This is a genomic window from Geodermatophilus sp. SYSU D00710, from assembly GCF_054050195.1.
Genome location: NZ_JBJGYX010000032.1, coordinates 1 through 50,296, shown reverse-complemented (window position 1 = coordinate 50,296; position 50,296 = coordinate 1). Strand labels below are relative to the sequence as shown.

49 protein-coding genes are annotated in these 50,296 nt (G+C 74.5%); 24 read left to right on the top strand and 25 right to left on the bottom strand.

Annotated features, from left to right (window positions below):
* Nucleotides 1-113: 113 nt before the first annotated feature.
* Together ACI78U_RS15390 and ACI78U_RS15385 are read right to left on the bottom strand one after the other, a co-directional pair.
* Entirely contained in the window at nt 114-644 is a 531-nt protein-coding gene (locus ACI78U_RS15390) for a methylated-DNA--[protein]-cysteine S-methyltransferase (protein ID WP_456876205.1), read from the bottom strand.
* Nucleotides 641-2,140 (bottom strand): AlkA N-terminal domain-containing protein, encoded by a 1,500-nt coding sequence (locus tag ACI78U_RS15385; protein WP_456876204.1) that lies wholly within the window; start codon nt 2,138-2,140, stop codon nt 641-643. The genes ACI78U_RS15390 and ACI78U_RS15385 overlap by 4 nt, the downstream gene beginning before the upstream one ends.
* 147 nt (nt 2,141-2,287) lie before the next feature.
* Between ACI78U_RS15385 and ACI78U_RS15380 the strand changes: the two genes are divergently transcribed.
* Nucleotides 2,288-3,574 carry a S8 family serine peptidase gene (locus tag ACI78U_RS15380; RefSeq protein ID WP_456876203.1) on the top strand — a complete coding sequence of 429 codons (1,287 nt, stop codon included), beginning with the start codon at nt 2,288-2,290 and terminating at the stop codon, nt 3,572-3,574.
* Between the two features lie 59 nt (nt 3,575-3,633).
* Here the strand turns inward: ACI78U_RS15380 and ACI78U_RS15375 are convergent, their stop codons facing one another.
* Complete coding sequence (locus tag ACI78U_RS15375; RefSeq protein WP_456876202.1) at nt 3,634-4,059, bottom strand: ester cyclase; 426 nt, start codon at nt 4,057-4,059, stop codon at nt 3,634-3,636.
* A gap of 193 nt (nt 4,060-4,252) precedes the next feature.
* Here ACI78U_RS15375 and ACI78U_RS15370 point away from each other — a divergent pair, with 193 nt between their 5' ends.
* Nucleotides 4,253-4,498, top strand: coding sequence for a hypothetical protein (locus tag ACI78U_RS15370; protein WP_456876201.1), 246 nt, complete (start codon nt 4,253-4,255; stop codon nt 4,496-4,498).
* Nucleotides 4,499-4,601: 103 nt separating this feature from the next.
* Nucleotides 4,602-5,159 (top strand): hypothetical protein, encoded by a 558-nt coding sequence (locus ACI78U_RS15365; RefSeq protein WP_456876200.1) that lies wholly within the window; start codon nt 4,602-4,604, stop codon nt 5,157-5,159.
* Here ACI78U_RS15365 and ACI78U_RS15360 read toward each other — a convergent pair.
* Complete coding sequence (locus ACI78U_RS15360; protein WP_456876199.1) at nt 5,090-5,917, bottom strand: TetR/AcrR family transcriptional regulator; 828 nt, start codon at nt 5,915-5,917, stop codon at nt 5,090-5,092. The genes ACI78U_RS15365 and ACI78U_RS15360 overlap by 70 nt on opposite strands.
* Nucleotides 5,918-6,022: 105 nt before the next feature.
* Between ACI78U_RS15360 and ACI78U_RS15355 the strand changes: the two genes are divergently transcribed.
* The 6 genes from ACI78U_RS15355 (at nt 6,023) to ACI78U_RS15330 (ending at nt 11,484) form a co-directional block, all read left to right on the top strand.
* A complete protein-coding gene (locus ACI78U_RS15355; protein ID WP_456876198.1) occupies nt 6,023-6,976 on the top strand; it encodes an ABC transporter ATP-binding protein in 954 nt (317 codons plus the stop codon).
* Entirely contained in the window at nt 6,973-7,779 is an 807-nt protein-coding gene (locus ACI78U_RS15350; RefSeq protein ID WP_456876197.1) for an ABC transporter permease, read from the top strand. Before ACI78U_RS15355 ends, ACI78U_RS15350 begins: the two co-directional genes overlap by 4 nt.
* 102 nt (nt 7,780-7,881) lie before the next feature.
* Nucleotides 7,882-8,793 carry an ABC transporter ATP-binding protein gene (locus ACI78U_RS15345; RefSeq protein WP_456876196.1) on the top strand — a complete coding sequence of 304 codons (912 nt, stop codon included), beginning with the start codon at nt 7,882-7,884 and terminating at the stop codon, nt 8,791-8,793.
* Entirely contained in the window at nt 8,790-9,617 is an 828-nt protein-coding gene (locus tag ACI78U_RS15340; protein ID WP_456876195.1) for an ABC transporter permease, read from the top strand. Before ACI78U_RS15345 ends, ACI78U_RS15340 begins: the two co-directional genes overlap by 4 nt.
* Nucleotides 9,614-10,852 (top strand): sensor histidine kinase, encoded by a 1,239-nt coding sequence (locus tag ACI78U_RS15335; RefSeq protein ID WP_456876194.1) that lies wholly within the window; start codon nt 9,614-9,616, stop codon nt 10,850-10,852. Before ACI78U_RS15340 ends, ACI78U_RS15335 begins: the two co-directional genes overlap by 4 nt.
* A complete protein-coding gene (locus ACI78U_RS15330) occupies nt 10,849-11,484 on the top strand; it encodes a response regulator (RefSeq protein ID WP_456876193.1) in 636 nt (211 codons plus the stop codon). The genes ACI78U_RS15335 and ACI78U_RS15330 overlap by 4 nt, the downstream gene beginning before the upstream one ends.
* A gap of 22 nt (nt 11,485-11,506) precedes the next feature.
* Here ACI78U_RS15330 and ACI78U_RS15325 read toward each other — a convergent pair whose 3' ends face one another.
* Complete coding sequence (locus ACI78U_RS15325) at nt 11,507-12,469, bottom strand: helix-turn-helix domain-containing protein (RefSeq protein WP_456876192.1); 963 nt, start codon at nt 12,467-12,469, stop codon at nt 11,507-11,509.
* A 57-nt stretch (nt 12,470-12,526) separates the two neighbouring features.
* Between ACI78U_RS15325 and ACI78U_RS15320 the strand changes: the two genes are divergently transcribed.
* Complete coding sequence (locus ACI78U_RS15320) at nt 12,527-13,732, top strand: MFS transporter (protein ID WP_456876191.1); 1,206 nt, start codon at nt 12,527-12,529, stop codon at nt 13,730-13,732.
* 49 nt (nt 13,733-13,781) lie between these two features.
* Nucleotides 13,782-14,954 carry a DUF222 domain-containing protein gene (locus ACI78U_RS15315; protein WP_456876190.1) on the top strand — a complete coding sequence of 391 codons (1,173 nt, stop codon included), beginning with the start codon at nt 13,782-13,784 and terminating at the stop codon, nt 14,952-14,954.
* A 3-nt stretch (nt 14,955-14,957) separates the two neighbouring features.
* Here ACI78U_RS15315 and ACI78U_RS15310 read toward each other — a convergent pair whose 3' ends face one another.
* The 3 genes from ACI78U_RS15310 to ACI78U_RS15300 are packed head-to-tail and all read right to left on the bottom strand — an operon-like array spanning nt 14,958 to nt 17,888.
* A complete protein-coding gene (locus ACI78U_RS15310) occupies nt 14,958-15,323 on the bottom strand; it encodes a cupin domain-containing protein (RefSeq protein ID WP_456876189.1) in 366 nt (121 codons plus the stop codon).
* On the bottom strand, nt 15,320-16,339 hold the full coding sequence (locus tag ACI78U_RS15305) for an alpha/beta fold hydrolase (protein ID WP_456876188.1): 1,020 nt from the start codon (nt 16,337-16,339) through the stop codon (nt 15,320-15,322). Before ACI78U_RS15305 ends, ACI78U_RS15310 begins: the two co-directional genes overlap by 4 nt.
* Before the next feature lie 19 nt (nt 16,340-16,358).
* A complete protein-coding gene (locus tag ACI78U_RS15300) occupies nt 16,359-17,888 on the bottom strand; it encodes a flavin-containing monooxygenase (RefSeq protein WP_456876187.1) in 1,530 nt (509 codons plus the stop codon).
* A 101-nt stretch (nt 17,889-17,989) separates the two neighbouring features.
* On the opposite strand from ACI78U_RS15300, the gene ychF reads away from it, so the two are divergent.
* Nucleotides 17,990-19,063: a redox-regulated ATPase YchF gene (gene ychF / locus ACI78U_RS15295; protein WP_456876186.1), complete on the top strand. Its 1,074-nt coding sequence runs from the start codon at nt 17,990-17,992 to the stop codon at nt 19,061-19,063.
* A gap of 19 nt (nt 19,064-19,082) precedes the next feature.
* Here the strand turns inward: ychF and ACI78U_RS15290 are convergent, their stop codons facing one another.
* Together ACI78U_RS15290 and ACI78U_RS15285 are read right to left on the bottom strand one after the other, a co-directional pair.
* Complete coding sequence (locus tag ACI78U_RS15290) at nt 19,083-20,183, bottom strand: tyrosine-type recombinase/integrase (protein ID WP_456876185.1); 1,101 nt, start codon at nt 20,181-20,183, stop codon at nt 19,083-19,085.
* A 1,232-nt stretch (nt 20,184-21,415) separates the two neighbouring features.
* Nucleotides 21,416-21,808, bottom strand: a complete 393-nt coding sequence (locus tag ACI78U_RS15285; protein WP_456876184.1) for a hypothetical protein — start codon at nt 21,806-21,808, stop codon at nt 21,416-21,418.
* Nucleotides 21,809-22,891: 1,083 nt separating this feature from the next.
* Here ACI78U_RS15285 and ACI78U_RS15280 point away from each other — a divergent pair.
* A complete protein-coding gene (locus ACI78U_RS15280; protein ID WP_456876183.1) occupies nt 22,892-25,123 on the top strand; it encodes an ATP-binding protein in 2,232 nt (743 codons plus the stop codon).
* Nucleotides 25,124-25,140: 17 nt separating this feature from the next.
* Here the strand turns inward: ACI78U_RS15280 and ACI78U_RS15275 are convergent, their stop codons facing one another.
* Nucleotides 25,141-25,446: a pentapeptide repeat-containing protein gene (locus tag ACI78U_RS15275; RefSeq protein ID WP_456876207.1), complete on the bottom strand. Its 306-nt coding sequence runs from the start codon at nt 25,444-25,446 to the stop codon at nt 25,141-25,143.
* A 1,249-nt stretch (nt 25,447-26,695) separates the two neighbouring features.
* Between ACI78U_RS15275 and ACI78U_RS15270 the strand changes: the two genes are divergently transcribed.
* The gene (locus ACI78U_RS15270; protein WP_456876182.1) at nt 26,696-27,529 is read left to right on the top strand and encodes a helix-turn-helix domain-containing protein; all 834 of its coding nucleotides are present in this window, start codon (nt 26,696-26,698) and stop codon (nt 27,527-27,529) included.
* Between the two features lie 131 nt (nt 27,530-27,660).
* Here ACI78U_RS15270 and ACI78U_RS15265 read toward each other — a convergent pair whose 3' ends face one another.
* Nucleotides 27,661-28,125, bottom strand: coding sequence for a DUF7144 family membrane protein (locus ACI78U_RS15265; RefSeq protein WP_456876181.1), 465 nt, complete (start codon nt 28,123-28,125; stop codon nt 27,661-27,663).
* Nucleotides 28,126-28,582: 457 nt separating this feature from the next.
* Between ACI78U_RS15265 and ACI78U_RS15260 the strand changes: the two genes are divergently transcribed.
* Entirely contained in the window at nt 28,583-29,656 is a 1,074-nt protein-coding gene (locus ACI78U_RS15260) for a hypothetical protein (protein ID WP_456876180.1), read from the top strand.
* Nucleotides 29,657-30,004: 348 nt separating this feature from the next.
* On the opposite strand, the gene ACI78U_RS15255 is transcribed toward ACI78U_RS15260, so the two are convergent.
* From ACI78U_RS15255 to ACI78U_RS15245, 3 genes are all read right to left on the bottom strand, one after another.
* Nucleotides 30,005-30,643: a hypothetical protein gene (locus ACI78U_RS15255; RefSeq protein WP_456876179.1), complete on the bottom strand. Its 639-nt coding sequence runs from the start codon at nt 30,641-30,643 to the stop codon at nt 30,005-30,007.
* Between the two features lie 102 nt (nt 30,644-30,745).
* Entirely contained in the window at nt 30,746-31,615 is an 870-nt protein-coding gene (locus tag ACI78U_RS15250; RefSeq protein WP_456876178.1) for an RNA polymerase sigma-70 factor, read from the bottom strand.
* Complete coding sequence (locus ACI78U_RS15245; RefSeq protein WP_456876177.1) at nt 31,612-32,205, bottom strand: carboxymuconolactone decarboxylase family protein; 594 nt, start codon at nt 32,203-32,205, stop codon at nt 31,612-31,614. The genes ACI78U_RS15250 and ACI78U_RS15245 overlap by 4 nt, the downstream gene beginning before the upstream one ends.
* Nucleotides 32,206-32,370: 165 nt before the next feature.
* Between ACI78U_RS15245 and ACI78U_RS15240 the strand changes: the two genes are divergently transcribed.
* The gene (locus tag ACI78U_RS15240; protein ID WP_456876176.1) at nt 32,371-33,276 is read left to right on the top strand and encodes a hypothetical protein; all 906 of its coding nucleotides are present in this window, start codon (nt 32,371-32,373) and stop codon (nt 33,274-33,276) included.
* A 52-nt stretch (nt 33,277-33,328) separates the two neighbouring features.
* On the opposite strand, the gene ACI78U_RS15235 is transcribed toward ACI78U_RS15240, so the two are convergent.
* Entirely contained in the window at nt 33,329-33,772 is a 444-nt protein-coding gene (locus ACI78U_RS15235) for a hypothetical protein (protein ID WP_456876175.1), read from the bottom strand.
* Nucleotides 33,773-34,011: 239 nt separating this feature from the next.
* Between ACI78U_RS15235 and ACI78U_RS15230 the strand changes: the two genes are divergently transcribed.
* Nucleotides 34,012-35,106 (top strand): NAD(P)/FAD-dependent oxidoreductase, encoded by a 1,095-nt coding sequence (locus ACI78U_RS15230; RefSeq protein WP_456876174.1) that lies wholly within the window; start codon nt 34,012-34,014, stop codon nt 35,104-35,106.
* Nucleotides 35,107-35,276: 170 nt separating this feature from the next.
* The gene (locus ACI78U_RS15225; RefSeq protein WP_456876173.1) at nt 35,277-37,070 is read left to right on the top strand and encodes an alkaline phosphatase; all 1,794 of its coding nucleotides are present in this window, start codon (nt 35,277-35,279) and stop codon (nt 37,068-37,070) included.
* A 70-nt stretch (nt 37,071-37,140) separates the two neighbouring features.
* On the opposite strand, the gene ACI78U_RS15220 is transcribed toward ACI78U_RS15225, so the two are convergent.
* Together ACI78U_RS15220 and ACI78U_RS15215 are read right to left on the bottom strand one after the other, a co-directional pair.
* Nucleotides 37,141-37,530 (bottom strand): VOC family protein, encoded by a 390-nt coding sequence (locus ACI78U_RS15220; RefSeq protein ID WP_456876206.1) that lies wholly within the window; start codon nt 37,528-37,530, stop codon nt 37,141-37,143.
* Between the two features lie 79 nt (nt 37,531-37,609).
* Nucleotides 37,610-38,224: a TetR/AcrR family transcriptional regulator gene (locus ACI78U_RS15215; protein WP_456876172.1), complete on the bottom strand. Its 615-nt coding sequence runs from the start codon at nt 38,222-38,224 to the stop codon at nt 37,610-37,612.
* 23 nt (nt 38,225-38,247) lie between these two features.
* Between ACI78U_RS15215 and ACI78U_RS15210 the strand changes: the two genes are divergently transcribed.
* The 3 genes from ACI78U_RS15210 to ACI78U_RS15200 all read left to right on the top strand — a co-directional run bounded on the left by ACI78U_RS15210 (nt 38,248) and on the right by ACI78U_RS15200 (nt 43,544).
* The gene (locus tag ACI78U_RS15210) at nt 38,248-39,660 is read left to right on the top strand and encodes an NAD(P)-binding protein (protein WP_456876171.1); all 1,413 of its coding nucleotides are present in this window, start codon (nt 38,248-38,250) and stop codon (nt 39,658-39,660) included.
* A 96-nt stretch (nt 39,661-39,756) separates the two neighbouring features.
* A complete protein-coding gene (locus tag ACI78U_RS15205; protein WP_456876170.1) occupies nt 39,757-42,621 on the top strand; it encodes a BTAD domain-containing putative transcriptional regulator in 2,865 nt (954 codons plus the stop codon).
* A gap of 89 nt (nt 42,622-42,710) precedes the next feature.
* Nucleotides 42,711-43,544: a class I SAM-dependent methyltransferase gene (locus tag ACI78U_RS15200; protein ID WP_456876169.1), complete on the top strand. Its 834-nt coding sequence runs from the start codon at nt 42,711-42,713 to the stop codon at nt 43,542-43,544.
* A gap of 33 nt (nt 43,545-43,577) precedes the next feature.
* On the opposite strand, the gene ACI78U_RS15195 is transcribed toward ACI78U_RS15200, so the two are convergent.
* From ACI78U_RS15195 to ACI78U_RS15180, 4 genes are all read right to left on the bottom strand, one after another.
* Nucleotides 43,578-44,078, bottom strand: a complete 501-nt coding sequence (locus tag ACI78U_RS15195) for an inorganic diphosphatase (protein ID WP_456876168.1) — start codon at nt 44,076-44,078, stop codon at nt 43,578-43,580.
* A gap of 80 nt (nt 44,079-44,158) precedes the next feature.
* Nucleotides 44,159-44,602, bottom strand: a complete 444-nt coding sequence (locus ACI78U_RS15190) for a YdeI/OmpD-associated family protein (RefSeq protein ID WP_456876167.1) — start codon at nt 44,600-44,602, stop codon at nt 44,159-44,161.
* 54 nt (nt 44,603-44,656) lie between these two features.
* Nucleotides 44,657-45,748 carry a winged helix DNA-binding domain-containing protein gene (locus ACI78U_RS15185; RefSeq protein WP_456876166.1) on the bottom strand — a complete coding sequence of 364 codons (1,092 nt, stop codon included), beginning with the start codon at nt 45,746-45,748 and terminating at the stop codon, nt 44,657-44,659.
* A gap of 55 nt (nt 45,749-45,803) precedes the next feature.
* Nucleotides 45,804-46,118 carry a hypothetical protein gene (locus ACI78U_RS15180; protein WP_456876165.1) on the bottom strand — a complete coding sequence of 105 codons (315 nt, stop codon included), beginning with the start codon at nt 46,116-46,118 and terminating at the stop codon, nt 45,804-45,806.
* 145 nt (nt 46,119-46,263) lie between these two features.
* On the opposite strand from ACI78U_RS15180, the gene ACI78U_RS15175 reads away from it, so the two are divergent.
* Complete coding sequence (locus ACI78U_RS15175; RefSeq protein WP_456876164.1) at nt 46,264-47,103, top strand: SRPBCC family protein; 840 nt, start codon at nt 46,264-46,266, stop codon at nt 47,101-47,103.
* Nucleotides 47,104-47,154: 51 nt separating this feature from the next.
* Here the strand turns inward: ACI78U_RS15175 and ACI78U_RS15170 are convergent, their stop codons facing one another.
* The 3 genes from ACI78U_RS15170 to ACI78U_RS15160 all read right to left on the bottom strand — a co-directional run bounded on the left by ACI78U_RS15170 (nt 47,155) and on the right by ACI78U_RS15160 (nt 49,496).
* Nucleotides 47,155-48,615 (bottom strand): PRC-barrel domain-containing protein, encoded by a 1,461-nt coding sequence (locus ACI78U_RS15170; protein WP_456876163.1) that lies wholly within the window; start codon nt 48,613-48,615, stop codon nt 47,155-47,157.
* Nucleotides 48,616-48,721: 106 nt separating this feature from the next.
* Entirely contained in the window at nt 48,722-49,108 is a 387-nt protein-coding gene (locus tag ACI78U_RS15165; RefSeq protein ID WP_456876162.1) for a DUF1761 domain-containing protein, read from the bottom strand.
* A 142-nt stretch (nt 49,109-49,250) separates the two neighbouring features.
* Entirely contained in the window at nt 49,251-49,496 is a 246-nt protein-coding gene (locus ACI78U_RS15160) for a glutaredoxin family protein (RefSeq protein ID WP_456876161.1), read from the bottom strand.
* On the opposite strand from ACI78U_RS15160, the gene ACI78U_RS15155 reads away from it, so the two are divergent.
* On the top strand, nt 49,495-49,938 hold the full coding sequence (locus ACI78U_RS15155) for a hypothetical protein (RefSeq protein WP_456876160.1): 444 nt from the start codon (nt 49,495-49,497) through the stop codon (nt 49,936-49,938). The genes ACI78U_RS15160 and ACI78U_RS15155 overlap by 2 nt on opposite strands.
* Nucleotides 49,939-49,981: 43 nt before the next feature.
* The gene (locus ACI78U_RS15150) at nt 49,982-50,161 is read left to right on the top strand and encodes a hypothetical protein (RefSeq protein ID WP_456876159.1); all 180 of its coding nucleotides are present in this window, start codon (nt 49,982-49,984) and stop codon (nt 50,159-50,161) included.
* Nucleotides 50,162-50,296 lie beyond the last annotated feature (135 nt).

The window sequence follows — 50,296 nt, the reverse complement described above, 5'->3', positions numbered from 1 at the left end:
CCCCCCCCCCCCCCCCCCCCCCCCCCCCCCCCCCCCCCCCCCCCCCCCCCCCCCCCCCCCCCCCCCCCCCCCCCCCCCCCCCCCCCCCCCCCCCCCCACAGAGGCATCTCCGTCTACGCGGGGACGGGGGCGTGCTCCGCCTCGTGGTCGAGCAGCCAGCGCTTGACCGGGGTGCCCCAGCGGAAGCCGCCGAGGCCGCCGTCGGAGCCGAGCACCCGGTGGCAGGGCACGAACAGCGCGGCGGCGTTGCGGGCGCAGGCGTTGGCCGCGGCGCGCACCGCGGCGGGCCGGCCGCAGCGGGCGGCGAACGCGGCGTAGGTGTCGGGCTGCCCGGCGGGGACGGTGCGCAGCACGTCCCAGGCGTCCTCGAGGAACGGCCCGGAGCGCTGCCGCACCGGGACGTCGTCGATGGCGCCGAGGTCGCCGGCGGCGTGCGCCTCGACGGCGTCGAGGACCGGCAGGTGCTCCACCCGCTCGACCCAGGTCGGCCGCAGCGTGCGGTGGACGACGGGCAGCAGCTCGGCGACGTCGCCGGTCCAGCCGGCGGCCAGGACCACGTCGCCGCCGTCGGGGCCGGGGGTGACGACGACGGTGAACGGGCCGGGCGGGGTGGCGACGGTGGCGTAGCGGGCGGACTCGGTCATGACGCACTCCGATCGGGGAGGGGGAGTGGGGCGGGGGAGCGGGAGAAGAGGGACGGCGCCGAGAGCGACCAGAGGTGCATGACGGCGTAGGAGCGCCACGGCCGCCAGCGGGTCGCGGCGTCGGCGTCGGAGCTGCCCAGGGCGGCCAGCGAGCGGCGCAGCGCGAGGTCGCCGGGGAGCCAGACGTCGGGGTCGCCGAGGCCGCGCATCGCCACCACCGCCGCCGTCCACGGGCCGATGCCGGGCAGGGCGAGCAGGTCGCGGACGGCCTCCTCGCGGTCGCAGCCGGGGTCGAGGGCCACCCGGCCCTCGGCCAGCGCCGCGGCCAGCCCGGTGAGGGTCCGGCTGCGGGCGCCGGTCAGCCCGACGGCGGACAGGTCGGCCGCGGCGAGCGCCTCCAGCCGCGGGAAGGCGTGGGTGAGCGTGCCGACCGGCTCGGCCAGCGGCGTGCCGGCCAGCGCCAGCACCCGCGCGGTCAGCGTCCGGGCGCCGGCCACCGACACCTGCTGGCCGAGGACCGCGCGCGCCGCCGTCTCCGGGGCGCCGGGGGAGGCCGGCACCCGGCGGCCGGGGGCGCCGGCGACCAGCGGCGCCAGCGCGGGGTCGGCACCGAGGACGTCGTCGACGGCGGCGGGGTCGGCGTCGAGGTCGAGCAGCCGCCGGCAGCGGGGGACGGCCGCGCGCAGGTCGCGCAGGTCGGTGAGCAGCAGCCGGGCGGTCACCGCCGGCCCGCCGTCGGGCGCCGGGGAGAGCCGGACGACGCCGGGGCCGCCGGGCAGGTCGAGGACGCGGGAGAACGTCGTCCCGTCCCACTCCTCGAGTCCGGGCACGGCGTGCGCGCCCAGGAACAGCAGCACCTCGGCCGCGTCGAACGGGGCCCGCGCGGCCAGCCGGAGGGTCAGCCAGCCCGGCGTGCCGCCGTCGCTGCCGCGCCGGCGGCTGCGCAGCTCGGTGGGGGTGCAGGCGAAGACCTCGCGGACGGTGTCGTTGAACTGCCGGATGCTGGCGAACCCCGCGGCGAAGGCGACGTCGGCCATCGGCAGGTCGGTGGTCTCGATGAGCACCCGGGCGGTCTGCGCGCGCTGGGCGCGGGCGACGGCGAGCGGCCCGACGCCGAGCTCGCCGACCAGCAGCCGGTGCACCTGGCGCTCGGAGTAGCCCAGCCGCGCCGCCAGCCCGGGGACGCCGGCCCGCTCGACCTCGCCGTCGGCGATCAGCCGCATGGCCCGGGCGACGACGTCGGCGCGCACGTCCCACTCCGGGGAGCCGGGGACGGCGTCGGGACGGCAGCGCCGGCAGGCGCGGAAGCCGGCCGCCTGCGCGCCGGCCGCGGTGCCGAAGAAGGTCACGTTGGCCGCCGCGGGCGTGCGGGCCGGGCAGGAGGGCCGGCAGTAGATGCCGGTGGTGCGGACCGCGGTGAAGAACCAGCCGTCGAAGCGGGCGTCCCGGCTGGCCACCGCGCGGTAGCAGCGCTCGGCGTCGAGAGAGGCGGTCACGGCATCGAGCATGACACCGCGCAGGGGCGGGCACTGGCGGCTTTCGGACGCGGCCGTCGAGCGGTGTCCGCGTGCGCCTGTCGGTCCTCCGCAGGAGACTGCCCGCACCGCCGGGCTGCCCGCCCGCGCCGCCGACCAGGGGGAACCGTGATCGATCCGTCCGTGCCCGCACACCCGCGCCCGCGCCGGCGGGTGCGCGCCACCGGCCGCCAGGTGGTGGTCTTCGCCGATACGGCCGACGAGCCGGTGGACTGGTCGGCCGCCGGGATCTCCGACGTCGCCGACTCCCGGGACTTCACCGCCGGCCAGGTGCCTGCCCAGGCCCTCCGCGAGGCCGGGGCCACCGTGTTCGCCCGGCTCGGCATCGCCGTGGTCGCCGCCCCGCCCGAGCGGGTGAGCGCGCTGCGCCGGCCGGTGCTGTCGGTGTCGCCCGAGCTGGTCCACCACGTCCTGCCCGACGACGCCTACGTCCGCGGCTACCGCGACGGCGTCGACGACCTCGCCGGCCGGCTGGTCGGCACCGGCGGCGGGGACGGTGCCGCGCCCGCGCCGCCGCCGTTCGAGGACACCGCCGCGGCCACCTGGGGCGTGCAGGCCGTCCAGGCTCCGACCTCGCCGTTCACCGGCCGCGGGATCCGGGTCGCCGTCCTCGACACCGGCCTCGACCTCGCCCACCCCGACTTCGCCGGCCGCACGGTCACCGCGGAGTCCTTCGTGGCCGGGGTGACCAGTGCGCAGGACGGGCACGGCCACGGCACGCACTGCGCCGGCACGGCCTGCGGCCCGCGGGTGCCCCCGGCCGGGCCGCGGTACGGCATCGCGTCGGAGGCCGAGCTCTACGTCGGCAAGGTGCTCAGCGACGAGGGCAGCGGCGAGGACGGCGGCATCCTGGCCGGCATCGACTGGGCGGTGGCCAACGGCTGCGCCGTCGTCTCGATGTCCCTGGGCGCCGACGTGGCCGAGGCCCACCCGCCCTACTCGGCCGCCGGCCGGCGGGCGCTGCAGCAGGGGTCGCTGGTCATCGTCGCGGCCGGCAACAACGCCGACCGCGAGAACGGCGAGTACGGCTTCGTCGGCGCCCCGGCCAACAGCGTCGAGATCGTCGCCGTCGGCGCGCTCGACCCCCGCCTGGCCACCGCCTGGTTCTCCGCCCGCAGCCTGGCCGCTCCCGGCGGCGAGGTCGACGTCGCCGGCCCCGGCGTGGACGTGCTCTCGACCTGGCCCATGCCGGCCCGCTACGAGACGATCAGCGGCACCAGCATGGCCACGCCGCACGTCGCCGGTCTGGCCGCCCTGTGGGCCGAGGCGACCGGCCGGCGCGGCTACGAGCTGTGGGCCACCCTCACCCAGGCCGCCCGGCGGCTGCCCGAGCCGTCGGTCGACGTCGGCAGCGGGCTGGTGCTCGCGCCGCAGGAGGGCGCCGGGACGGCCTGAGTCGGCGTGGACGCGGGTCTCGTCGGGAGCCCGGTGGTCGACCCCGCCCGGTCCGGAGGTCAGCCCGGGAGGTGACCCAGCTGGGACAGCACCGTGACGTTGTCCCAGACCAACCACATCTCCGCGATCCTGCCGTCCTCGACGCGGAAGACGCCGGCGAAGTCGAACCGTGCCTTCTTGCCCGACGGCGGGAAGGGCCCCATCGGCCCGGTCTGGGTGCCCTCGTAGGTCGCCCACACGGCGGCCCGGTCGCCGTCCACCAGGACCTGCGTGAACGTCTGCACGTTGTCCGGGAAGGTCTCGGCGTCCTGCCGCAGGAAGTCCTTGAACTGTCCACGGTCGCTGATCGAGAGGTGCGGGGTCGCCTGGGAGTGCCGGACGACGTCCGGGGCGAGGACGTCGTCGAGCAGGTCCAGCCGGCGGGTGTTCATCGCGTCCTCGAGCCGCCGGACCAGCGTCCTGATCTGCTCGGCACCGTCGGTCATCGGGACCTCCTCGTCGTCCGGCCGTGCAGCGGCCCGTCCTGCCTAGTCGCCGACACGACGGCGGCGCCGGTCACGGCGCGCCGGGGCCCGCGCACGCAGCAGGTCGTCACCCGGCGGATCGCCTCCATGACACCTCGCCCGGTCGGGGGCACGGGACGGCTCGGGGCGGCCTGGAGCGGCGTAGCCTCCCGCCGTGGACACCCCGCTGGCGCGGTTCAGCGTGACCGTCGACGACGGGCACCTGGCCGACCTCGACTCGGTGGCCCGGGCACTGCGCGACTCGGGCATGCACGTCGACCGGGTGCTGGGCACCCTCGGGCTGATCACGGGCGAGGCGCCGGTCGCGGCCCGGCCGGCGCTGCTCGCCGTCCCGGGCGTGACCTCCGTCGACGAGCAGCTGCGCGTCCAGTTGCCGCCCCCGGACGCGCCGGTCCAGTAGTCCCGGGGACCCTGCCGGGCCGCCGCGCGTTGGGCCGGGTGTGCCGCCGACCGGAGAGGGGGAGCCGCCGGGCCCCGCGACCACGCGGCCGCGTGTCGTCCTCGTGCTGCTCGCCGTCGTCCTGCTGGCGCTGGGGGCGGTGCTGGTGACCTGGCAGACCGCCGGTGAGTCCCCGCCCTCGGCGGAGTGCGCGGCGGCGGAGCCGGCGGTGCGGATCGACCCGGCCGCGGTGCCCGCGGGCCCGGTCGCCGGGTACGCGGGGGAGCAGCTGGTCAACGCGGCGGCGATCGTCAACGCCGCCGCCGACCTGGGGCTGGACACCTGCGCGCAGGTCATCGGGGTCATGACGGCGATGGGCGAGTCCTCGCTGCGCGTCCTCGACCACGGGGACGCCGCCGGTCCGGACTCCCGTGGGCTGTTCCAGCAGCGCGACAACGGGGCGTGGGGCTCCTACGCCGACCGGATGGACCCGGCGACCAGCGCCACGAACTTCTTCCTGGCGTTGCAGGAGGTCCCTGGCTGGCGCGCGCTGCCGCCGACCATCGCCGCGCACCGCACCCAGCGCAACGCCGACCCGTACCACTACCAGCGCTACTGGGGTCCCGCCGTCGAGGTGGTCGGCGCGCTGGCCGGCCGGCCGGTGCTCGGCTCGGGCTCCTGAGGCCGGCGCTCGACGAGCACCGCGATCCCGTCGAGCAGCCGCGCCAGCCCGAACTCGAACGACCGCTCGGGGGCGTAGCCGCCCAGCTCCGCCCCGGCCACCGGCCCCACCCGCGCCGCTGTGGGGTACCGCTCGGGGTCGAACACCTGCTCCACGTAGGGCTCGGTGGCCGCCCACCACTCGTCCTCGGTCAGCCCGGACTCCTGCTCGGCCGCGGCCTTGTGGTGCAGTCCGCCGACCGTGCCGCGGACGAAGCCGCCCACGAGCGTGAGCACCAGCTCCATCTCCACCTCGGACAGGCCCAGGCCGTCGACGGCGGCCAGCTCCGCCTCGTACTTGCGCATCAGGTTCGGTCCCAGGACCGGCCGGCCGGTGCCCACCGAGGCGGCCCACGGGTGCCGGACGTAGAGGTCCCAGGTGGCCCGCGCGACGGCGGTCAGCCGGTCCCGCCAGTCCCCGGCCGGCGGCCCGGGCGGGACCTCGCCGAGCACGGCGTCGTACATCAGGTCGACCAGCTCGCCCTTGCCCGGCACGTGCGTGTACAGCGTCATCGCGCCGACCCCCAGCTCGGTCGCCAGCCGGCGCATGGTCACCGCGGCGAGTCCCTCGCGGTCGGCCAGCTCCACCGCGGCGGCCACGATCCGGTCGACGTCGAGCCCGGGGCGCGGGCCGGGACGGCGCCCGGGCTCGGCCGGGGCCCGCCAGAGCAGGGCCATGGTGCGGGCGGGGTCGCCGCCGGTCGCGGACTCGGTCGCCATGGCTGCAGCCTCCTCCACCTGCTTGCCCGACCGTCTCCGTACGGCGTACGGTGGCGGTCGCTCGACGATCTCGTACGGCGTACGGAGGTAGTGGTGGGAGCTTGGGTGCGGATCCGGGGACTGGTCAAGGGGTACGGGGGACGGGTGGTCCTCGACGGGGTGGACCTCGACGTCGAGCCCGGTTCGGTGTGCGCGCTGCTGGGACCCAACGGCGCCGGCAAGACGACGGCGGTGCGCATCGCGACCACGCTGTTGCGGCCCGACGGCGGGCGGGTCGAGGTCGCCGGCGTCGACGTCGTCGCCCGGCCACGCGAGGTGCGCCGCCGGATCGGCGTGGTCGGCCAGCAGCCCGCGGTCGACGAGGTGCTCGGCGCCCGGGAGAACCTCGTGCTGTTCGGGCGGCTGCACCACCTCGACCGGGCCGCCGCCCGGCGGCGCGCCGGCGAGCTGCTGGCGCAGGTCGGGCTGCCCGACACCGGGGCACAGCCGGTCCGGGAGTTCTCCGGCGGCATGCGGCGCCGGCTGGACGTCGCCGCGGCGCTGGTGCTCGCCCCGGAGGTGCTGTTCCTCGACGAGCCGACCACGGGCCTGGACCCGGCCGGGCGGCGGGACGTGTGGGACGCGGTGCGCGACCTGGTCGCCCGGGGGACGACGGTGCTGCTCACCACCCAGTACCTGGAGGAGGCCGAGCGGCTGGCCGACCGGGTGCACGTGCTCGACGCCGGCCGGGTGGTCGCGTCGGGCACCCCGCGGGAGCTGACCGCGGCCATCGGCGGCGACCGCCTCGAGCTGGTCGTCACCGACGCGGCCCGCGCGGCGGAGGCCGCGGCGCTGGCCGAGCGGGTGGCCGCGGGGCCGCCCGTCCCGGACGCGCGGGACGAGGGGGTGCGGGTGACCGTGCCCGTCTCGCGGCGGGCCGGCGTCGTCGGCGACGTGGTCCGCGCCCTCGACGGGGCCGGGATCGACGTCGCGGACCTGGTGCTGCGGCCGGCCACGCTCGACGAGGCCTACCTGCGCATCACCGGCCGGTCCCGCCTGGGCGAGGAGGTGCCGGCGTGACCGCGGTCGTCGAGGAGACCGGCGGGCGGCTGCGCTGGGCGGTCACCGACGCGTTCACCGTCGCCGGCCGCGACGTCGCGCACTGGCGGCGGCAGCCGTCGGTGCTGCTGGTGAACCTGCTGTTCCCCGTCCTGCTGATGGTGGTCTTCGTGTACCTGCTCGGCGGCGGGATCCCCGTGCCCGGCGGCAGCTACCGCGACTTCATGGTCCCGGGGATGCTCGCGCTGGTCATGCTGTTCGGGCTCGAGGGGACGATGACCGCCGTCGTCACCGACACCCAGCGCGGCGTCACCGACCGGTTCCGGGCGCTGCCGATGGCGCCGTCGGCGGTCGTGGCCGGCCGCTGCCTGGCCGACCTCCTCTCCTCGGTCGCTGCCCTGGCCGCCGTCGTGCTGGCCGGGCTGCCGATCGGGTGGCGGCCGCCGGTGGGCCCGGGGCTGGTCGCGGCGCTCGGCCTGCTGCTGCTCCTGCGCGTCGGCTTCCTGTGGGTCGGCATCTGGCTGGGGCTGCTGGCCCGGGACCCGTCGCTGGTCACGGCCGTGCAGATCCTGGTGTGGCCCTTCGCCTTCCTCTCCAACGTCTTCGTGCCGGTCGCCTCGATGCCGGCCTGGCTCGGGACGCTCGCGGAGTGGAACCCGGTGGCGGCCACCGTCACCGCCGTCCGGGAGCTGACCGGGGTGCCGGTCGCCGACACCGGGTGGGCCACGGAGCACGCCACGCTGCTCGCCGTCGTCTGGCCGGTGCTGCTCACCGCGGTGTTCGCGGCGCTGAGCGTGCGGCGCTGGCAGGGGCTCTCCCGGTGACGCCGGCCGACTGACGGGGAGGCCGGGCGTCCACCGACCGGTGGACGCCCGGCCCACGGAACGGCCGTACCGCCGCCGGCCCCGGGCCGCCAGGCTCGTGCCATGACAGCGATCCAGACGGCGCCCGCTCCCGCGGCGGGGACGCGCGACGGCGACGCGGTCCGCGTGCGCGGGCTGGTCAAGCGCTACGGCGACCGGGCGGTGGTCGACGGGATCGACCTCGACGTCCGGCGCGGTGAGGTGTTCGCCCTGCTCGGGCCGAACGGCGCGGGCAAGACGACGACGGTCGAGGTGCTCGAGGGGGTGCGCCGGCGCGACGGCGGCGAGGTCGCCGTGCTGGGTGAGGACCCCGCGCGCGCCGGGCGGGCCTGGCGCGACCGCATCGGCGTCGTCGGGCAGTCCACCGGGGCCGGCAACGCGCTCACCGTCCGCGAGACCCTCGACCACTTCGCCCACTACCACGGCGCCCCCCGCGCCACCGCCGAACTGCTCGCCGACGTCGGGCTGACCGAGGCCGCCGGCACCCGGGTGTCGCGGCTGTCCGGCGGGCAGCGGCGCCGGCTGGAGGTGGCGCTGGGCATCCAGGGCCGTCCCGAGCTGCTCTTCCTCGACGAGCCCACCACCGGCATGGACCCGGGGGCCCGCCGGTCGTTCTGGGGGCTGGTTCGCGGGCTGCGCGAGAGCGGCACCACCGTGCTCCTGACCACCCACTACCTCGACGAGGCCGCCGAGCTCGCCGACCGGGTGGGCGTGCTCGCCGCGGGCCACCTGGTGGAGGTGGCGCCGCCCGCCGAGCTCGGCGCCGACCTGCGCCGGGTGGCCACCGTGCGGTGGACCGAGGACGGCGCCGTCCGCGAGGTGGTCACCCGCGAGCCGGCGGCGGTGCTGCGCGACCTGCTCGCCGCCTCCCCGGCCGGTGAGGTGCCCGGCCTGACCGTCACCCGGCCCGGCCTGGAGGAGGTCTACCTCTCCATGGTCGGCACCGCCCCGACCCGCGAGGGAGACCCCCGATGACCGCCGTCCTGCCCCCGGTGCCCGCCCGGCCGGCACCGCCGTCGGCCGTCGCCATCGGCCTGGCCCGCACGGCGATGGAGCTGCGCCTGTTCGTCCGCGACCCGGGGCAGGTGGTGTTCTCCTTCGCCTACCCGGTCGTGATGCTGCTGATCTTCGCGTCGGTGTTCGAGGGCGAGGACCGGCCGGGCGGGGTGCCCTTCGCGCAGTACTTCCTCGCCGGCATCGCGGCCACCGGGATCATGCTGACCAGCTTCCAGGCGGTCGGGACGGCGATCGCCGAGGAACGCGACCGCGGCGACCTCGCCCGGCTGCAGACGCTGGGCACGCCGGCGCTGGGCTACTTCCTCGGCAAGGCCGGGCAGGTGCTGGTGACGACGGTCCTGCAGCTGGCGCTGCTGCTCACCGTCGCCGCGACCGCCTTCGACGTGGCGCTGCCCACCGAGCCCGGCCGCTGGCTGACCTTCGCCTGGGTGGCCGTCGGTGGGGCGGCGGCCGGCACGGTGCTCGGCATCGCGGTCGCCTCGGTCGGCAGCAGCCGGTCGGTCGGCAACGGGATCAGCGCCTTCGCCGTCGTCCTGCAGTTCTTCTCCGGCGTCTTCTTCGTCTTCTCCGAGCTGCCGCCGTGGATGCAGGAGGTGGCTGCGGTCTTCCCGCTGAAGTGGATGGTGCAGGGGATGCGCTCGGTGTTCCTGCCCGACTCGGCCGCCGCGGTGGAGCCGGCCGGCAGCTGGGAGCACGGGACCACTGCCCTCGTGCTGGCCGCATGGGTGATCATCGGGCTCGTGGTCTGCGCCCGCGCCTTCCGCTGGCGCCGCACGGCATGAGCCTCCGGCACCGGCTGGCCGCCGCCTTCCTCCCCACCGGGGGCGAGGAGGGCGGCGAGCCGCTGTCCGCGCGCGGGTGGCGGGCCACGGTCGTCGGGATGCACGTCATCTCGGCGGTGCTGTGGGCGCTGGCGGTGGTCAGCGTGCTCTCCGGCGAGGTGACCGAACCGGGCGAGCAGGGGCCGGTCCTCGCCGTCCTCGGGGTGCTGGCGCTGTCCTACGTCCTCGCCGGCGGGCCGGCCGTGGCCGGCGGCCACCCGCACCGGGCCCTGGTCCACCTCGTCGTCGTGGTCGTCTCCTTCGGGTTCCTGGGCTGGCTGGCGCCGGGGCTGCTGTTCCTGCTGTTCCTCGCCTACCCGCAGGTGTGGTTCGTCGTGCAGGGCCGGCTCAGCGGGATCGCCTGGACGGTGCTGCTGGCCGTGGCCAGCGCGATCGGGCCGGTCGCCGGCACCGACCCGGGGGGCACGCCGCTGGAGGTCCTGCGGGAGTCGCTGGTCAGCCTGGCGTTCAGCCTCGCCCTGGGGCTGTGGATCAGCCACGTGCTGCACCAGAGCGCGGAGCGCGCCTCGCTGATCGCGCAGCTGGAGGCGACCCGCACGGAGCTGGCCGCGGCCGAGCGCGAGCGGGGCGTGCTGGCCGAGCGGGAGCGACTGGCCCAGGAGGTGCACGACACCCTCGCGCAGGGCTACACGTCGATCGTCGTGCAGGCGCAGACGGCGGCGGCGCTGCTGTCCGCCGACCCCGCGGCCGCCCGGGAGCGGCTGGCGGTGATCGAGGACGTCGCCCGTGACAACCTCGCCGAGGCGCGCGCGGTGGTGGCGGCGTTCCGCCCGGTGGCGCTCGACGGGTCGACGCTGGTGGAGGCGCTGCAGCGGCTGGCCGCGCGGTTCGCCCGCGAGACCGGGCTGCAGGTGCGGGTCGACACCGGGGCGCTCGACGGCCTGCCGGCGCTGCGCACCGACGAGGAGGTCGTGCTGCTGCGCGGCGCCCAGGAGGCGCTGACCAACGTCCGGCGGCACGCGGGCGCGTCGGCGGTCGTGCTGCGGCTGGCGCGGGTCGGCACGCAGGTGTCGGTGCACGTGGAGGACGACGGCGTCGGCTTCGACCCGTCGGCGGTCACCGTCTCGGGCCTGGAGGGGCTGCGCGGGCGGGTGGCGCAGGTCGGCGGCGAGGTCGACGTCGCCTCGGCGCCGGGCTCCGGCACGCGGGTGACGGTGCGGGTGCCCGGCTCGTGATCAGGGTGCTGGTGGTCGACGACCACCCGGTGGTGCGCGGTGGGCTGGTCGGCTGGCTGGCGGCGCAGGAGGACCTCGACGTCGTCGGGGAGGCCGGTGACGGGCTGGAGGCGCTGGCGCGGGTCGCCGAGCTGTCGCCCGACGTGGTGCTCATGGACCTGCGCATGCCGCGCATGGACGGCGTCACCGCGATCGAGCGGCTGGCCGCCGCCCACCCCGGCGTCCGGGTGCTCGTGCTGACCACCTACGACACCGACGCCGACATCGTGCGGGCGGTGGCCGCCGGCGCCACCGGATACCTGCTCAAGGACGCCCCGCTGCCGCAGCTCGCCGACGCCGTCCGCGCCGCCGCCCGCGGGGAGACGGTGCTCGCCCCGCCGGTGGCCGCCCGGCTGGTGTCGCAGCTGCGCGCGCCCGCTGTCGAGGCGCCGACCGCGCGCGAGCTCGAGGTGCTGGCCGGGGTGGCGCGCGGGCTGACCAACGCCGAGATCGGCCGGGAGCTGTTCATCGGCGAGGCGACGGTGAAGACCCACCTGCTGCGGGTGTTCGCCAAGCTCGGCGTCGACGACCGCACCCGCGCGGTGATGGTCGCCGTCGAGCGCGGCCTGCTCCCCGGTCCCGGCGCCCGGTAGGTCCGCAGGTGCCTTTGTCGCGCTAATGGCCGTCCGCTGCGTCGAGGAGGGCCTGGCCGGCGTCGCTGCGCCAGTAGAGGACCTCGCGTCCCGACCGGCGCCGCTCGAGCAGGCCGGCGTCGAGCAGCACCCGCAGGTGGCCGCCGACGCTGCCCAGCGGCAGCCCGGTCCCCGCGACGAGGGCGCTGGTGCTGCGCGGCGCGTCGAGGGCGGTGAGCACCCGCGCCCGGTTGCGGCCGAGCAGGCGCACCAGCGCGCAGGGTAGGGGAGCCGGGCCCGCGGCGAGCACGCCGGTGACCGGGTAGACGACCGCGTAGGTGTCCGGCAGCCGCCAGCTGACCCAGCTGCCGCGGCTGTGCGCCGCGATGAACAGCAGGTCGCGGCCGCGGATGTCGCGTGGCGGGTGGGGGTTCGCGTTGACCTGCAGCCGACCGTGCTCGAGCCAGCGCACGCCCGGGGCGATGCCGTCGAGCGCGGCCGACCAGCCGCCGCCGCTGAGCCGGGCGGTCCGCGCGACGACGTCGGCGCGCAGCACCCGCAGCCGCCGCGGCCACTCCGCGCGGATGGTGTGCTCCCAGGTCCAGCGCAGCAGGTCGGCAGCGGTGCGGGCGAGCCCGGAGGCGGTCGGCAGCGGCGGCGGGACCGGCCCGGTGGCGACCTCGAGGTCGGCGCGGACGGCGTCGTCGTCGAGGGACTCGAGGAACGCCAGCTCCTCGTCGAGGGCGAGGTCGGGCGCCGCGGGCGGCACGGTGAGGAAGTCGGCAGTCCAGGTCGGCCCGAAGGCCGCGCGGAGCAGGGTGGCGCCGACCGGGTCGCCGTCGAGCCGGTCGCGGAAGGCTGCGCCGTGGGCGTCGTGCCAGGGGCGGTGCCACGGCGGCACCGGCGGCCCGGTGAGCATCCGCAGGCCGGCCAGCGTCTCGGTGAGCTGCGAGGTGCCGAAGCGGGCGCGGGCCATCACGTCGGCGTCGACGATGAACTCACCCACCTTTCGACCCTAGGCGAAACCGTGGGTCCCGCGCGCGGCCGGGGCGACGGTTCCGGCGTGCGCACCTACCGGGAGCTGTTCGCCTCGTCCGAGTTCCGCGCGCTGTGGACGGCGGGCGCGCTGACCACGGCGGCCTCGACCGCGTCGTCGCTGGCGCTGGCCGCCCTGGTGCACCGGTCGACCGGGTCGGCCCTGCTGACGGCGGTGGCGATGTTCGGCCCGTCGACGGCGCAGGCCCTCGGCGCGACGACGCTGATGTCGGCCGCCGACGCCAGTCCGCCGCGGCGCACCCTGGTGCTGGTCGCGGCGGTGTCGACGGCCGCGCTGGCGCTCCAGGCACTGCCCGGGCTCGGGACGACGGCGCGGCTGCTGCTGGTCGTGGGTGTCGCCTTCGCGGTCTCGGTCGGCGCGGGCGCGCGGTGGGGGCTGCTCGCGCACATCGTGCCGGCCCCGGCGTTCGCGCTGGCCCGGTCCACCGTGAACGTCGCAGTCGGCGCGTTCCAGGTGGTCGGCTTCGCCGCCGGCGGCGTGCTGCTGACCGTGCTCTCGACGACGCAGGTGTTCGTCCTCGCCGCGCTGGTGTCGGCCGTGGCGGTGCCCGTGCTGCGGTTCGGCCTCGCCGAGCGGCCGCCGCGGCGGCCGGCGCGGGCCGGGCTCGGCGAGACCGTGCGGGGCAACCGGCTGCTGCTGGCGGGGCGGGACACCCGCACGCTGCTGGTCGCGCTGTGCCTGCCCAACGGACTGGTCGTGGGGTGCGAGGCGCTGTTCGTGCCGTACGCGGGGGAGCGGGCCGGGTGGCTGCTCGCGGCCGGGGCGCTCGGGATGATGGCCGGCGACCTGGCGGTGGGGCGGGTGCTCACCCCCGCCGGACGGCGCCGGACCAACACCGCCCTGCGGGTCCTGCTGGCCGCGCCCTTCCTGGCGTTCGCCGTCGGGCCGGACGTGCCGGTGGCCGCGCTCCTGGTGGGGGTGGCCACGGTCGGCTACGGGGCCTCGCTGGCGCAGCAGGAGTGGCTGGTCGCGCTGACGCCCGAGGAGCTGCGGGGGCAGGTGCTCGGGGTGGAGTCGGCGGCGCGGATGACGGCGCAGGGGCTGTGTGCGGCGCTGGCCGGTGGGCTGGCCGACGTCGTCTCCGCCGGGCCGGCCATGGCGGTGCTGGGGCTGGCGTCGCTGGTGGTGTCACTGGCGCTCGTGCCCGGGCTGCGGAGGGCGGCTGATCGGGCTTCGGCAAGGGATCGCGGACGACTGTCGACGAGTCGCTGACCTGGGGATCCGGGTCGTGCTGTGGCTCTCGCTCCGCTGTTCTTCGATCATGTGTTCGGGCGGGTGGGAGGCCGGTGACGTCCTCGATGACGTCGCCGCGCTCGTCGCCGAGCGCAACCGGATCGACGCCGCTCTGGCCCGCCGGGTGCGCGCCGCGGAACTCGCGCAGTCGCCCGAGCGCGACGGGCTCAAGTCGGTGGCCTCGTGGCTGCGCGGGCACTGCCGGCTCGCCTTCGCGGAGGCGTCCCGGCTGGTCACGAACGGGCGGGCGCTGGAGCACCTGCCGGTCCTCGCCGAGGCCCACGATGCCGGCTGGGTGACCGCGGCCCAGATGGCCGAGGCCGCCCGGGTGGTCACCCCGCGCCGCCGCGCGAAGGCCGCCGCGCAGGAAGTGGACCTCGGGGCGATCGACGCGGCGCTGACACAGGTCGCGGTAGACCGCGAACACCGTGACCTGGTGGCCGTCGTGCAGCGCTACCTCGACGCGCTCGACCCCGACGGACCCGAACCCCACCCCACCGAGGGCCGGTCGTTGACGACGGTGAAGCACGCCGACGGGTCGCTGAGCTTCCGCGGGCACCTGGACGCGGTGGGCGGGGAGAAGTTCCAGGCCGCCTTGGAGCCGTTCGTGCAGCGCGACCGCCCGGCCGGCGACGAGCGGACCCGCGCTCAGCGGCAGGGTGACGCGCTCGTGCAGCTGGCCGACAACGCCCTGGCGGCGGGCACCCTCCCGGTCCTGCGGACCGTCAAGCCCCATGTGGCTGTGCGGGTCGATCTCGACGACCTGGCCGACCCGGCCACCGGGCCCGGCACCGCGACCATGGGCTTCGGGGCCACCATCTCCGCCGCTCGGGCCCGGTGGCTGGCCTGCGACGGCGCGATCTCCCGGGTGGTGTTCGGGCCCGACGGGGTCCCGCTGGACCTGGGGCGCAGTCGGCGGCTGGTCAGCCGGCAGCTGCGCCGCGCCGTCGAGCTGCGCGACGGGGGCTGCGTGTTCACCGGCTGTGATGCGCCGACCCACTGGGCCGACGTTCATCACCTGGTGCACTGGATCGACGGCGGCGGGACCAGCCTGGCCAACTCGGCGCTGCTGTGCGAGCGGCACCACACCCAGGTCCATCACGGCTTCCGCGTCGAGCGACAACCCGACGGTCGATGGTGCACCTGGCGCCCCGACGGCACCGAGATCACCGTCCCGACACCGCTCGCACCCGCCGCCTGACCCCTACGGCTCGACCACCCGGCGCTCGGCGGTGAGCTCGCTCGGGGTGTCGCCGGTGTTCACCGTCGCGCTCGGCTCCACCAGCAGCACCTGCGCGCCCTCCGGCGAGTACGGCTGGTGCGGCGTCCCCCTCGGCACCACGTACAGCTGGCCGGGGCCGAGGGTGACGTCGCCGTCGTCCATGCGGATGGTGAGCGAACCGGAGAGCACGAGGAACACCTCGTCGGTCTCGGGGTGGCTGTGGCGGGTGAACTCGCCGCGGGTGTGCACGACGCGGACGTCGTAGTCGTTGAGCACGGCCACGGTGCGCGGCGACCACGGCCGGTCGATGGTGGCCAGGACCGCGGCCAGGTCCACGGGGCCCGTCACGACGTCACCGGCGCAGGGGCCGCGGCGAGCGCCCGGTCGACGAGGTCGAGCAGCCGTCGACTCACCTCCGGACGGCGCTCCATCTGCACCATGTGCCCGGCGCCCGGGTAGACGGCCAGCTCCGCCGTCGGCAGCGCCGCCGCGAGCGTGCGGCTGTGCTCCACCGGGCACAGCCGGTCGGCGTCCCCGACGGCCACCAGCGTCGGGACCTCCGCCAGCGCCTCGAGGGCCTGCGCACGGTCGTGCTCGGACAACGTGGGCATGAAGGCGGCCACCGTCTCGGCGGAGCAGGCGCGGTGCACCTCCAGCGCGGCCCGGACGTCCGCGGGGTCGGCGGCCGCGCCGAAGATCAGCTTCATGTCGAGCGGGCCGACGGCGCGGGGCCGGCCGGCCTGCTCGGCCCGGACCGCCCGCTCGCTGAGTGCGGGGAGCAGCCGCCGCACGACCCTCGCCACCGGCCGCGGCAGCCCGAAGGTCACCGCGTCCAGCTCACCGGCGCTGGTGCCCACGAACGCCGCCCCGACGACGCGGTCGCCGAACAGCTCGGGACGCTGCTCGGCCAGGGCCATGAGCGTCATGCCGCCCATCGAGTGGCCGCCGAGCACCACCGGACCGTCGGGGGCGACCTCCTCGAGCACCCGCGCCAGGTCGCGGCCGAGCTGCTCGATCGTGGCCCGGTCCCGCGGCGTCGGGCCCGAGGCGCCGTGGCCGCGGTGGTCGTAGGTGACCACCCGCAGGTCGGGACGCGCCTCCAGCAGGTCGCGCACCTGCCCGGCCCACAGCCGGGAGGACTGCACCCACCCGTGGGCGAGGACGACCGTCGCGGTGGGCTGCTCCGCGCCGAACTCCTCGACGTGCAGGTCGACGCCGTCCTCGGTGGGCACCGTGCGGACGCGGCCCCGCGGCAGGGGAGCGGGCTCGGGTGCGGGCGGCCGGGTGGCGCGACGGCGGCGGGCCAGGACGGCCCCGGCGGCGAGGAGGCCGAGACCGGCGGCGGCGGTGGTGGACGTGCGCATGGGGCGGGCTCCCGGGAGGTCAGGCGGGGACGGTGGCGCGCCGACCGGCGCGCAGCTCGTACGACTCGGCGTCGAAGTGCCGCATCTGGCGCATGAAGGTCACGGTGTGGGTGGGCCACAGGGTGAAGTTGCGCCCCTGCTCGTCGCGGTACCAGGACCGGCAGCCGCCGGCGTTCCACACGGTGTCGGTGAGCTCGGTCTGCAGCCGGGCGTCGTAGGCCTCCTGCGCCGACCGGCGCACCTCCAGGACATCGGCGCCGGCCTCCCGCATCGCCCGGAGCGCCGCGACGACGTAGCGGATCTGCGCCTCGATCATCAGGACGACGGAGGTGTGGCCGAGCACGGTGTTCGGGCCGAACAGCAGGAACAGGTTGGGGAAGCCGGCCACGGTCGTGCCGCGGTGGGCCTGGACGCCGGAGCGGTCCCACTCCTCCTGCAGCGTGCGGCCCTCGCGGCCGGTGAGCCGGTGGGCCAGCGGGATGTCCATCACCCGGAACCCGGTGCCGTAGACGATCGCGTCGACCTCGTGCTCGCTGCCGTCGGCCGCGACGACGGAGTGCGGGCGGACCTCGGCCACCGGCGACGCGACCACCTGCACGTTCGGCCGGGTCAGCGCCGGCAGGTAGTCGTCGCTGACGATCACCCGCTTGCAGCCGATGGCGTAGTCCGGCGTGAGCCTGGCGCGCAGCTCCGGGTCCGGGACCTGCCGCTCCAGGAAGGCGAGCGACTGCTTCTCGAACAGCGACCGCAGCCGGCCGCCGCCGATGAACGCGCGCAGCCGGGCCTCCCTGTTCAGGTACTGCAGGCCACGGGCCAGCCGCAGGAAGCCCGGCACGCCGGCCTGCAGCCGGTGCTCGCGCTCGGTGTAGGCGCGGTCGGCCCGCGGGATCACCCACGGCGGCGTCCGCTGGAAGACCACGACCCGCGCCGCGGTCCTCTGCAGCTCGGGCACGAACTGCGCGGCCGAGGCACCGGTGCCCACGACGGCGACCCGCTTGCCGGCGAGGTCGACCGAGTGGTCCCAGCGGGCGGAGTGGAACGCCGGCCCGCGGAACGTCTCGATGCCAGGGACCTCGGGCAGGTGCGGCTCCACCAGGCACCCGGCGCCGCTGACCAGCACGTCGGCGGTGAGGCTGCCGCGCGTGGTCTCCAGCCGCCACAGCAGCGCGTCGTCGTCCCACCGCCCGGCGACGACGTCGGTGCCGCAGTGCAGGTGGGGGAGGACGCCGTGCTCGGCGGCGACCAGCTCGAGGTACCCGCGGATCTCGGCCTGCCGCGAGTAGACGTGCGACCAGTCCTTCTTCGGCGCGAAGGAGAACGAGTAGAGGTGGCTCGGGACGTCGCACGCCGCGCCGGGGTAGGTGTTGTCCCGCCAGGTGCCGCCGAGCCCGTCGGCGCGCTCGAGGACGACGAAGTCGTCGATGCCGGCCCGCCGCAGCGCGACGGCGGTGCCGATGCCGGAGAACCCGCTGCCGACCACGACCACCCGGGCGTGCGCGGGGAGGGGGGCGGGGGCGTGCCGCGACGTCGTCGTCGTGGCCTGGGACACGGGACCTCCAGGGGCTCGGGGTGTGAGGAGCCTCGCACGGGGTCCGCGCGGACCGGCGGGCATCCGGACCGGGCGCGCCGCGGCCCGTAGGCTGGGTTTCCGTGAGTCTCACCATCGGGATCGTCGGGCTGCCCAACGTCGGCAAGTCGACGCTGTTCAACGCGCTGACCAAGAACGACGTCCTGGCGGCCAACTACCCCTTCGCCACGATCGAGCCGAACGTCGGCGTCGTGGGAGTGCCCGACGAGCGGCTGGGCCGGCTGGCGGAGCTGTTCTCCTCGCAGAAGGTCGTGCCGGCGACGGTGTCGTTCGTCGACATCGCCGGCATCGTGCGCGGCGCCAGCGAGGGGCAGGGGCTGGGCAACAAGTTCCTCGCCAACATCCGCGAGAGCGACGCGATCTGCCAGGTGATCCGCGTGTTCACCGATCCCGACGTGGTGCACGTGGAGGGCAAGGTCTCCCCGCGCGACGACATCGAGACGATCAACACCGAGCTCGTCCTCGCCGACCTGCAGACGCTGGAGAAGGCGATCCCGCGGCTGGAGAAGGAGGCGCGCAAGGACAAGGAGCGCGCGGCGCTGCTGTCCGCGGCCCAGGCCGCCGTCGAGGTGCTCAACACCGGGCGGACGCTCTTCGCCGCCGGCGTCGACCCCGCGCCGCTGCGCGAGCTGACGCTGCTGACCACCAAGCCGTTCCTGTACGTGTTCAACGTCGACGCCGACGAGCTGGCCAACGAGTCGCTCATCGCGGAGCTGCGGGAGCTCGTGGCGCCGGCCGAGGCGATCCTGCTCGACGCCAAGACCGAGTCCGAGCTCGTCGAGCTGCCGGCCGATGAGGCCGCGGAGCTGCTGGAGTCGATCGGCCAGAGCGAGCCGGGCCTGGACCAGCTGGCGAAGGTGGGCTTCCGGACGCTGGGGCTGCAGACCTACCTGACGGCGGGCCCGAAGGAGGCGCGGGCCTGGACCATCCCGGTCGGCGCGACCGCGCCCCAGGCCGCCGGCGTCATCCACACCGACTTCCAGCGCGGCTTCATCAAGGCCGAGGTCGTGTCCTACGACCAGCTCGTGGAGGCCGGGTCGATGGCGGAGGCCAAGTCCCGCGGCTGGGTGCGCATCGAGGGCAAGGACTACGTCATGGCCGACGGCGACGTCGTGGAGTTCCGCTTCAACGTCTGACCGGGCGCGTTCCCGCAGCTCAGCGACTTGTGGAGGTCTCCGAGTCCGCACGGAGTCCGCAACTGTCCGCGAACAGTTGCTCAGCGGCACGCCTGGTGCGGTCCTCCGCGGTGGGCCACAGGTGGCTGTAGGTGTTCAGCGTCGTGGTCGCCGTGGCATGCCCGAGGGCGCGCTGGACGGTGACGACGTCGCAGCCGGAGGCGATCAGTCCTGAGGCGTAGAAGTGCCGGAGGTCGTGCAGCTTCACCCCGGCGAGGCCCGCTGCCTTGAGCGTGGTGCGCCAGCGGTAGCCGATCGTGTTCTGGTGCGGGGGCTCGCCGGTTTCTCCAGTGAAGATCCAGTACCCCTCCGGGCAGTGCGCGGCGACGTGCCGGGCGAGCAGTTCGACCAGCGACGGGGCGAGGTAGACCTGCCGCTCGCTGCCGTACTTGGGGGCGCGGATGTCGATCCCGCCGCCGGTCGTGCGCTGCACCTGGCGGGCGACGGTGAGCGTGCGGCGGAGGAAGTCGATGTCGCTCACGCGGACGGCGGCGGCCTCGCCGAGCCGCAGGCCGGCGAAGGCGCACAGCCCGACGAAGGCGCAGAAGGAGTCATCGGCGGACTGGAGGAGTGCGCCGACCTGGGCCGGCGTCGGCAGGGTCATGGCGGCGGCCGCGCGGCGGCGGCGGGGGAGGGTGACGCCCTCGCTGGGGTCGCGGGGGATCACCCGGTCGGCGACGGCGCCGCGGAGGACGGCGCGGACGTTGTTGGCGCGGGTGTGCACGGTGCCCGGGGCGAGCCCGCGGGTGACCATGGCCTTGACCCACTGCTCGATGTGCGAGCGCCGCAGTGCCCGCATCCGGACGTCCGCGAACGTGGCCGACCGGGCCGCGAGCCCCATCGCCGCCTCGGTGCCCGGCGCCCACACCTGCCGGGCCGACCACTCGGCGCAGAACTCGGCGAAGGTCTGCGCGCCGGGGCTCGGGTCGACGTAGGTGCCGGTGACGATGGCGGCGGTCACCTCGTCCAGCCAGCGCTGGGCGTCGAGCTTCCGATCGAAGTGACGGGCGTGCTCCTTCCCGTGCTCGTCCCGGTACCGCGGCCGGTACTTGCCGTTCGGCAACCTGGAGATGCTGGCCATGCTCGCCGCCTCGTCGTCCTCAGCCGGTGCCCGTGCACCCCTCGGCTATCGACGTAGCCCCCCGCGGTCTGTCCGAGGGCGTGCGGCTGGGATCTGTGGATTCACGTGACCCTGTGGACGTTGGCCGAAGGGCCGGCTGAGACACCCGACAGCCGCGCAGGATGGCTTCACTGTCTCCAGTGGTCCTCCAGTAGGCGCCCGGATGGTTGCCGGTCAGGTCGCGGAGCCAGATGGCAGCTACGTCCTTCGCCCCAAGCCCGCCGCCGCCTTGTAGGTCGCCCGCGAGGAGACGGGGACGGGTAAAGCGCCTCACACCGCCGGTCGTCCGGCGTTAGGCCTGCCAAGGGGGCCGGTCAGTTCACGTTGGGTCCCGAGCTGGAAGGGGAAGTCGGCGCCGCCACCGTCGGGGGCGAAATCGGCCTGGTCCACGGACCGTCCGATGTGGTGCCTCCGTCGCACTCGGCCGGGCGCGGCACTGTCTCAGTCACGAAAAAGCCCTGGCCGCGTGCGGTCACCGTCCTCGGCTCCGCCTCATCACACGAGCCCCCGTACGCAAAGGTCATCACGAACCTGACGGCGAACGGATCCCAGGAACCCTCCACTGTCGTCATCGCCAACGGAGCCACCACGACGTTGCCGTAGTGGTCATAGCCGCTGATCTCGACCACCGTGTTAGCCGGAAACCCCTGCAAGCCGACCCGGTAGTACCACTGGTCACTGATGGAGTCACGCCCCGGGTTAACGAACGCGATGTCCGGTTGGTGAGTGGGAGGCAGAAGGGGACCTGCCGTGGACGCTGGAACCGGCGCACTCGAGGTCGGGGCGGCACGTGTGCGGTGGGCAGGCGATGAGGACGCACTCGTGGCCTCCATGGGCGCGAGGGACGGCGTAGCCGGTCGCTGCGTTGACATGGCACTGGTCGGCGCTGGGCTTGCTGTCGGCGCGGATGTCGCCGGGCCACCGGTAGGGCGAGCTTGAGCCGTACTGCTCGAAGCCGCGGCCGGCGCGGCGTCAGCGCCACTGAGGGCGATCATCGATCCACCCCAACCGGCAAGGCCGGCCGTGAGCACCACGCCAGCCGCGGCGGCTCCCAGCTTCATGCGCCTGTCGAGCGTTTCCATGGTGCCGTGAACCGGGCCCCTTCTTGTCGAGTCTCAACCGACCCGGCGGAGCAGCCGGCGGCCGTTGATCAGTCCGGATCGTGTAGCGGTGCCCGCCGGTCAAGTCGCCGGTCAAGTCGCCGGGCAACTCGCTCCAGCGACCTCGGAGTAGTCGAGCTCGCCGTCACCCAGCCCGGTGCCGGCCTGTCCAGCGGAACCTCGGGCGTAGCGGGCATTGGCCAGTCGGTTGTCCGCACCAGCGGCGCCGCCAGCAGCGCAGTTCACCGAGACGAAGTAGCCAGCGTCCTCGTCGAAGGTTGTGACGAGCGCATCGACGACACCACGCAGGTCATCGATGCTGTCGACCTCCACGACGAGATTGCGAGTCACTCCGCGGGTTTCGTCAGAGACGACGGTGTACGGCGGGGCGTCAGCGGAGGCGTCGTCTCCGCCGCAGCCTGCGAGGCCGAGACTGCTCATGAGGGCGAAAGGCACAGCAAGGGTCAGGGCGGTGCGAGTACGCATGGGCGTGGACCGTAAGGACCGTCGCGGCTCAGTCGGCGCCATGACGCCGACGTGTGGTGCGCGAGGGACTCAGGCGGTCGGCAGTGACGAATGCTTGCGTGCTCTGTCGGCATAAGGGGCGTCCGCGGGCCGACGCGCTACAGGCACCGCGAGTGGATCTCCTTGCTCCAAGCCAGCGCTTCCGTTGGTGAAACGGTGCTGTCGGGCAGTGGCTGCCCGATCACACGTCCTGGCTCGACGCCCTCCAGTGCGCGACCGCGACGCCAGAGCTCTGCCGCACCGCGACTTCTCGGGCGATCTTGGCGGCCACCCGGTCCGAGGCGCCTGGCGGCCAGCCGAAGGCACTGCAGAAGCCGCATGACCAAGTGGCACACACCTCTTGCACTTCGGGTCGGCCAACTCGTTGTGACGGGTTCCGCACCGTTAGAGCGTCGAGCCTTCGCCGGCTGGGGCGTCTAGGTCCTCAAGGCCAGAGGTGGGTGGCGGATAACATCAGTGATCGGCTCTTGACGCCTGCCCGTGCGCGAAGCCCCACGCCGGCCCCGCGCAACGGCCCGACGTAGGCGTTGGACGTGCCGCGGCCGACGACTGGGAGGTCGATGGCGCCGGCGCCGCAGCGCTGTGCTACGGCACGCTGCCTGAGCTCGGGCGAGGCTGACCCGACGTTCGACGTCAGCGGCACGTCGGTTCGCAAGCGTCAGCCCAGCGCGGACGTGGTGAAGGCACAGCATGTGGAGGGGGCTGCGCGCCGCGACCGTGGCGGCCAACGCCGCTGCGACCACGCTGCCGTACGAGCTCTGCGTCGAGGTCCCCGACGACGCCCACGATAGGGGCGCTCAGGTTCGGCCCACTGGACGCCTCTACAACGGCTCAAACGTCGTTGGCCACCTCGCGCGTGGCTCACGCGCCCCATCAGCACCGCGCAGAGAAGCGGCCGGCAAGACCTTACGGTTCGCCATGCTTCCGAGCTCGCGATCACCAGCAGGCGTGGTGCGCGGCGCTCGCGTGAGCGGGTCGGTTAGCTAGCGCACCGACCAGGCTGTCAAACTGACTTGCACCTCAGCGGAGGTTCATGCATGAGCTGTGCCCTCCCGCTCAAAGACCGAGAAGAGGTTCAGCGTGGTCAAACTTGCAGAGCTGATTGATAGTGACAGCCTGTGGAATCCTTACGACTTCGCCAATCCAGTCATTGACGAGACATTGTTTGCAGGTCGCGCTAATGAAGTTGCTGAGATTCAGTACTATCTTCGCCAGGCGGCGCGAGCACCTCGTCCAATCAACCTCGTCCTCACTGGGGCAAGATCCTCAGGAAAGACGAGCCTCCTTAACAAGATTGAGCACTTAGCTACCGCTCGAGGTATGGTCGTAGCGCGCGTCGATCTGAACGAGAGTGACACTAATCCTCTCGCGTTTTTCTATAAGGTCTACGACTCCATCCTATTGTCAGCTGTGACTCACGGGGCCTTCGCTGGACCTCGGGGGCAAACCTATCTTGACTACCGCCGGACTATTGACGCTGGCGAGAGGCTCGATAGCGAGCTGCTCTTCCCTGCACACTACGCTGCAGCCATCGCGGGGAGCCGCATCCTTTCGGAGTCGGCACTGAAGGCCGATCTAAAGATGATATCTACCGAGCTGGGTAGACCCTGCGTGATCCTCTTCGACGAGTGCGATGTATTGGCAGCGAGTCGAATTGAACTGGAGATGCTCCGAAACATCTTCATGAATACTGCTGGATTCATGCTGGTGTTTGCTGGCACGCCAAACCTATTCCCCGTGATGGAGGACATCTTCTCACCGATCATTCGCCAATTTAAGAAGGTTCCGGTCGCGCGCTTCGATGACCGCAATGACACAATCGAATGTATCACCAAGCCTCTCCGGAGCTTGGGTATCTCCCCAGCCGAAGTGCTCTCGGACGACAATTACATGATGTACATGGACGTGCACCGTCTGTCGGGAGGGCGACCGTACGAAATTCAGCTGCTCTGCCATTTCATGTTCCGGCGCATCGAGGAGCGGCGTGCCACGAGGATGTCCATCACTGTCGACGTCCTAGACGACGTGCGACATGAGCTAGAGACGCAAGAGCGAGGCTCGGGTCGTCGGTCCATAGCGGAGCTGCGCCGACTTGCTCAGTCTGACCTTGAGGCCCTTCGGCTGCTCACGCAATTTCAGGGAACGGTTGAAGAACTATGGCTTCGCGCGAGGCTATTTGAGGACTACGTTGGCGACCTTCCGGGCTTAACTGCCGCGGCTGAGCGACTGAGCGACGTGGGCCTGCTTACGGTTGACGAGGGACGAGTCACTTTCCGAGGCGACCAATTCGACGAAGTGTACGCCCGGTACTTCGCCGCTGGCCGCGATGTCGAACTCTACATTACACCTTGGTCCTTCGTTGACGAGTTGCATTTCCGCATTAGGCACCTCCTCGACCAGATCGACGGGGTTCGGACGCTTTCGGCAGACGGAGAGGACGACAGCGAAACTCGCCTAAAGTTGGAGGAAGCCCTAGCCGCTCTGACGACAGGTCATACTTCGTCACAGGCGCTTCCGGATCTGGCGACGGAACAGGGTTATGGGATAGCTCTGGCGGCAGAAGGAGGTTCGCTAACACTCGGCCTGGTGCAGCTGACATTGGCAGGCCGGACTGTTAAGAATTGGATCGCATTGTCGGGTTCGGCTACGCAGGAGACCGTAACAAGCCATGGGTCGATGGTTCCATTAGCGGAGCGAGCTTCGAAACTGGGCGGCAAGCTAGAAGCCGTCTTCTATAGCTATCCACTTCCGGACCGCGACGCAATCCGCATGAACGCCCTAAAGCTTGCGTCCCCGGCTCAACGTGATGATCTAGCCGAATTCCATATCGCACAAGCCTACAGGCTTTATGAGACTGCAGACTTCGCTAAGGCAGCGGCCGAGGCGTTCATAGCACTTTCGATTCAATCTCGCGCTCAAGCCGCCACGATGGTCGTGCATCTGAACCTGCTGGCAGGAAGGTATCCGGACGCCTTGCGACAAGCATCACAAGCGGTCGAACTAGCAAATGAGGAGGACGACCAGAGTCAGCGATCGATCGCGGCCTATGACCATGCTGCTGCCCTAGTGGTCAACGGCGATCAGGAGGGGGCGGTCGAGATTCTTCAGGAGCTGATCGAGCAGGACGCGAGTACGGACCCGCCAGCGTTCTTGGTCTTGCTCCAGCGCGAGGACGACGGTGATTGGACAGTGAAGGGGGATCGCTCAGTGACGCCGAGTTTGGCGGCCAGGGAAGTGCTGACCTCGATCCAGGGCGCGAGGCCTCAAGCGGGCTAAGGGCCCTTGAAGACGGATTAAGCCCTGGGTGGTAGTCCTCGGGCGCCCCGGGTATCCGCTTGTTGCAGGGCTTCAACGTCAAACTTTGCCCGGGAAAGATCTGCGCCACGGAAATCAGCCCTAGCTAGGATGGCGCCTCGCAAGTCCGCTTCTCGCAGGTCCGAGTCTTGGAAGGTCGCTCCCTCCAAATTCACGTCCCTGAGGTCAGCCCGTGGAAGCGTGGCCCCCCGAAAGTTGCGATCGGCTCCATGCTCGGCCAAGCGTCGTATGGCTACTTCCGCAGCCGGACTGGCCGTTCCGTTCCTGGCAGGCTCCTGGCGCACGAACCGTTGGAGGACGTCGCAGATTTGTTCGCTGCCTGTCGCTTTGGAGCTGAGGAGGCGGTCCAAGGCATAAACCCCGGCGACGCGCACAGCATCCGTCTCGCCTGACACCTGAGTGAGTGCGCGGGTGAAGGCGTCGACGTATTGAGTTTCCGAAGCGGTTCTCGCCTGGTTGCGGGCGAGGCCCAGTTGCCGTATTGCCGTCACTGCGCCAACAACAAGGACCAGGCCGCCAACCGCCTGGATTAGTATTGTTCGGAGGGTAGCCTCATACTGGAAGCGCTGATCAGCGGTCAAGGCCTCCCAATCGGCCTCGCGCTGAGACAGTAACCAGGTCGGCAAGGGTTCGATCGAGATCACTAGTAGCCCAAGAAGGGCTAAGACTAGCAGGATGGTTAACGGCCGACTCACCTTGGAGTTGTCCCTTGCTGCTGACGGCGACACGCACTCGACTGTAGGACCAAAACCGTGGCGTCTGCGCGTTGACAGAAACAACGCCCCGAAGGCGCGGCTTCAAGTTGCCGCGGAACTGAGTCATCCCCCCAACCCGCTCTGATGACGACACTGCAGGTTCGAGTCCCTTCCGCACAGGGCCCCAGCCAAGACTTCGCGTGCGGGGCCGGATGAGGGCCCTCACCTACCGCGGCGCGTGCTTGCCACCACCCGTAACGCCTGCGGCGGCACGTGGCCACGTGCTGCCACGCTGGGCGACCTGCTCGGCGGGCGGTCCCTTTGCAATCGCGCTGGCCGCGGCAACCGAGGCGTAGGCAGGGTCGACACGCGCGACCGCGTGGCAAGGAGTCCGCACAGAGTCCGCAACTCGGCCGATTCCGCCCAACTGGAGGCAACAATCCTCAACGAGGCGAGCGCAGGTCATTCGTGCTTTCCGTCGACGTCCGTCGTCTCCCGATCACCCCGATCTCGTTCCGCTTCAACGTCTGACCGGCGGGACGAGGCGCTCGGGCGGGCCACCGCTTGGACCCGCCCGAACTACGTTCTCGGTGGACCCCGGGTTCCACCAGACGCCTGGTCGCGGTCACACACCGCCGGTGCGCTGACCAGGAGGTCCCGCGCCGGTACTTCGTCCGGCGGCCCCTGGCTGCGTGATCTGTCCGTCGGGTCAGCAGCCGCCCTTCGCCGCCGCGCCTCGGGAGGCAGTGTGCCGGCGCCGCAGACACAGCCTGATCTCGTCCGGCGATCGTCGTTCTCGTCCCACGACGAAGCCGAGGTCACCGCCTTCATCCGGCAGGTGTACGCCGACACCAGGTCGCGGTTCGCGCCGATCAGGAACGGTGCGCGGTTCTCGGCGCTGACCCACGACACACCCGTGCTCGATGCCGACCGGGTGCGCACCTCCATCGACTACGCCGGCACCAGCACCGAGGGCTTCCAGGACTACGTGCTCTTCGTCGTGCACGCCGGCAGCGTGCAGGTGGGCAGTCCCGGTGCCGGGACCACCGCGTCCGCCGGGGACGTCGCGTTCTACCCGCTCCGGGTCGGACGGGTGGCCGAGGAGACGACAGAGGTGCCCGCAGCGGAGGCCCGGTTCCGCGGCATCACGCCGGTCTCGGCGCCGATGCACCGGTACTGGAGGTCACTGCTCGGTCTCGTCACCGGAGCGCTGATGGACCCGGTGTCGCCACTCAACTCGCCGCTGTGCGCGGAGGAGATGGCCCGCACCGTCGCCACCGGCGCGCTGCACACCTTCCCGAACACGACCATGACCCGTCAGCACGTGCTGGGCCCGGGCACCGTCACGCCGGCGACGGTCCGCCGCGCGGTGGCGCACATCGACGCGCACGCCCACCTGCCGCTCCCGCTGAGCGAGATCGCGGCGGCGGCCGGCACGAGCGCCCGCGCCCTGCAGTACGGGTTCCGCCGGCACCTCGGCACGACACCGCTCGGGTACCTGCGTCGGGTACGGCTCGAACTCGCGCGCCGCGACCTGCAACGCGCCGACCCGACGCGCGGGGACACCGTCGCGGTCATCGCGACCCGGTGGGGCTTCGCCAATCCCGGCCGCTTCGCCACCGCCTACCGCGCCGCCTACGGCGTGCTCCCGGGCCAGACCCTGCGGACCTGAACCCGCGGCACGGCAGGCCCTCGGTCGGGTGTTTGGGGAGCGCGCACCGGTGGTACCACGGGGCCGAGCCCGCCCCGCCCTGGTCGTGAAACCCCCGGGGCGGGGCGGCGACGTGTCGGGGGCGGACCGCCTCAGGTCGAGGCGACCTCCTCCCCGTGCACGGTGACGGCGTAGATCACGAGGACGTCGAACGCGATCACCAGGGCCGACCAGAACGGGTAGGCCGGCAGGAACACCAGGTGCACGAGCGCGTTGACCGCGGCCAGCACCACCGCCACGACACGCGCCAGGCGGTTCCCGCGCATCAAGGCCGCGCCGACGGCGATCGCCGCCACCCCCAGGACGAGGTGCACCCAGCCCCAGACGGCGTAGTCCGCGTCGACGAGCAACGCCTCCGGTCGCACCACGTAGAACTCTTCGTTCACCAGCGCGGTGAGGCCCGCCATCACCGCGAAGAGGCCGTTCAGCACCAGCAGGACGCCCGCGAAGACGATCCACGCCGCCCAGCCGGTCGGCCGCTCGGCGTAGCCGTAGGCGCCGACGTGGGCCTCGGCCTGCCAGTTGGCCTCCGGTCGACTCTGGAAGGCACTGGTCATGGCGTTGCCCCCTTCCCGGCAGGACCGTCCCGCCCGGTGCAGCAGCCTGGCCGCCGCCGGAGGTACGTGCCTCACGCGGAGCGGACGATGCGACGTCCGGTCCGGTCGGGGAGCCCAGGTGGGGAGGAGTGCGGTCGTCACCGGCGCGGGTCGGCGACTGCTGCCGCACGACCAGGTGCAGATCGCCGTGACTCCAGCGGGCTGCGCGCGTCCGTGTCCGCCCGGCTTCGCGCCATCTGGCTGCGCCCGTCGATGCAGCCGACACAGGGGTTCCGGACGTCGCCGGACCGGCTGTGCAGCCCGCGCGGTCCTCCAGCGCGACCCGGAACGAGGACGTGAGCGGCTCGACGGTCGGCCACGGAGCGATCACGGCAGCGGAACGCCATCGCCCGTTAGGGTGACGCGGCTCACACCCGCTGCCGCGGCACCGCTGCCGCCGACGACGACAGGGAGTCCCATGGTGATCACCCGGCTGCGTGGGGCGATCGTGCTCCTCGCCACCACCCTCCTCACGATCGGGCTCGTGGCGCCGACCGCCTCCGCCGCACCGGCGGACCGGTTCGGCGTCGAGACGCCCGCCCACCGGCTCGTCGAGCAGGCGATCGACCCGGGCGACCACGTCTGCGGACCCACCGCCCTCGACGCCTACTTCGAGGATCTGCTGGGCCAGCTCACCGAGTCCGAGCTGGAGTTCCTGGTCACCACCGAGGCTCTCGACATCCCGACGCTGGACGCCCTCCTCTTCGGGACCGCCTCCGACCCCGAGTACGCCCTCGAGGGCCAGGCCAGGCAGCTGCAGAACACCTTCCGCGACCTGCGGCGGTTCTGGGACATCGACTCGGACGACATCCAGCTCCTCGCCATGCACGGCGACGTCCTCCTGGACGTCGACCGGGTCGCGCGGGTGCTCGTCGTGGCCTTCGGGTACACGGAGGCCGACGCTGCCGAGCGGGCCCGGTACATCGCCGACACTGTCGCCTCCGTTCCGGCGTTCCAGGGTGGCGACAACCCGATCTTCACCCTGAACGCCTTCGCCTTCAGCGGCGAGGGGGAGTCCGACCCGCTGCTCGCCTCGATCCCCGACAAGATCATCATGGGTGACGGCGTCATCGACTTCCTCGAGGCCATCGGCATCGGTGACGTCGGTCCGCGCCTCGTCCTGGCGCACGAGTTCGGCCACCACATCCAGTTCGAGCTGGGCCTGTTCGAGTCCCCGCTGACCGGAGCCGAGGCGACCCGGCGCACCGAGCTGATGGCCGACGCCTACGCCACCTACTACGCCGTCCACGCCCGCGGGCTGGCGCTGAACACCCGCCGGGTGCTGGAGGCCGAACAGACCTTCTACGAGGTGGGCGACTGCTTCTTCGACGACCCCAACCACCACGGCACCCCGCAGCAGCGGATGCGCGCCTCCGCCTGGGCGGCCGCTCTCGCCAACGACGCGCGACCGCAGGGGGCGATCCTGTCCGCGGAGGCCTTCGCGGCTCTCTTCGACGCCGAGCTGCCCGAGCTGGTGGCGCCCGACGCGTGATCCCGGGACCGGCAGCCGGCGGACCTGCTGGGGCGTCCCCGCCCAGCAGGTCCGCCGGCTCCGGCGCCTCGGGGGAACGTCGTGGCGGTGGCGAACACCGACCACGCGCCTCGTACAGCGGCCCCGGATGCACCCGTGCGGCGTCTCGTCAGGACCACACCACCTCGGTGCTGACTGCGAACGGCTACCGTCCGACGTCTGGCCCTGCATGCCCTCACAGCGTGCCGGGTGGGCGTGTCGTCCCAGGCGCTACCGCTGCCGCGCCCAGGAGCCGAAGGCCAGCGGCACGGCCAGCAGGACGACCGTGCTCGTCACGGGTGCACTTCGACGGCTGACCGAGCGTCTCGATCAGGAGGCGGAGTCCTGCTCCCTGTCGGGGAGCCCCGCGTCCAGCGTGTCGTTCCAGTAGGACAACTCGTACGTCCGCACGACCGCCCACCGGCGGAAGACCGCGGACTGGTACAGGCACCCTGCCGCGACCAGTGCCAGGACGAGGGCGGTCAGCCCGGCGAACAGCCGCAGTTCGCCGGTGGCGATCTCCACGCACGCCGTCACGGCGCCCAGCACGAGGGCGGGCACCGAGCGGCTGAGCATCTGGCCGGTGGCCCTCAACCGGGAGACCTCTGCCGCGGCCTCGCTGTCGTCCGCCTCGAGCGCGGCGAGGAGGGTGAAGGGGTCCAGGTGCAGGAACCTCCGCGAGGCCGCCACCGGATTGCGCCGGAGGAACTCCTCCTTGGCTCCCTCGGGCAGGCCGATCGAGCCGAAGGGGTTGACCCGGTCGCTCCAGCTCCCGAGGGGCGAGGACGCCACCCCGACCAGGAAGGCCAGCACGGCCACGCCGACGAGCAGCAGCACCGACGGGACGCCGAGCAGGCCCGGGACGTCGATCCAGCCGGCGCGGTGGGCCACGTACGCGAACGTCGTCAGGTAGAGCGAGCCGGGTATCGCGTACGCGAGCAGGTCGAAGACCCCGAGGATGAACGCCATGTCCCTCCCCGATCCGGACGGGTGCGTCCCGGGCGCACGGGATGTCCGTGCGAGCGTCGCACGGACCGGGACCCGATCGTGGAAGGGGACGGCCGAGGGGCCTCACCGGCGCAGGTCGGCGACCTCGTCCAGCCGGCCGAGCTTGTGCGGGTTGCGCATCGCGTACATCCGCGTGATCCGGCCGTCGTCGACGACGAAGGTGATCGCCGTGTCGAACTCGCCGCCCGGGTCGATCCGGGCGGCGACCGCCCCGTTGACCAGCGGGGTGGTGATCTCCACGGGAGGCACCAGCCGCGCGAAGTGGGACAGCGCCGCGGCCACCCGCTGCCGGCCCGCGATCGGGCGCCGGGCCGCGGGCGCGAGGCCGCCGCTGTCGGCGACGGCCACGACGTCGGGTGCGAGCACGTCCAGCAGTCCCTGGACATCGCCCCCGGTCAGTGCCGCGAGGAACCGGTCCACGACCTGCTGCTGCTCGGCGCGGCTGACCTCCATCCGCGGGCGGCGCGCGGCCACGTGCTCGCGCGCGCGGTGGGCGATCTGCCGCACCGCGGCGGCCGACCTGCCCACCGCCACGGCGATCTCGTCGTAGGGCACGGCGAACACCTCGTGCAGCACCAGGACCGCGCGCTCGACCGGCCCGAGCGTCTCGAGCACGGTGAGCATCGCGATCGACACGCTCTCCGCCAGCTCGACGTCCTCGGCGACGTCCGGGGCGGTCAGCAGCGGCTCGGGCAGCCACTCGCCGACGTAGTCCTCCCGCCGGCGGGCCACGGTGCGCAGCCGGTTGAGCGCCTGGCGGGTGACGATCCGCACCAGGTACGCCCGCGGGTCGCGCACCGCGGCCCGGTCGGCCTCCGCCCACCGCAGCCACGTCTCCTGGACGACGTCGTCGGCGTCGGCGGCCGACCCGAGCATCTCGTAGGCGACGGTGAACAGCAGGCCGCGGTGGGCGACGAACGGGTCCTGGGTCACGCCGGCGCCACGCCGTCCGCCGCCGGAGCGGCCAGGGGCGGCAGGCCGCAGGACGCCGAGAACTCCTGTGACCGGATGCCGAGTGCCACGTTGCCGCGCGCGCTGGAGTTCATGAAGCCGATCCTGGCGGTCAGCTCCACCAGCGCGGCGGGCCCCAGCTCGTCCAGCAGGGCGGCCGACATCTCGTCGGTCACGGCCGGTGGGGTCTGGCTCATGGCCTCCGCGTACTCCATCACCCGCCGCTCGAGCGGGGTGAAGACGGTGGACTCGCGCCAGCGCGGCACCTCCCGCGCCTTGGCCTCGTCGAGGCCGCGGTCGTGGGTCAGGAAGTAGTGCAGGTCGAGGCAGAAGCCGCAACCGACGACGCCGGCGGTGGCCATCGCCGCGAACGTCGCCAGGTGCGGGTCCAGCCGGTCCCACGAGTCGACCCTGCGCCCGAAGGACATCGAGTCCTTGAGCACGGCCGGGTGGTGCCACATCACCGCGGCGCCCTCCGGCACCTGGCCGAACAGCCTGCGGCTGAACCTCTTGAGCAGGCTCCCGTACAGGCCGGTGATCTCGGTCGGGGGGACCCGCGTGGTGCTGACCATGTCTCCTCCAGTCGTCAGTGGCTACGACATGGAGACACCGGCCGCGCTCCGGGTGTGACAGCCGGGTTGCGCGACGCTCCAGCCGGATTGCAGCGGGCCTGCAACGGTCCGGGCGCACCGTCGTCGCATGAGACGGACCTCCGCACGACGACGCGGACCGGACAGATGACCGACACGGTGCGACCGATCGACGCCGAGCGCGTGCTGCCCGGGCCGGACGGTCGCCCCACGCCGGGGGAGGGCTCCCTCGGGGCCGGTCCCCGGCTCCTGCTGGCCGCCTTCGCCCTCCTCACCGCGCTGGCGACCCACCAGCTGCTGGTCCACGGCGACGAGACCGAGCAGCACTGGGCGTGGACCATCCAGCAGCAGCCGACCGTCGCCTTCCTGGGCGGCGCCTACGCCGCCGGCTTCGTCCTGTCGGTGCTGTCCCTGCGCCAGCGCTCGTGGGAGCAGGTCCGCGTCGCGGTGGCGACGGTCACCGCGTTCACGGTCCTGACCCTCGCGGCGACGTACTGGCACGCGCACAAGCTGCACCTCACCGCCGCGGACCCCGTGGCGGAGGCGGCGGCCTGGGTCTGGGTGGCGGTGTACCTGACGGTGCCGGTGTGCGGCCTCGCCGTCCTGGTCCGGCAGCGGGGGCGCCGAGGACCCGGCCCCGTCCGCAGCCCGATGCCGGCCTGGCTGCGCGGGGTGCTCGCCGCGCAGAGCCTGGTGCTCGGCACCGTCGGCGCGGTGCTCTTCGGTGTGGGCACGACCGTCCACCACGGGACCGAGCCGATGGCGGAGTTCTGGCCCTGGCCCGTGACCCCGCTCAGTGCCCAGGTGCTGGGTGCCTGGCTGATCGCGCTGGGACTCGGCGCCGGACTGGTGATCCGGGAAGGGGACCTCCACCGGCTGCGGGTCCCGGCCATCGCGTACGCGGCCTTCGGCGCCTTCCAGTGGGCGGTCCTGCTCCGGTACCAGGACGAGATGCGGGGCGACCCGGTGCAGTGGGCCTACGCGGCGATGCTCACCGTGGTCGTCGGGACCGGCGCGTACGGCTGGTGGGCCGTCCGGCGCCCGCCGGCGTGACGGTGCGCCGGTGCGGGCGGGGCATCGCCCACCCGCACCGGCGGAACGGCGGTCAGGGGCGGCCGGGGGAGCCGTCCGACTTGGCCGGCGGGACCAGCGGGTCCGGCAGCGTGGGGTCGGTCAGCCCGGGGTCACCCGCGCCGCCCACCGGCGGGGAGGGCGGTACCACGACGTCGGCCTCCAGGGGGACGACCGGATCGACGGTGGTCCCGGTGCCGACCGTCCCGACGTCGGTGCCCCGGCTCCCGGCGCCCTGGCTCCCGGAGCCCTGGCCGCCGGAGCCCTGGCCGCCGGAGGCCTGTCCGGTCAGCTTGTCGATGCTGCTCTGCAGCTGCGGCGGAGCGGCGTCCCTGGCCTTCTCCAGCGTCTGCTGGACCTCCGGCCGGCCCATGAACCGGGTCGCGGCCTGTGCGATCTGCTCGTAGCGCTCCCGCCCGGCGCGCGTGCCGAGCACGTACCCGACACCGAGGCCGAGTGCCATTGACAGCTTGCCCATCGCGAGTCTCCAGTCGTCTCGAGTCGGCTCCCGCGGCTGTCGTCGTCGTGTCGACGTGGACGCCCGCGGTCGCCCCGGCCTGCGGACCGTCGTCCTCGGGGTCGCCGAGTCGGAACGGCCTGCCCGTAGAGGTATCGCGACAGGACTGTCCGCAAACGGCCCGGAGCGGGTACTTCGCGGACGGAGGGGCGACGTGGTGAATCCTCGCGCGGGGTACCCGACGCGGAGGAGGTCCGCGGATGCCCGACGTGGTCGTGGTGGGTGCCGGGATCGTCGGCGCCTCGGTGGCCTTCTCCGCCGCCCGCCTGGGAGCCGCGGTGACCGTCGTGGACGAGGCGCTGCCCGGGTCCGGCGCGACGGCGGAGTCGTTCGCGTGGATCGGTGCGTCCGGGATCGGAGCGGGACCGGCAGCGGCCCTGCGGCGGGCCGCCACGCGGGAGTACCGCCGGCTCGAGGCCGAGGTCCCCGGTGTCCGCGTCCGGTGGACCGGTTCGCTGTCGTGGTCGGGGACCACGGCCGCGGACGCCGCGCTCCCCGATCCCGCAGAGCAGAGGCTGGTGACCGCCGCCGAGGTGGCCGGGATCGAGCCCGGTCTGCGCCGGCCACCCGCCCGGGCGGTGCACGTCCCCGGTGACGGCGCCGTGGACCCCGTCGCCGTCACCGAGGCGCTCCTGCAGGCGGCCCGGGGACGCGGGGCCGAGGTCCGCGTGGGCACGGCGGTCACCGCGGTGCGCAGGGCGTCCGGACGGGTGGTCGGCGTCGACACCTCGGCCGGCGTCCTGCCGGCCGGCACGGTCGTCCTGGCCACCTGGGCGGACGTCCCGGTGCTGTGCGCGCCGCTGGGGGTCGACGTGCCGGTGACCCCCTCCCCGGCCCTGCTGGTGCGGTTCACCGCGCCGCGGGCCGTGGTCCGGACCCTGGTGGCCGCCCCGGAGGTGGAGGTCCGTCACGGCGCCGACGGGACGCTCCTCGCCGCCGTCGGGTACGACGGCGAGGTCACGCACGCGGACCTGGCGCGGGTCGGACGGCGCACGCTGGGCCGCGTCACCTCGGCGTTCTCCGGTGCCGACGGCGTGCGTGTGCTGAGCGTGCGGATCGGGTGGCGCCCGATGCCGGCCGACGGGGAACCGGTCGTCGGTCCCCTCCCCGGCGTCGGGGGGCTGTACCTGGCGGTGATGCACTCCGGGGTGACGCTCGCTCCCGTCGTCGGCCGACTGGCAGCTGCGGAGATCGTGACCGCCGTCGACGAGGCCGACCTGCGGGGTTGCCGTCCCGCCCGGTTCGCCCGGGCCCCGACGCGGCCGGGCGGCGGAGGACCGGGACGGGCGGGCTGACGCACGGTCAGGCACCGGTGGTGCTCCGTGACGACGCGGCAGGCGCACCCCGTGTTCACCCGGACGCCGTCTGGATGGCCTCTCCCGACACCTGCCGTGCCGCTCGCTGACGGAGGGTCCCGCGGGACCGGTGGCAGCCGCCGCCGGCCGAGCAACGGAGGACCTCTCGCATGCGCAGAAGGCACTGGGCGGCGGCTCTCGCCCTGCCCGTCGTCGGTGCGGCCGTCGTCGCACCGTCCGGGGCGAACGCCACGGACGGCCGCGGGCCGTCGGACGGGACCGGCAACATGATCTTCATCCACCCGGACGGCGCCGACGCCGCCCTGTGGGAACTGGCCCGCGCCTACTGGTACGGCCCGGACGCCACGAGCAACTGGGACCGGCTGCCCGCGGCGGTGCCCTACCGCGGGCACGCGTCGGACATCCTCACCACCTCCTCGAACGGCGGCGCCACCACGCACGCCTTCGGGTTCAAGGTGGACGCGCCGGACTCCTTCGGCACCGACTCCAGTGCCGAGGACGTGCTCGGCGGGGACGCCGAGGAGCCGCGGACGGTCAACGCCCTGTCCGGGTACGCCGGGAGCTGGCTGCGCGAGGCCGGCAACGCCGGGCACCCGATCGGCGTGGTCAACGACGGCGACGTCGCCGAGCCCGGCACGGCCGCCTTCCTCACCGAGGTGACCGAGCGGACCGACGCCTCCGCGCTGGAGATCGCCCGCCAGCTCGTCCAGGGCCGGCCCGGCTTCGACGACGCCGACCAGGACCCCGTGGTGGTCATGGGCGGCGGCGAGGACCTGTTCTTCCCCGAGGGCACGCCGGTCTGCTCGCAGGAGGAGATCGACGCGGCCCTGGCCGGCGACGGCGACCCGGTCGCCACGATCCCGACGACCTGCGTGGTACACCGCGCTCCCGGCGACACCCTCGACGACGACGGCCCCTCGGCCACCGGCGGGCTGCGTACCGACGGCCTCAACCTGGCCCAGGCCGCCGTCGACGAGGGCTACACGGTGGTCCGCACCCGCGCGGAGTTCGAGGCGCTGGCCGAGGCCGTCGAATCCGGGGACGCCGACCCGGCCGACCTCGAGGTCCTCGCGCTCTTCGCCAGCCAGGATGTCTTCAACGCCGTCTCCGAGGAGGAGCTGGTCGACGCCGGGCTGGTCGACCCCAGCGTCCCGGAGGACGCCAAGGAGACCAACCTGGTCCTCTACGGCTCCGAGCCGGGCACGCCGGGGTACCGGCCGCCGACGGCGCCGGAGATGGCGGCGCTGGCCACCACCGTCCTCGAGGCGCACAGCGAGGAGACCGGCCGGTCCTTCGCCACGGTGTGGGAGGTCGAGGGCACCGACAACATGGCCAACGCCGACAACGCGATCGGCACCCTGGTCGAGGCCCGCTGGGCCGACGAGGTGATCGGCGTCGCCCAGGAGTTCCTCGACCGGGAGCCGGCGACCACGGTCCTCACCGCGGCCGACGGCACGGCGGGCGGCATCCAGGCCTCCGCGTACAACGTCGACGAGGACGTCTCGGACGCCGTCGGGTCGGTCGACGTCAACCCCGGCAGCGAGTCGGTGGGCGTCGAGGAGCCCGAGGCCCCGCAGAACGAGCTGGACGGGCGCTACGGCCGGGGGACCGCGCCGTTCGTCACCGAGCCCGACCAGTTCGGCCAGGAGCTCGCCTTCGGCGTCGCCTGGGCCAGCACGGCCGACCTGACCGGCGGGGTGGTCACCCGGGCCGACGGGCTGGCCGCCGACGTCGTCGACGAGCGGCTCGCCGACCGGTTCGACAACGTCGACGTCTACCGGATCGCCTACCTGACCCTGTTCGGGAAGGCGCTGGCGTACCCCGACGGCCAGGTGGCCCCGACCCGTCCGGCGCCGCAGGGCACCTCGCCGGGCCGGCCCGACGAGGACGTGGTCATCGACGAGATCCCCGTCGACGAGGGCGAGCGCTCCGGCACGCCGTGACCTGACCCGACCGGCCGTGTGGCCGGGGCCCCGCCCGGGGCCCCGCCCGGGGTCCCGGCCACACGCGCCGTCAGAAGGCCTCGCCGGTCCGCCAGGCCATCTCCTGCAGGGTCAGGGTGTTGCCGTCGGGGTCGGTGATCCACGCGTACCTGACCCCACCCCCGACGTCGACCACCTCGCCGACGTCCGTGCCGCGGGCCACGAGGTCGGCCCGGGCGCGCTCGATGTCGGCGACCACCAGGTGCAGGCCCCGGACCGAGCCCGGCGCGACGTCGTCGTAGGCCGGCAGCCCCGTGCCCATGCCGATCGAGCAGGCCGAGCCCGGCGGCGTCAGCTGCACCACCCGCACGCCCTCGGCGGGCGTGACGTCGACGTCCTCGACGAAGCCGAGCCGCTCGACGTAGAAGGCCTTCGCCCGGTCGACGTCGGCGACCGGGACCGGCACCAGCTCCAGCTTCATCTCCACCGCGCCCACCTCCCTCACCGGCGGCGCCGTGCCGCCGGCAGGGGAGACCGCGCGGCGGCCCCGGGCTCATCGCTCAGGGCCGGTGGGCGTCCACCACCGTCCGCACCAGGGCGTCGCCGAGGTCGTCGGGGTCGCCCTCCAGGAGCCCGGCGTGCCGGAGCGCGGCGACGCCGTGGGTCGCCGTCCAGCACGCCTGGGCCAGGGCGAGCGCGCCGGGAGCGCGCAGGGTCCCGGCGTCGAGGCACTCCTGCGCCACGGCGAGGACCTGGCCGAACGACCGCTCCCGGCTGAGGGTCCGGGTCGCCCGGCTCGGGACGAACCCGGGGATCACCGGGCCGAACATCACCGAGAAGAAGGCCGGCTCGGCGGCGGCGAACCGGCGGTAGGCGCCCGCCAGCGTGAGCAGCCGCGCCGGGTCGCCGGCCGGTGCCGCGTCGGCCGCCAGGGCCGCGCGGACGGCGTCGCCGAGCCGGCGGAAGCCCTCGGCGTAGAGGGCGTCGGCGAGGCCGGGCTTGCCGCCGAACAGCGTGTAGACCAGCTGCGTCGAGCCGCCCGCGGCGGTGGCGAGGCGGCGCAGCGACAGCCCGTGCGGCCCCTCCTCGGCGAGCAGCCGTGCGGCGATCTCCACCACGCGGGTGCGCCGGTCGGCGTCCGGTGGCTCCGGCCACGGACCGGATGACAGTGTCATGACACTGTTATACCGTGTCCGCCATGCAGCCCTCGGTCATCGACACCGACTACCTCGTGATCGGCGCGGGTGCCACGGGCCTGGCCTTCGCCGACACGCTGGTCGAGGAGTCCGACGCGCACGTCACGATCGTCGACCGGCACGGCAAGCCCGGCGGCCACTGGAACGACGCCTACCCCTTCGTCACGCTGCACCAGCCCTCGGCCTTCTACGGCGTCGGCTCGATGGAGCTCGGCAGCGGGCGCAAGGACACCACCGGCCTGAACGCCGGGCTCTACGAGCTGGCCTCGGGACCGGAGATCAGCGGCTACTACGACCGGGTGGTCAACGCCCGGCTCGTGCCCAGCGGCCGGGTGGCCTACCACCCGATGTGCGAGTACGAGGGAGAGGGCCGGTTCCGCTCGCTGCTGTCCGGCGCCGTCACGCGGGTGCGGGTGCGCCGCAGGGTCGTCGACGCCACCTACAACGGCCCGGCGGTGCCCTCCACCCACACGCCGTCCTTCGGGGTGGCACCCGGCGTGCGGCTGGTGCCGCCCAACGCGCTGCCGGGCCTGTGGACCGACCAGGCCCCGCCCCCCGGCCGCTTCACCGTGCTGGGTGCCGGCAAGACGGCGATGGACACCTGCGTGTGGTTGGTCCAGGCCGGGGCCGACCCCGACTCGATCACCTGGGTCGTGCCGCGCGACTCCTGGCTGGTCAACCGGGTGACCACCCAGCCCGCGCCGGAGTTCTTCGACGAGGTGATCGGCGGGCAGGCCGACCAGATGGCGGCCTTTGCCACGGCCACCTCCACCGAGGACCTGTTCCTGCGGCTGGAGGCCTGCGGCGCGCTGACCCGCGTCGACCGCGAGCGCACGCCGGGCATGTTCCACCTGGCCACGGTGGCGCCCGGTGAGGTGGAGGTGCTGCGCCGGATCCGCGACGTGGTCCGCCTCGGACGGGTGCGTGCCCTGGAGGCCGGCCGGATGGTCCTCGACGACGGCGAGGTCGCCGTCGCGCCCGGCACCCTGTTCGTCGACTGCACCGCCTCGGCCGTCCGGCGCCGCCCGGTGCAGCCGGTCTTCCAGGGCGACCGCATCGTCGTGCAGATGCTGCGGCTGCCCCAGCCGGCCTTCAGCGCGGCACTGACCGCCTGGGTCGAGGCGCACCACGAGGACGAGGAGCACAAGAACCGGCTCTGCGGGCCGGTGGCCTTCCCGCACACCCTCGACGACTACGCGGGCGCGGTGCTGACGACGATGTGGAACCAGTTCCACTGGTCGCAGGACCGCGAGCTGCGCCGGTGGATCCGCGGCACCCGGCTCGACGGGTTCGGCAAGATCGTCGCCGCCGTCGACCGGGACGACGAGCACCGGCAGGCCGTCCTCGCCCGCTACCGGGAGCAGGCCGTCGCCGCGATGGGCAACCTCCCGACGCTGGCCGCCGCGGCGGGCTGACCGCGGCGCCGCCCGGCGGATCGCCCTGGCCCCGCGCCGCGGGCCGCCGCTAGGGTCGGCCGCGCCCGTGGCGACCCGCTGGCAGGCGAGGCGGCGATGACAGCACCAGCGCACGTCCGCTTCTCGGTGCTGGGGCCGCTCCGGGTCGAGGACGGTGCCGGGCCGCTCGCCGTCGGCGGGCACAAGCCGCGCACCCTGCTGGCGGTCCTGCTCGTCGCCCGCGGTGACGTGGTGCCCGCCGACCGGCTGGTCGCCGCCGTCTGGGGGGACACCCCGCCCGACGGCGCCCTGACCGCCCTGCGCGCCTACGTCTCCCGGCTGCGCGGCGTCCTCGGGACCGCCGCGCCGCTGCGGCACCAGCCGCCGGGGTACAGCCTGTCGCTCGAGGACGCGACCCTGGACGCCGCCGAGTTCGAGCAGCGGGTCCGCAGCGCCCGGACCGCCGCCGCGGCGGGGGACCACGGGCGGGCGCTGGCCGACCTCGACGCGGCCCTCGGCCTGTGGCGGGGCGACGCGCTGGCCGAGTTCGCCGACGAGGAGTTCGCCGCGCCCGAGGTCGCCCGGCTGACGGAGCTGCGCACGGCCGCCGCCGCCGACCGGGCCGACGCGCTGGTGGAGCTCGGCCGCCCGGCCGAGGCGCTGCCCGAGCTCGAGGCGCTGGTGCGTGCCCACCCGTCCTGGGAGCGGCCCGCGGTGACCCTCATGCGGGCGCGGTACGCCACCGGCCGCCAGGCCGACGCGCTCGCCGCCTTCCACGAGCTGCGGACCCGCCTCGGCGAGGAGTTGGGCGTCGAGCCCGCCGCACCGGCACGGGAGCTGTACCGGCGGATCCTCGTCCACGACCCCGCCCTCGCCGCGACGCCGTCGCCGGGCAACCTCCCGCGGCGGGCGAGCGGCTTCGTCGGCCGGGAGCGGGAGGTCGAGCGGGTGCTGGCCGCGCTGCGGGCCGGGCCGCTGGTGACCCTGACCGGCGTCGGGGGAGCGGGGAAGTCCCGGCTGGCGGTCGAGGTCGCGGCCCGGGACCGGACCCGGTTCGCCGACGGGGTGTGGCTGTGCGAGCTCGCCGCCCTCCCCGAGGGCAGCCCGGTGGGCGACGCGGTCTCCGCCGCCCTGGGCATCCGGCAGCGGTCGGGTCTGTCCATCGAGCAGACCGTCCTGGAGTACCTGCGCGGGCGCGCGCTGCTGCTGGTCGTGGACAACTGCGAGCACGTGCTGCCGCACGCGGCCGCGCTCGTCGCCGAGATCGTGCAGCACTGTCCCCGGGTGGTGGTCCTCGCCACCAGCCGGGAGCCGCTCGGCGTCGAGGGCGAGCAGGTGTGGCCGGTGCCGCCGCTGCCGCTGGAGGACGCCACCGCGCTGTTCGTGCAGCGGGCCCGGGCGGCGACGCCGGACTTCCGCCTCGACCCGGCAGCCGCCGACGCGGTGGCGGCCATCTGCGCCCGGCTCGACGGCCTGCCGCTGGGCATCGAGCTGGCCGCGGCCCGGATGCGGGTGATGAGCCCGGCAGAGGTGGCCCGCCGGCTCGACGGCGCCCCGCTGCTGGGTGGCGGGCGCGGGCCGGTGCCGCGGCACCAGAGCCTGGTGGCCGCGATCGAGTGGTCCTACCGGCTGCTCCCCGAGCCGGAACAACGGCTCTTCCGCGGCATGTCGGTGTTCGCCGGGGCGCCCGACCTGCGCGCGGTGCACCGCGTCGTCGACCCCGAGGCGACCGAGGACGACGTCCTGGACCGGCTGACCCGGCTCGTCGACCGCTCGATGGTGGAGGCCCGCAGCGGCGTGCACAGCCGCTACCGCCTGCTGGAGACCCTGCGGGCCTACGGCCGGGGGCGCACCGAGGCCGCCGGGGAGGCGCCCGGGCTGGCCCGGCGGCACGTCGTCTACCTCGTGGAGCTCGCCGAGCGGGCCGGCCGGGGACTGCAGGGTCCGGACGAGCGGGCGTGGGCGGAGGAGGCGCTCGGCGTCTACGACGACCTGCGCACCGCCTTCACCCGGGCGGCGGCCGACCGCGAGTGGGACCTGGCGCTGCGGCTGGTGACGGCCGTGCCCGAGCTGGTGCACCTGCGGGTGGGGTACGAGGCCTACGCCTGGGCCGAGCAGCTGCTGCCGGTGGTCGACCCCGGCCACCCGGGATACCCGGCCGCCGTCGGCGCTGCCGCCCGCGGCGCGTGGAATCGCGGTGACTTCCCGCACGCCGTCGGGACGGCGCGCCTGGCCGGCGACCGCAGACCCCCGCCCGGCACCGCGCGCATCGCCTACCCCGGGGACGTGCTCGCCGACGTGGCGCTCTACGAGGGCGACGTCGGCGCCGCGCTCGCGCACTACACGGCAGAGGCCGAGCGGGCCCGCGCCGACGGCGACCGCATCCGGCTGGTGTGGACGCTGTACTACGTCGCCGTCTGCCACGCGGTCGACCGCCGTCCGGAGCGCGGGCTGGCCGCCGCGCGGGAGAGCCTCGACGTCGCGGAGGCGACGGCCAACCCGACGGCGCAGTCGATGGCCCGCTACGCGCTCGGGCTGGTGCTGAAGAAGTCCGACCCCGACCGCGCCCTGGCGCTCTTCGACCAGGCGGAGGAGCTGGCCGCGGCGGTGCGGAACTTCTGGTGGCAGGGCATCGCGATGATGGAGGCGGCGGCCACGCGTGCGGTGCACGGCGACCCGGCGGTGGCCGCGCGGGCGCTGGACGCCGTCCTCGCGCACTGGGACCGGGTCGGTGACGCCACCCAGCAGTGGCTCAACCTGCGCTACGTCGCCCGGCTGCTGCACCGGGTCGACGCGACGGCGGACGCCGTCGTCCTGCACGGCCACCTCCTGGCCGCCGGCAAGCCCTCGCCGCTCGGCCCGCCCGGACCGGACGTGCCGGTCGCCGCCGACGTGCGGGCGGTCGAGGCCGCCGCCGTCGCGCACGCGCGGGCGGCGCTGGGCCGGATCGCGGCCGGCCGGGTCCCGTCCGGTCGTGCATGACTGCTGCATCCCGGGTGCAGCCGGCCTGCAACGCGGTGGGACGACGGTCGTCGCGCGGGACGACCCGCACGACCACGAGGAGCAGACCGATGACCGACACCGTCGACGCGACCACCACCGACCGCGCCCTGAAGACCCGGCACCGCGCGATGTGGGCGCTGGGCGACTACGCCGCCGTGGCCCGGGACGTCATCCCCGAACTGGGGCGCGTCCTGGTCGACGCGGCCGGGGTCGGCCGCGGCGAACGGGTGCTCGACGTCGCCGCGGGGACCGGCAACGCCGCGATCCCCGCCGCCCTGACCGGCGCCGAGGTCGTGGCCTCCGACCTCACCCCGGAGCTGTTCGCGGCCGGGCGGGAGGCGGCGGCCCGCCAGGGGGTGGAGCTGGCGTGGGAGGAGGGCGACGCCGAGGCGCTGCCCTACGCCGACGCGAGCTTCGACGTCGTCCTGTCCTGCGTCGGGGTGATGTTCGCGCCGCACCACCAGCAGGCCGCCGACGAGCTGGTGCGCGTCTGCCGTCCCGGCGGCCGGATCGGCCTGGTCAGCTGGACGCCGGAGGGCTTCGTCGGCGAGATGTTCCGCACGATGCGGCCCTACGCGCCCCCGCCGCCCCCCGGCGCCCAGCCGCCGCCGCTGTGGGGCGACGAGGAGCACGTGCGGGAGCTGCTGGGCGACCGGGTCACCGACGTCGTCGCGCGCCGGAAGACCGTGACGGTCGCCGGCTGGGAGACGCCGGAGGCCTGGCGGGACTGGTGGAAGTCGGTCTACGGGCCGACGATCGCGACCTACCGCAACGTCGCGGGTGACCCCGAGCGGACCGCGGCCCTCGACCGCGACCTCGCCGCGCTGGCCGAGCGGTACGACCGCGGGACCGGGACGGCGATGGAGTGGGAGTACCTGCTGCTGACCGCGCGGCGCGCCTGATCCGCCGGGCCGGGTGACGTCGGCCGGCCGGCGTCACCCAGCGGCGGCGCCGGCCTGCTCGGCGAACCGGCGCTGGGCGTCCTCCAGCGCCGCGATGGCCTGGGCCCGACGCTCCCACCCGCGGGTCGTGGCCGACTTCTCCGGCGCCAGCGCCTCGTAGATCTCGAAGAAGTGCCAGATCTCGGCGATCTGGTGGATGGGGACGTCCTCGAGCTCCTGCAGGTGCGTCATCCGCGGGTCGTGCGCCGGCACGCACAGCAGCTTGGCGTCGGGGCCGCGCTCGTCGTTGACCCAGAAGACGGCGATGACCCGGGCGCGCACCAGGCAGCCGGGGAAGGTCGGCTCGCCGAGGAGCAGCAGCGCGTCGATCGGGTCGCCGTCCTCGGCCAGGGTGTCCGGGACGAACCCGTAGTCGCCGGGGTAGCCGGTGGCGGTGAACAGCGTGCGGCGCAGCCGGATCCGGCCGAGCCGCTGGTCGTACTCGTACCTGTTCCGCGAGCCCTTGGGGACCTCGATGACCACGTCGGTTTCCACGGCACCTCATCTCGCGGTGGGACGACCGGGAGCGACCCTCGCCGAGCGCCCGGCCCACGTCAAACCGGGCGCCGGCCGGGTCAGCCGGAGACGGCGGTCACGACGGCGGTGACCCGGCGGGCCCGGGTCTCGGGCTTTTTCGCCTCGACCACCGACCGCACGTGCTCCTTCCGGTGGCTGGGCGCCAGCCGGTCGAAGGCGTCCCGCACGCCCGCCGCCGCGAGCGCCCCGGCCAGGTCGGGCGGCACCTCCACGGTGCGCTCGGCGGTGTCGACGGCGATCAGCACGTCGACGGTGTCACCGGCCTCGACGCCGAGGGCGGTCCGCCGCTCCCTGCTCAGCCCGACGAGGTTCTCACCGCCCATCCGCGCGAGCCGGCCCTCGACGGTCACCGGGCCGATCGTGAGCCGGACGGGGAACGCGCGGCCGGCGCCGAGGCCGGCCACCTGCTCGTCGGTGAGGACGATCGCCGCGGCCGGCCCGCGGGGCTCGAGCGTCGTCGTCAGTCGCAGTTCGCTGGGCACGCGCCCAGCCTGGCGTCCCCGGCGCGGCGGGGGAAGCCACCGCGCGGGTGGTGCTCAGCCCGGCGAGGTGACCGTGACCGCGCCGGGGACCCCGTCGCCGAGGAAGGCGGCCAGCGCGCTGCCCTCCGCCTCGACCTCGGTCCGTTCGGCGGCGGTGAGCGGGCGCAGCGGCGCGACCGCCACCGCGACGCCGCCGTCGTCGCGGGCGGCACTCGTCCAGGTGGCCGCCACGAAGCCGTCGACCAACACCACCCGTGCCCCGGCGACGCTGAGACCGCGGTGCTCGTCGGCGATCACGCGCGAGCGGTCGTCGTAGCCGAGGACGGCGTTGTCGAACGCCGGGAGGAAGCGCACCGGCGCGGGGAGGTCGCCGTCGGGCAGCGGCGCGTCGAGGACGTCGAGCAGCTCCCGCCCCCGCTCGTCGCGGAACGACCGCAGCTGCGGCCGCAGCCGGGCCACCACCGCCGGCAGCCCGCTGAGCCCGCACCAGGCGCGCAGGTCGGCGCTCGACGCCGGCCCGTACGCCCGCAGGTACCGCAGCACCAGCGCGTCGAGGACGTCGTCGTACGGCCCGTCGGCGAGGTCGCGCCCCAGCCAGGCGCGCACGGTCGTGTTGCGGGCCGGGGCCTGCTGCCGCCACAGCCCGCGCGGCGGTGTCTGCACCAGCGGCACCAGGCTCGACAGCGCGTCGCCGAGGTCGCGGGGCAGCGGGTCGGGCCACCGCTCGGCCAGGAGCCGGCCGACCTCCGGCAGCAGCCGCGGCTCCTGCTCGAACAGCGGCTCCCCGGCGGCGGCCAGCTCGTCGAGGTCGACACCCGGCAGCCGGCGCCCGAGCACCCCGGTCATGCGCGCGACCAGCATCGACCCGTGCACCGGCCGCAGGTGCAGGCAGTCCTCGGCGGTGACCAGGTGCAGCGTGCGGCGCATGAGCTGTGTGCGGACGACCCGGCGCCCGAGCAGGAGCTCGGCGAGCGGGCCCGGCGTGAACCCGGCCAACCGCGACCACAACCCGACGTAGGGCTCCTGCGGCTCCTGCGCCTGCAGGCCGACGAGGTGGTCGACGGCGTCGAACGCGTCCCGCCCGTCGCGCCGCAGCAGCAGCTGGCGGGCGAGCGTGGCGCGGTTGAGCGCGCGCCGGTCGAGCACCTCGGCTCCCCGGCGTGCGCCCACGCCCCTGTCTACCGCGGTGGGCCGACCGTTGTCAGGCGGCCAGCGGGTGGTGGCGGCAGCGGCCGCCGTCGGTGGCCCGGGCGGCGCACGGCGCACCGGCCTTGGTGACCCCGCCGCTGTCGCCGCAGCGGGCCGGGCCGGCCGGCCGCGCGGGCTGCTCGACGACCAGCGCCGGGCGGGGGAAGGCGAGGACGACGGCGTCCGGCGCGGCGACCGGGGCGGGCTCGGCGGCGACGGGGACGGCGGGAGCCGGAGCCGGACGGCCGGCGCGGCGGTGCAGGGCCGAGGCGGCGGTGACCCCGGCGGTGAAGGCGGCGAGGGCGGTGGCGACGTGGCTGGCGCGCATGTCCCCCTCATCGGCCGGGCGGGTCCGGGCCGGGACGCGGGAGCCCCACCCGTCCCACCCGCCGCAGGCGATCACGGCAGGTGGTTGTGCACTCCGACCAGGGGTAACGCACGTCCCGTCCGTCCTGCGACTGAGGAGGCGAGCGATGACCACCAAGGTGGAGAAGTCGATCCAGGTCGACGTACCGGTGCACACGGCCTACGACCAGTGGACCCAGTTCGAGGACTTCCCCCACTTCATGGGCGGGGTGAAGGAGGTCCGCCAGCTCGACGACCGGCGCCTGCACTGGGTCGCGGAGATCGCCGGTGTCCGCCGGCAGTGGGAGGCCGCGGTCCTCGAGCAGGTGCCCGACCAGAAGGTCGCCTGGGCCGCCACGGAGGGCGCGACCAACGCCGGCGCCGTCCGGTTCGAGCCCGCCGGGGCCGGATCCACGATCGTCTACCTGGAGCTGGAGTACGAGCCCGAGGGCGTCGTCGAGCAGGTCGGCGACAAGCTCGGCATCGTCGAGCGGCAGGTGCGGTCCGACCTCGAGCGGTTCAAGAACCTGGTCGAGAGCCAGGGCTACGCCAGTGGCGCGTGGCGCGGGTCGATCAACGAGGACCTCGACGTCGGCACCCCGACCGCCGAGACCGCCTTCCAGTCCCACGGCGACAGCGGCAAGGCCGGTGTGTCGGGCAAGGTCGTCGCCGGCGCGGCGGCGGCCGTCGCCGGGGTCGCGGCCGCCGCGGCCGCCGCGGCGACGTCGTCGTCGGGCGAGCAGCGGTCCCAGCCCGCGCCCGCACCGGAGCAGCGGCCCGAGGGCGTCGTCCAGCCGGAGGAGGTCACCGTCGTCGACCAGCCGCCGCCGGACGCGGTGGTGCGCGACGACGTGCTCGTCCCGGAGTCCGACGCCGAGGGTTACACCAGCACGACGTCGACGGAGGGCGTCGAGCGCACGGTGCGCGGCGACGGCGACGACCCGATGATCGGCGGCGGCAGCCGCTGACCGACGAGCCGGCCGGGTGCCCGCGTGGAGCGGGCACCCGGCCGGTTGCGGTCAGGCCTGGCCGGTGACGCGGCCGGTGACCCGGCCGGCGGCGCGCTGGATCTGCTCGTAGTCGCCGTAGCCGGCGCCCACCACGTAGCCCGTGCCCGCGCCCAGCCCGAACGCGGTCAGCCGCACCAGTCGCTTGCCCTTCTTCTTCAGCCGGTGGCCGGCCTCGGCGACCTCCTCGGGCACCGACCCGACGGCGCGCTCGGCCCGCATCGCCGCCCGCAGCCCGGTCTGCCCGAGCTCGGCCCCGGCCTCGGCGGCCCGCGACACCGCCGTGGCGGCCAGCTCACCTCCGGCCGCGAGCGCCTGACGCGCCACGCCGGCGCCCTCGTCGGCCACCTGCCGCAGCGCCGCGCCCGTGGTCGCCACCAGGGGAGCGGCCGCGAGGGCCCCCCTGCGGGTGGCCCCGAGGACCTGCGCCGCGACGTTCGCGGCGGCCGGCCCGGCCGCCGCCGTGCCACTGCGGGTGACGTCGAGGACCTGGTGGGCGGCGGTGGTCACGGCCGGCCCCACACCGGCGGCGCTCGTCCGGGCCGCCTCCCGCGCCTGCTGGGTGGCGCTCAGCACGACCGGACCGACGCCGGCGGCGCCCGCCCGGGCCGCCTCGCGCACCTGCTGGGTCGCGCTCAGCACCGCCGGTGCCACCCCGGCCGTCGCCTGCTGCAGCCGGGCCCGCCCCGTGACCGGGACGGCGCGCGCCCGGCGGCCGGCCTTCCTCGCCTTGCGGCCGGCCTTCCTCGCCTTGCGGCCGGCCTTCCGGCCGGCCTCGGCCGTGGTGCGCCCGGTGCTCCGCCTCGCCCGCCGCGCGCTGCGCGAGAGCCGGGCGGCCGGCTGCTGCCGGCGCCGCACCGTGGCGAAGCCGATCGCACCGGCGCCCAGCAGGGCCGCCACGACCGCGGCGATCCGCCCGGCGCCGGCCCCACCGCCCGCGGTGCTGTCCGCGCGGCCGAAGTCCCGGTCGCCGGGCTGGGCGACGGGCGGCGGCGGAGTCGGCGGCAGCGCCTCCTCGTCGGCCGTGGGCAGGGCCGCGGCGGGCGTCGGGACCGTCGAGGTCGTGTCGGCCGCCGTCGTGGCGGTCGTGGTCGTGGAGGTCGTGGTCGTGGCGGTCGGCTCGGCGCCCTCCGCGGGCAGCAGCGTGTCGGAGGTCGCCGTCGTCGCCTCGATCCCGTAGTGGCGGTAGAGCGCCTCCTCCTGGTCGGTGGTCAGCTCCCGGCTCTCGCCGTAGCGCGGCGCGCCGTCGACCAGGCCGCGCTCGACGGCCACCTGCACCCGCCCGCCGTCGCCGGTGGCGCCCACGAGCGGGACGACGACGGTGGCGCCGGCGTGCTCGGCGTAGAGCCACTCGGGCCGGCCGGTGTCCTCGTCGGCGAGCAGGTGCGTCACCGTGCCGATCTCGTTGCCGTCGCGGTCCACGACCGGCCTGCCGACCCAGTCGATCACCTGTTCCCGTTCGGGCAGTGTCATGGCGCTGTCTCCCCACCTCGTGGCCGGACCCCGGTGGCCCGGCTGAACCGCGTTCGACCGCCCTACCCCGCGACCTGCGCGCCAACCGACGGAGGCCGTCGGCTGCTCAGCGGGGCCGGCGCCCGACGATCGACGACACCAGCAGCAGCTTGACCAGCCAGTCGCCGGCGTGGATCGCCGCCTGCTCCCAGGGCACCTTCTCGTGGACCACCGACCCGGTCAGCAGCACCACCGGGAAGGCGGCCCACAGACCGGCGCCCAGGGCGAGCGCCTCGCGCGGGCCGGACGCGGGCAGCCGGTCGGCGAGCAGCGACACCGCCGTGGCGACGACGCCGGTGCGGACCAGCTCGACCGGCGCGACCACCGCGGGCGACGGGCCGGGCGTGGCGTAGGCCTCGTCGAGCCGGGCGAGCCGGGAGCCGAACGCGGCGTACCAGGCGGAGCTGGCGACGAACGACGCCCCGGCCGCGGCGGCCACCCGCGCGGCCCTCACGACACGTCCCGCCGGCCGACCGCGCTCCTCGCCTGCAGTCCCGTGCCGGACCACTCGTCCACGTCAGCCTCCTCGGGTCGCCGTCGAGGGAGACCGGCCCGTGCCGCAGGACTGATCGGTGCCCCACCCCACGGACCGGTCGTCAGTAGCGCATGGCCTCGCGGACCTCGCGCAGCGACGGGTTGGTCAGGTAGCGCCCGCGGACGACGACGGTGGGGGAGACCTCCCAGCCCTGGGGGTGCCGCGCCCGGACCTCCGCGGCCGCCTGCGGGTCGTCGGCGAAGCTGACGGACCGGTGCGGCAGCCGGGTGAGCCGCATCTTCGCCCGCAGCTTCGTCGAGTAGGGACACCCCGGCTTGTGGTAGACGACGACCGGCTCGTCGGTCATGGCCCCTCCTGCCCTGCGCATCGGGCCCCCGCTGCCCGAACGGTGGCAGCCGGACGGCCCGCCGGGCAAGCCCTCACCCGTCCCCGTCCGGCGGGGTGAACTGGCTGACGGTGAACTCCGCCCCCTGCGGGTCGCGGAGCAGCGCGTCTTCGCCTGGGTGCAGCGGGTCCGCGACGACGGTGCCGGCGTCTGGGCCGTCGTCGACTCGCTCGACCCGCAGGAGACCCGGGACCTGGTGGGCCACCTGCTGGCCTACCCGTGCGCCCTGACCACGGCCCAGGACGGCGCCGTGTCCGCCCTCGACGCCCGCTTCGGCGCCGAACCGCAGATGCCGGCCGAGCGCCGCCTGGCGCTGCTGCACTCGTGGCTGCACGCGCTGCCGCTGGGCAGGTCGGGGCTGGCCGAGGTCATCCGCGGCATCGACGAGGCCGACGCGGCCTGAGCCACCACCGACGACTCCCGGCCGCTCCGGGGGTCGGAGCGGCATGGACCCCGACGCCAGGTTCACCGCGCCCCTCGAGAAGGACGGCGCCTTCACCGCGACCTGCATGCCGTCGGGGGAGGGGCCGCACTGGCCGCCGCTGCGGAAGGCGATCTGCCAGGCGATCGGCAAGGACGCGGCCGGTCAGGAGGTCCCGGTCCACCTGCAGCAGCGGTTCTCCTGAGCGCAGTAGTGGGGGGGGGGGGGGGGGGGGGGGGGGGGGGGGGGGGGGGGGGGGGGGCGGCCGCGCCCGCGGCCCCCGGCCGCGGCGGGCGGGGCGCCCGCCGCCCCACGGCCGGCCCCACTCCGCCGCGCCGGG

Excerpts from the sequence above, each read along its gene's own strand:
- ACI78U_RS15175 (WP_456876164.1), top strand. The coding sequence starts at position 46,264 with ATGACCACCAAGGTGGAGAAGTCGATCCAGGTCGACGTACCGGTGCAC.
- ACI78U_RS15160 (WP_456876161.1), bottom strand. The coding sequence starts at position 49,496 with ATGACCGACGAGCCGGTCGTCGTCTACCACAAGCCGGGGTGTCCCTAC.
- ACI78U_RS15155 (WP_456876160.1), top strand. The coding sequence starts at position 49,495 with ATGGCCCCTCCTGCCCTGCGCATCGGGCCCCCGCTGCCCGAACGGTGG.
- ACI78U_RS15240 (WP_456876176.1), top strand. The coding sequence starts at position 32,371 with ATGACCGACACGGTGCGACCGATCGACGCCGAGCGCGTGCTGCCCGGG.
- ACI78U_RS15315 (WP_456876190.1), top strand. The coding sequence starts at position 13,782 with ATGTGTTCGGGCGGGTGGGAGGCCGGTGACGTCCTCGATGACGTCGCC.
- ACI78U_RS15285 (WP_456876184.1), bottom strand. The coding sequence starts at position 21,808 with ATGCGTACTCGCACCGCCCTGACCCTTGCTGTGCCTTTCGCCCTCATG.
- ACI78U_RS15305 (WP_456876188.1), bottom strand. The coding sequence starts at position 16,339 with ATGCGCACGTCCACCACCGCCGCCGCCGGTCTCGGCCTCCTCGCCGCC.
- ACI78U_RS15200 (WP_456876169.1), top strand. The coding sequence starts at position 42,711 with ATGACCGACACCGTCGACGCGACCACCACCGACCGCGCCCTGAAGACC.
- ACI78U_RS15340 (WP_456876195.1), top strand. The coding sequence starts at position 8,790 with ATGACCGCCGTCCTGCCCCCGGTGCCCGCCCGGCCGGCACCGCCGTCG.
- ACI78U_RS15230 (WP_456876174.1), top strand. The coding sequence starts at position 34,012 with ATGCCCGACGTGGTCGTGGTGGGTGCCGGGATCGTCGGCGCCTCGGTG.
- ACI78U_RS15360 (WP_456876199.1), bottom strand. The coding sequence starts at position 5,917 with ATGGCGACCGAGTCCGCGACCGGCGGCGACCCCGCCCGCACCATGGCC.
- ACI78U_RS15150 (WP_456876159.1), top strand. The coding sequence starts at position 49,982 with ATGGACCCCGACGCCAGGTTCACCGCGCCCCTCGAGAAGGACGGCGCC.
- ACI78U_RS15245 (WP_456876177.1), bottom strand. The coding sequence starts at position 32,205 with ATGGTCAGCACCACGCGGGTCCCCCCGACCGAGATCACCGGCCTGTAC.
- ACI78U_RS15210 (WP_456876171.1), top strand. The coding sequence starts at position 38,248 with ATGCAGCCCTCGGTCATCGACACCGACTACCTCGTGATCGGCGCGGGT.
- ACI78U_RS15170 (WP_456876163.1), bottom strand. The coding sequence starts at position 48,615 with ATGACACTGCCCGAACGGGAACAGGTGATCGACTGGGTCGGCAGGCCG.
- ACI78U_RS15255 (WP_456876179.1), bottom strand. The coding sequence starts at position 30,643 with ATGGCGTTCATCCTCGGGGTCTTCGACCTGCTCGCGTACGCGATACCC.
- ACI78U_RS15205 (WP_456876170.1), top strand. The coding sequence starts at position 39,757 with ATGACAGCACCAGCGCACGTCCGCTTCTCGGTGCTGGGGCCGCTCCGG.
- ACI78U_RS15345 (WP_456876196.1), top strand. The coding sequence starts at position 7,882 with ATGACAGCGATCCAGACGGCGCCCGCTCCCGCGGCGGGGACGCGCGAC.
- ACI78U_RS15220 (WP_456876206.1), bottom strand. The coding sequence starts at position 37,530 with ATGAAGCTGGAGCTGGTGCCGGTCCCGGTCGCCGACGTCGACCGGGCG.
- ACI78U_RS15290 (WP_456876185.1), bottom strand. The coding sequence starts at position 20,183 with ATGGCCAGCATCTCCAGGTTGCCGAACGGCAAGTACCGGCCGCGGTAC.
- ACI78U_RS15265 (WP_456876181.1), bottom strand. The coding sequence starts at position 28,125 with ATGACCAGTGCCTTCCAGAGTCGACCGGAGGCCAACTGGCAGGCCGAG.
- ACI78U_RS15335 (WP_456876194.1), top strand. The coding sequence starts at position 9,614 with ATGAGCCTCCGGCACCGGCTGGCCGCCGCCTTCCTCCCCACCGGGGGC.
- ACI78U_RS15260 (WP_456876180.1), top strand. The coding sequence starts at position 28,583 with ATGGTGATCACCCGGCTGCGTGGGGCGATCGTGCTCCTCGCCACCACC.
- ACI78U_RS15390 (WP_456876205.1), bottom strand. The coding sequence starts at position 644 with ATGACCGAGTCCGCCCGCTACGCCACCGTCGCCACCCCGCCCGGCCCG.
- ACI78U_RS15215 (WP_456876172.1), bottom strand. The coding sequence starts at position 38,224 with ATGACACTGTCATCCGGTCCGTGGCCGGAGCCACCGGACGCCGACCGG.
- ACI78U_RS15375 (WP_456876202.1), bottom strand. The coding sequence starts at position 4,059 with ATGACCGACGGTGCCGAGCAGATCAGGACGCTGGTCCGGCGGCTCGAG.
- ACI78U_RS15235 (WP_456876175.1), bottom strand. The coding sequence starts at position 33,772 with ATGGGCAAGCTGTCAATGGCACTCGGCCTCGGTGTCGGGTACGTGCTC.
- ACI78U_RS15225 (WP_456876173.1), top strand. The coding sequence starts at position 35,277 with ATGCGCAGAAGGCACTGGGCGGCGGCTCTCGCCCTGCCCGTCGTCGGT.
- ACI78U_RS15180 (WP_456876165.1), bottom strand. The coding sequence starts at position 46,118 with ATGCGCGCCAGCCACGTCGCCACCGCCCTCGCCGCCTTCACCGCCGGG.